Below are 57,671 nucleotides of genomic sequence, written 5' to 3' on the forward strand. Positions count from 1 at the left end.
TCGTCGTGGTTGCGCAGGAAGATGCCCCACTGGCAGCCGGACGGAATGGCCGGCGTCTTGGCGAGGATCTCCGAGACGGGGTAACGGGATTCTCGGCGCACCGCCATGAAGATCCGCGGCATCACGGGGAAGTGGAACGCCATGTGGCACTCGTCGCCGCCGCTGCGGTAGTCGCCGAAGTAGTCGACGACGTCCTCCGGCCACTGGTTCGCCTCGGCCAGCAGCACGGTGTCCGGGTACTGGGTGTCGATCTCCTTGCGTACCCGCTTCAGGAAGTCGTGGGTCGCGGGAAGGTTCTCGCAGTTGGTGCCCTCGCGCTGGTAGAGATACGGCACCGCGTCCAGACGGAAGCCGTCGATGCCCAGGTCGAGCCAGAACTTCAGCGCGGAGAGGATCTCCTCCTGGACGGCCGGGTTCTCGTAGTTGAGGTCCGGCTGGTGGGAGAAGAAGCGGTGCCAGAAGTACTGCTTGCGGACCGGGTCGTAGGTCCAGTTGGAGGCCTCGGTGTCGACGAAGATGATCCGCGCGTCCTGGTACTGCTTGTCGTCGTCCGCCCAGACGTAGTAGTCGCCGTACGGCCCGTCCGGGTCCTTGCGCGACTCCTGGAACCACGGGTGCTGGTCGCTGGTGTGGTTCATGACGAAGTCGATGATCACGCGCATGCCGCGCTGGTGGGCGGCGTCGACGAAGTCCACGAAGTCGGCGAGGTCACCGAATTCGGGGAGTACGGCGGTGTAGTCGGAGACGTCGTAACCGCCGTCCCGCAGCGGGGACTTGAAGAAGGGCGGCAGCCAGAGGCAGTCGACGCCGAGCCACTGCAGGTAGTCGAGTTTCGCGGTCAGACCCTTGAGGTCGCCGATGCCGTCACCGTTGCTGTCCTGGAAGGAACGGACGAGGACCTCGTAGAACACGGCGCGTTTGAACCAGTCCGGGTCCCGGTCCTTTGCGGGAGTGTCCTCGAAGGTGTCCGGGACGGGTTCGTTGACGATCATTTTGTGGGTGACCCTCCGATCCGCGGGGACGGTCGCAGAACCGTGAAGATATGCGCGGGTCGTCGACCCGGTTCCAGGCGCACATAGTTGGCCCTGCCCCAGTTGAATGTTTCACCGGTGAGCTCGTCGCGCACCGGCACCGACTCGTGCCAGTTCAGGCCGAGTTGCGGCATGTCCAACGAGACCGTGGCCTCCTGGGTGTGGTGGGGGTCGAGGTTGACGACCACCAGAACCGTGTTCGATCCGCTCCGTTTGCTGTAGACGATCACCGCTTCCTGGTCGGCGTGATGGAAGTGGAGATCGCGCAACTGCCGCAGGGCCGGACTGTTCCGCCGGACGGTGTTGAGGCGGGTGACGAGGGGTGCGATGCCCTCCGTCTCGGCGCGGGCCCAGTCGCGGGGTTTGAGCTGGTACTTCTCGGAGTCGAGGTACTCCTCGCCGCCTTCCTTGAGCGGGGTGTTCTCGCAGAGTTCGTAGCCGCTGTAGATGCCCCAGGTGGGGGAGAGGGTGGCGGCGAGCACGGCACGGATCTCGAAGGCGGGGCGGCCGCCGTGCTGGAGGTAGGCGTGCAGGATGTCCGGGGTGTTGGCGAAGAAGTTGGGCCGCATCCAGGCGGCGCTCTCGCCGGACAGTTCGGTGAGGTACTCGGTGAGTTCCTCCTTGGTGTTGCGCCAGGTGAAATAGGTGTACGACTGCTGGAAGCCGATCTGGGCGAGGGTGCGCATCATCGCGGGCCGGGTGAAGGCCTCGGCGAGGAAGATCACGTCGGGATCGGTGCGGTTGATCTCGGCGATCACCCGTTCCCAGAAGACGACGGGTTTGGTGTGGGGGTTGTCGACGCGGAAGATCCGTACCCCGCAGTCCATCCAGTGCCGCAGCACCCGGACCGTCTCGGCGATCAGGCCCGGCATGTCGGCGTCGAAGGCGATGGGGTAGATGTCCTGGTACTTCTTCGGCGGGTTCTCGGCGTAGGCGATGGTCCCGTCGGGCCGGTGGTGGAACCACTCGGGGTGCTTGTCCACCCAGGGATGGTCGGGTGAGCACTGCAACGCGAAGTCCAGCGCGACCTCCAGGCCGTGCCGGCCGGCCTCGGCCACGAACCACTGGAAGTCCTCCAGGGTCCCCAGATCGGGATGGACGGCGTCGTGCCCGCCCTCGGGGGAACCGATCGCCCAGGGCACGCCGACATCGTCGGGGGTGGGGGTGAGGGTGTTGTTGCGGCCCTTGCGGAAGGTGGTCCCGATGGGGTGGATCGGCGGGAGGTAGACGACGTCGAAGCCCATCTCCGCGATCGCGGGCAGCCTCCGGGCCGCCGTCCGGAAGGTGCCGTGCGGCCGGTCCTCGGTCCCCTCGGAGCGCGGGAAGAACTCGTACCAGGAGCCGAAAAGGGCCCGCTCGCGCTCGACGAGCAGCGGCAGCGGCTCGGACGCGGTCACCAACTCCCGCAGCGGATAGCGGGCCAGGACCTTGTCCACCTCGGGCGTGAGGGCGGCGGCCAGGCGCCAGGGGGCGGGCCGTGCCTCGTCGCGGAGGGCGGCCGCGGCGGCCAGCAGGACCTCCCGCTTTCTGGACTTCGGGACACCGGCGGCGGCCCGTTCGTAGAGCCGCGCGCCCTCCTCCAGGACCAGACCGGTGTCGATGCCCGCCGGGATCTTGATCTGGGCGTGGTGGCGCCAGGTGGTGACCGGATCTCCCCAGGCCTCGACCTGATAGGTCCAACGGCCCGGTTTTCCGTCGACGGTGACGGTGGCGCCCCAGCGGTCGGTGCCGGGGGCCAGTTCCCGCATCGGGGTCCAGGGGCCCGGACGGCCCTTGGGGTCCTTCAGTACGACATTGGCGGCGACGGCGTCATGGCCCTCGCGGAAGACGGTGGCGGTGACCTCGAACGACTCCCCGGTCACCGCTTTGGCGGGCCGGCGCCCCTGCTGGACCAGGGGACGGACGTCGAGGACGGGTATGCGGCCGACGGCGGTGGCCTCGTCCGCGGGGGGTGTGGCGCCGGGTGAGGTGCGCTGTGTCTGAGGTGCTGACGACTGGTGCGTGGCGGGCATGACCGCTCCTGTCCGCGGCGACGTGGGTGTGGGCGGATGGGTGGTGGGGAGGTGGGTCCTGCGGCTGTATCCGAGGGTGTAGTTGAGGGTCTACCTGTGCGGGGTGTCAGCGCTGTGTCCATGGGGTGTACCGGAGGAGCCTTCCCACCCTATTCGGGTGGGCAATCCGGCACTTTGTTAACTACTCAGCCGTATGTCTACGCACACAACCGGCCCCGTTCTGTACGAACGGGGCCGGTTGGCGTGTTCGCATGGGAGAAAACGCTTTACGATTTCGGCACCCGGAGGAGTCGGTTGGGTGACCCGAGCCCCGCACTGGACACCTTCCCGCTCGCCGCCCCCGCAATCAGGGCCGTGGCGACCTGGGCCGGGGTGGCCTTCGGGTGACCGGCGAGATAGAGCGCGGCGGCGCCCGCCACATGCGGTGATGCCATCGACGTACCGGAGTAGGTCGCCGTGCCGGTGTCGCTCCGGTACGAGTCCGAGGTGATCGCCACGCCCGGGGCGAACAGGTCGACGGCGGAACCGAAGTTGGAGAAGCCCGCGCGGGTGTCGGTCCGGTCGGTGGCGCCGACGGTGAGGGCCTGCGGCACGTCGGCCGGTGAGGAGCGGGCGGCCGGGAGGCCGCCGTTGCCGGCCGCGACCGTGTAGGTCACCCCGGACCTGATCGAGTTCCGCACCGCGGCGTCGAGTTGGGCGTTGTGCGAACCGCCCAGACTGAGGTTGGCGACCGCCGGCTTGCGGGCGTGTGCGGTGACCCAGTCGATACCGGCGATGACCTGGGCTGTCGTGCCCGACCCCGTGTCGTCCATGACGCGTACGGAGACGACCTTCGCCTTCTTGGCGATGCCGTACCGGGTCCCGGCGATGGTGCCGGCGACATGTGTCCCGTGCCCGTTGCCGTCGCCGGCGGATCTGTCGTTCCCGACGAAGTCCCAGCCGTAGCTCGCTCGGCCGCCGAAGTCGCGGTTGCTGATCCGGATGCCGGTGTCGATCACGTAGACGGTGACACCCGCGCCCCCCGACCCCGGCCAGGTGTACGCCCCGTCGAGCGGCAGACCCGCCTGGTCGACGCGGTCCAGGCCCCAGGACGGCGGGTTCGTCTGGGTGCGGTCGAGCCGCACCCGGCTGTCCTGGACGACGGAGGCCACCCGCGAGTCCGCGGCGAGCCGCCGGGCCTGGCCGGCGCTTGCCCGGACGGCGTATCCGTTCAGCACACTGCCGTAAGTATGGCTTATTTTCGCCCCATAGCGGGTGGCGACGCCCTTCCCGGCCGCCGACGCCCCCTTGATCCCCTCTTTCAAGGTGACCAGATAGCTTCCGCCGACCGAGCCCGGTCGGCCGGCGCCGAGTACGGTCCCCTCCGGTACGGCGTGCGCGGGCAGGGTGGCCGACGACAGCACTGCGGCCGTGACGGCCGCGGTCAAGCCCCCCACCAGGCGCGGACACCGGGTGATCGTCCGTGACATGGCTGTGAGTTCCCCCTCCTCAGCTCAGGGGGGCAGCGTCTCGTGCGGAGCCGGGTCCCACAAGGAGGCGTGACGTATCCCGGGGTCTGGGCCGGAGCTCCCGCAACGGCCCCCTCGACACCGGTACCGTCTGAGGGACGCCGAGCCGCACACCGCCGTACGGCTCTCACCACGAACGCGTGGAGTGGAATGTGAAGGCGATCCGTCGGTTCACCGTCCGTCCCGTTCTCCCCGACCCCCTCCGTCCCCTCAGCGACCTGGCCCGAAATCTGCGCTGGTCCTGGCACACCGAGACACGTGACCTCTTCCAGTCCGTCGACCCCGAGCGCTGGGCCGCCTCGGAGGGCGATCCGGTGCGGCTGCTGGGCAGTGTGCCGCCGGCGCGGCTCGCCGAGCTGGCCGGTGACCGCCGGTTCCTGCGCCGGCTGACGGCGGCCGCCGACGACCTCAACGACTATGTGACCGGCGACCGCTGGTACCAGTCCCAGCCGCAGGCCGCCGAACTCCCGGCGGCCGTCGCCTACTTCTCGCCCGAGTTCGGCATCACGGCCGCCCTGCCGCAGTACTCCGGCGGCCTCGGCATCCTGGCCGGCGACCACCTCAAGTCGGCCAGTGACCTCGGTGTACCGCTGATCGGCGTCGGTCTCCTGTACCGGCACGGGTACTTCCGGCAGACCCTGTCCCGGGACGGCTGGCAGCAGGAGCACTATCCCGTCCTCGACCCGAACGAACTCCCCGTGGTGCCGCTGAAGGACGCCGACGGCACCCCGGCGCATGTCTCCCTCGCCCTGCCCGGCGGCCGGCTGCTGCGCGCCCGGATCTGGCTGGCCCAGGTCGGCCGGGTGCCGCTGCTGATGCTGGACTCGGACGTGGAGGAGAACGACCTCGGCGAACGCGGGGTCACCGACCGGCTCTACGGCGGCGGCAGTGAGCACCGGCTGCTCCAGGAGATGCTGCTCGGAATAGGGGGTGTGCGCGCCGTACGGACGTACTGCCGGCTGACCGGCCACCCCGAGCCGGAGGTCTTCCACACCAACGAGGGCCACGCGGGCTTTCTGGGCCTGGAGCGGATCGCCGAGCTCTGTGCCCAGGGGCTGGACTTCGACTCCGCGCTGGAGGCGGTGCGGGCCGGCACCGTCTTCACCACCCACACCCCCGTCCCGGCCGGCATCGACCGCTTCGACCGTGAGCTGGTCGCCCACCACTTCGGCCCCGACGCCGAACTGCCCGGGATCGAGGTGGAGCACATCCTGCGCCTCGGGATGGAGACCTACCCCGGCGGCGAACCCAACCTCTTCAACATGGCCGTGATGGGGCTGCGGCTCGCCCAGCGCGCCAACGGGGTCTCGCTGCTGCACGGCAACGTCAGCAGGGAGATGTTCTCCGGGCTGTGGCCTGGATTCGATCCCGACGAGGTGCCGATCACCTCCGTGACGAACGGGGTGCACGCCCCGACCTGGGTGGCGCCCGAGGTGGTGCGGCTGGGGGCGAGGCAGCTCGGTGACCGCCGCGCCGAGGAGGCGCTGACCGTCGGTGGCACCGAGCGCTGGGACGCGGTCGCCGACGTCAGCGACCAGGAGATCTGGGACCTGCGCCGGAATCTGCGGGAGCAGCTGGTGCTTGAGGTGCGGGAGCGGCTGCGCGCGTCCTGGCGGCAACGGGGTGCCGGCACGGCCGAGCTGGGCTGGATCGACAACGCCCTCGACCCCGACGTGCTGACCATCGGATTCGCCCGGCGCGTTCCGTCGTACAAGCGGCTCACGCTCATGCTGCGCGACCGCGACCGGCTGATGGACCTCCTGCTGCACTCGGAGCGGCCGATCCAGGTCGTGGTGGCCGGAAAGGCGCACCCGGCGGACGACGGCGGCAAGCGCCTCGTCCAGGAGCTGGTCCGGTTCGCCGACGATCCGCGCGTCCGCCATCGCATCGTCTTCCTCCCCGACTACGGCATGGCGATGGCGCAGAAGCTGCTGCCCGGCTGCGACATCTGGCTGAACAACCCGCTGCGCCCGCTGGAGGCGTGCGGGACCAGCGGGATGAAGTCGGCGCTGAACGGCGGCCTCAACCTCTCGGTCCTGGACGGCTGGTGGGACGAGTGGTTCCAGCCGGACTTCGGCTGGGCGATCCCGACGGCGGACGGCGTGGGTACGGACCCGGAGCGCCGCGACGACATCGAGGCGGCGGCGCTGTACGACCTCCTCGAACAGCGCGTCACCCCCCGCTTCTACGAGCGCGGCCAGAGCGGGTTCCCGGACCGCTGGATCGAGATGGTCCGCCAGACGCTCACCCTGCTGGGCCCGAAGGTGCTGGCGGGCCGTATGGTCCGGGAGTACGTCGAACGGCTCTACACGCCCGCGGCGCACGCCCACCGCTCGATGAGCGCGGACACGGCCCGCGAACTGTCGGCCTGGAAGGGCAGGGTGCGGGCCGCCTGGCACGGGGTGTCGGTCGACCATGTGGCGACCGCCGCGGCCACGGCCACCGCCGAACTGGGCACCACCCTCGCCCTGCGCGTCCGCGTCCGCCTGGGCGACCTCGGGCCCGACGACGTCGAGGTCCAGGCGGTCTCCGGCCGGGTCGACTCCGAGGACCGCATCACGGACGCGACGACGGTGCCGCTGAAGCCGACCGGAGGCCCGGACCTGGAGGGCCACTGGACCTACGAGGGCCCCCTGGCCCTGGACCGTACGGGGCCCTACGGCTACACGGTCCGCATCCTCCCCGCCCACCGCCTGCTGGCCTCCGGCGCGGAGCTGGGCCTGGTGACGGCTCCTTCGGAGGGTGCGGCGGACGGGGCGGGGGTGCTGATGCGGTAGCCGACGAGGCGCCGGGGCGGGGCGGTCGCGCGACTGCCCCGCCCCGGTCGGGGCAGTGACGTATCCGCTCAGCCCTGGTCGTCGTACGGCGCGCACAGCCTCCGCAGTACCGCCCCGCAGCGGCGGGCGTACGCGTGCTGCAGTCCCCGGGTCGCCGGGCCGCCCGCGCGGGCGTACCACTTGGCGGCCTTGCTGAAGGCCGCGACCGTCAGCCAGACCGTGCCGTCGCCGGTGCGGGTGACCAGGAAGGCCTCCTCGCCGCACTCCGGGTGGCCGGCGAGGGTGCCGTAGGCCCAGCCCGCCCGGCGGGACTCCTCCTGCGTCCAGACGATCCGGCAGGGGGCCTTGACGAGGCCGGCGAGCGTGACGGTGACGTCCACGCCGGGGGCCGCGCGGTCGGCGGAGGCCTCGATACCCACGCCCAGGGCGCGGTGGAGTTCCCAGGTGAGGACCGCTTCGGCGGCCCTGTGGAAGACCTCCGCGCCCTCGCCTATGCGCGTGCGCACATGGAGCGGGTGGAAGCCGGGCGGGCAGGCGGCGAGATCCTCGCGGGTCGCGCCGACCGCCTCGTACGTGAAGGACATGGGAGAGAGCGTAGGGCGGACCCCGGAGATGCCTTCGTCCCGGGGTCCGCCCGTACCGCTGCTACCGGGTCACCCGGTGACGTTGACCGCCGTCCAGGCCGCCGCCACCGCGTTGTACTCGGTGCTGCCGGAGCCGTACAGGGCGGCCGCCGCCGAGAGCGTGCCGGTGCGTGCCGACTTGTAGTTGGTGGTCGACGTGAAGTACGTCGTCAGCGCCTTGTACCAGATCTGCAGCGCCTTGGCGCGGCCGATGCCGGTGACCGTGGAGCCGTTGTAGGTGGGGGAGTTGTACGAGACACCGTTGATCGTCTTCGCGCCGCTGCCCTCGGACAGCAGGTAGAAGAAGTGGTTCGCGACGCCCGACGAGTAGTGCACGTCGAGGTTGCCGACCGAGGAGGACCAGTAGTTGGCGGAGCCGCCGTCCTTGCTGGGCTGGTCCATGTAGCGCAGCGGGGTGCCGTCGCCGTTGATGTTGATCTTCTCGCCGATGAGGTAGTCGCCGGGGTCGGACGCGTTGGCCGCGTAGAACTCCACACCCGTGCCGAAGATGTCCGAGGTGGCCTCGTTGAGACCGCCGGACTCGCCCGAGTAGTTCAGGCCCGCGGTGTTGGCGGTGACGCCGTGGCTCATCTCGTGGCCGGCCACGTCGAGCGAGGTCAGCGGGTGGGTGTTGCCGGAGCCGTCGCCGTAGGTCATGCAGAAGCAGCTGTCGTCCCAGAACGCGTTGACGTAGGAGCTGCCGTAGTGGACGCGGGAGTAGGCGCCGACGCCGTTGTTCTTGATGCCGCTGCGGCCGAAGGTGTTCTTGTAGAAGTCCCAGGTCTCCTGCGCGCCGTAGGCGGCGTCGGCGGCCGCCGTCTGGTCGGTGGTGGAGCTGGAGGCGGCGCCGGTGCCCCAGACGTTGTCCGCGTCGGTGAACAGGGTGCCGGTGCCGGACGTCTTGTGCGCCAGGTTGTACGTCTTGTGGCTGCCGCGCGTGGCGTCGGTCAGGTTGTACGTCGAGCCCGACAGGGTGGTGTCGAGGCTGACGGTGCCCGAGTACAGCGTCTTGCCGGTGCCGGTGGCGTTCTCGATGCCCTGGTACTCGAAGAGCTTCTTGCCGGTGGCGGCGTCGGTGATGACGTGCAGCTGGTTGGGGGTGCCGTCGTCCTGGAAGCCGCCGACGATCGTCTCGTAGGCGAGGACGGGGGTGCCGGAGCCGGCCCAGACGACCTTGCGGGCGCCGTCGGCGGCGGACTTGGTGGAGCCCAGCGTCTTGGCGGCGCTGAGCGCCGACTTCTCGGCCTTGGCGGTGCTGATCCGCGGCTTGAGGGAGGCCACCTTGATGGCCGTCTTCGTCGCCTTGGTGACGGCCTCGGTCTTGCCGGCCTCGGAGGTGTGCACGACCAGGTCGCCGCCGAGGACCGGGAGACCGGCGTAGGTGCGCTCGTAGCGCGTGTGGACGGTGCCGTCGACGTCCTTCACGACGTCCTTGACGACCAGCTTCTCCTTGGCGCCGAGGCCTATCTGCTGTGCGGTCTCGGCGACGTCCGCCTGCGCCTTCTGGATGAGGGCGGTGCGGGCCGAGTTGGAGAGCAGGGTGGGGGCGGCGGCCAACGGCTGCTTGTCGGCGGCGGAGGCGTTGGCGGTCAGGCCCGTGGTCAGCAGGGCGCCGGCGGCGACAGCGGTGGCGATGGCCAGAGTGGTGCGCTGGTGACGCGCGTAGAGGGGGCTCACTCAAGCTCCTTCAGGGTGTGGGGAGTCCGGGGCGGTGTGGGGTTACCGAACCCGGCTGTGGGGTTGTGAAGTTGCTGTGCTGTGCGACGGGTGAGGGAAGAGTGACATCCAGGTCGCGTACATGTCAGGACCTTGAAGTGATGTTGGCCGGAAAGCAGATGCTCGGTGAATGTTGCGGACATGTGAACCGGGCGCCGCCCGAGGGGAGTCGAACCCCCGGACGGCGCCCGTCGCTCACGCCCTTGTCCTGCGGTTTACGGGAAGGTCAGCTTCCACCCGTTGATCGTCCCGACGTCCTGCGCGGCCTGGTCCTGGACCTTGAGCTTCCAGGTCCCGTTGGCCGATTCCGCCGAGGCGTTCACCGTGTAGGTGTCCGTCACGTTGTCCGCGGAGTCGGACGAGCTGAAGTTCTTCAGGCGGTACGACGTCCCGGACGGGCCGACGAGGTCGACCACCAGGTCACCGCGCCAGGTGTGGCTGATATTGGGCGTCACCTGGAGGTTGCTCGGCGCGTTCCCGGTCCGGCCGGAGACCGTGATCGACGAGGTGACCGCGGGCCCGTTGTCCGGGATCGACACGGCTGTGGTGCTCTCGTACGAGGTGCCCGTACCGCCGCCACCGCCCGAGCGGGAGCCGACCGCGATGGCCGCCCAGGCGTCCTGCACCGCCTTGTACTCGGTGCTCGTGGTGCCGTACAGCTCACCCGCCGCCGCGAGGGTGCCGGTGCGGGCGGCGGCGTAGTTGGTGGTCGAGGTGAACTTGGTGGTGAGCGCGCGGTACCAGATCTGCAGCGCCTTGTCCCGGCCGATGCCGGTGACCGGAAGGCCGTCCGCCGTGGGCGAGTTGTAGCTGACGCCGTTGACGACCTTGGCGCCGCTGCCCTCGCTCAGCAGGTAGAAGAAGTGGTTCGCGGGGCCGGACGAGTAGTGCACGTCGAGGCCGCCGAGCCCCGAGTACCAGCTGTCCTTGGACGCGCCGTCCTTGCTCGGCTTGTCCATGTAGCGCAGCGGGGTGCCGTCGCCGTTGATGTCGATCTTCTCGCCGATGAGGTAGTCGCCGACGTCGGAGGAGTTGTTCGCGTAGAACTCGACTCCGGTGCCCATGATGTCGGAGGTGGCCTCGTTCAACCCGCCGGACTCACCGGTGTAGTTGAGGCCCGCGGTGTTCGAGGTGACACCGTGGCTCATCTCGTGGCCCGCCACGTCGAGCGAGGTCAGCGGGTCCGCGTTGCCGGAGCCGTCGCCGTACGTCATGCAGAAGCAGCCGTCGTCCCAGAACGCGTTCACGTACGCGTTGCCGTAGTGGACGCGGGAGTAGGCGGCGACGCCGTTGTTCTTGATGCCGCTGCGGCCGAAGGTGTTCTTGTAGAAGTCCCAGGTCTCCGCGGCCCCGTAGTGCGCGTCGGCGCCCGCGGTGGCGGCGTTCGACGTGGTGCCGTTGCCCCAGGTGTTGCTCGACTGCGAGAACAGCGTGCCGGTGCCCGAGCTGCCGTGGTTCAGGTTGTACGTCTTGTGGCCGCCGCGGTCGCCGTCGGTCAGGTTGTACGTCGAACCCGACTGGGTCGTCGTCAGCGAGACCGTCCCGCTGTACAGGGTGTTGCCGGTGCCGGTGGCGTTCTCGATGCCCTGGTACTCGAAGAGCTTCTTGCCGGTGGCGGCGTCGGTGATGACGTGCAGCTGGTTGGGGGTGCCGTCGTCCTGGAAGCCGCCGACGATCGTCTCGTAGGCGAGGACGGGCTTGCCGGAGCCGGCCCAGACGACCTTGCGGGCGCCGTCGGCGGCCGACTTGGTGGAGCCGAGGGCCTTGGCGCGGGAGACGGCCTGCTTCTCGGCGCTCGCCGCGCTGACGGCCGGGCTGAGGTCGGCGACCTTGAGCGTGGCGCTGTTCGCCTTGATCACGCGCTCGGTGGCGCCCGACTTGGCGGTGTCGACGATCAGGTCGCCGCCGAGGACCGGGAGGCCGGCGTAGGTGCGCTCGTAGCGGGTGTGGACCGTGCCGTCGGTGTCCTTCACGACGTCCTTGACGACCAGCTTCTCCTGCGCGCCGAGGCCTATCGCCTCGGCGGTGGCGGCCTTCTCGGCGGTCGCGTCGCGCAGCAGCTCGGCGCGCTGCGAGGGCGAGAGCTTGACGGCCATGTGGGCCGGGTTGGCCCGGCCGGCCTGCGGCGCGGCCGGGGTGGCGCTGGCGGCGCCCGACTGGACGGCCGCGGCGATCAGGGCGGTGACGCCCGCGAGGGCTACTACTGCGGTGCGGTGGGGGGTGCGCCTGCGAGAGGAACTGCTTCTCAACACTGACTCCTTCTGCGTGGCCGCGGGTCACACGGCCAGGGGAGATCCGGAGGGCGGGTCGGCCGTCCGGGCAGAACTTGCGGAACAGGCGGAACGCGGAACCACGTGCGCGTGCAGTGCCGGACCCGGCAGCGACTGGGTGATGCTGTGGGGTTGCTGTGAGTCGGCGTGGGAAGAGTGGCATCGGAAAACGCGATCTGTCAGGACCGCGTCAGGAATTTGACCGGAAATGGTCCGTTGACCGGAAGTTCATGTTCGATATGTGAACCGTTCGGTAAGCAAGGGGCGGGCGCTCAGGGCGTCTTGTCGCCGTGCCAGGTCGCCCACAGGGCCGCGTACGCCCCGCCCGCCGACACCAGCTCCTCGTGGGTGCCGAGTTCGGTGAGCAGGCCGTCCTCCATCACGGCCACCCGGTCGGCGTCGTGCGCGGTGTGCAGCCGGTGGGCGATGGCGATGACCGTACGGCCCTCCAGTACGGCGGCCAGGGCACGCTCGGCATGCCGGGCGGTCGCCGGGTCGAGGAGCGCCGTCGCCTCGTCCAGGATCAGCGTGTGCGGGTCCGCCAGCACCACCCGGGCGAGCGCGAGTTGCTGCGCCTGCGAGCCGTCCGTGGCACAACCGCCCGCGCCGAGCGGGGTGTCGAGGCCGTCGGGAAGGCCGCGGACCCAGCCGTCGGCGCCGACGGCCGTCAGAGCCGTCCACAGGTCGGTGTCGCTCGCGCCCGGTTCGGCGATCAGCAGATTGTCCCGGGCCGTGCCGAGGAAGACATGGTGTTCCTGGGTGACCAGGACGACCTGGCGGCGCAGCAGCTCCGGTTCCAGCCCGGCGATCGGCACCCCGCCCACGGTCACCGTGCCCGACCCGGGCGCGTCGACGCCCGCCAGCAGTCGGCTCAGCGTCGTCTTCCCGGCGCCGGACGGCCCGACCACCGCGAGCCGCTCCCCGGGCCGCACCGTGAGATCCACCCCGCGCAGCACCTCGCCGCCGCGCTCATAGGCGTACCGCACTCCACGCACATCGATCCGGTCGTCCGCCGGCGTCGGCGCCCCGCCGTCCGCCTCCGCCCGCGGCGCCTGCGCCAGCCCCTCCACCCGGGCGAACGAGGCACTGCTCGACTGGAGTTGCTCCACCCGTATCAGGATCTGGTCCAGCGGTTCCGTGAACTGCTTCAGATACAGCGCCGCCGACACCACCACGCCGATACCGGCATGCAGCAGCCCGCCGACCAGCAGCACCCCGGCCACCGGCACGGAGTACGACACCTCGACGGCCGGGAAGAACACGGTCCGCAGATACAGCGTGTAGAAACGGGTCTTCCGGTTGGCCTCCAGCGCGTCCCGGCTCGCCGCGATCCGCTGCTCCTGGAGCCGGAACGCCTCCACCGTGCGCGCGCCCGCCACCGTCGCCGTGACGATCTCCGCGACCCCGGAGGTCGTCGCGCCCTCCGCGAGATAGCCGTCCCGGGCCCGGCGCAGATACCAGCGCAGGGCGATCCAGATCGGGGTCAGCCCGAGTATCCCGAACACACCGAGCAGCGGATCCAGTACGAACACCGCGCTCATCACGAACAGCGCCTGCACCGTGTTGACCAGCAGCTCGGGTCCGATGTCCCGCAGCGTGGTGCCGACGGCGCTCACGTCGGAGGTGCCGCGCGCGGTCAGATCCCCGGTGCCTGCGCGCTCCACGACCGACGCGGGCAGCGCGAGCGCCCGGTCCACGAACTCCTCGCGCACCCGGGCCAGGGTCCGTTCACCGAAGCGGTGGCCGACGTAGCGGGCGGAGCGGGCGAGCAGCAGCTGGGCGAGGGAGCAGACCAGGATCCACAGGGCGAGGTGGTCCACGGCGCCGACGCCCCGGCCGGCCCGCACCTCGTCCACGATCCGGCCCACCAGCCACGGGCCGGCCAGGCCGGTGCCGGCGGCGAGCGCGTTCAGCAGCAGCGCGGCGGAGAAGGCCGCGCGGTCGGCCCGCACCAGGCGGAGCAGGGCCCAGCGTACGGCGGCGCGTCCTGCGACGGGGAGTTGGCTCGTGCTCGTCGTCACCGGACGGCCTCCTCCTCCGAGTCCCGGGCCACCAGGGCGCGGTAGCCGGGCTCGTCCTCCAGCAGACCCTCGTGGGTGCCGGTCGCCGCGACCTTGCCGTCGACCAGGTAGATCACCTCGTCGGCGCGGGCCAGCATCAGGGGGGAGGTGGTCGTGAGGAGGGTGGTGCGGCCGGCGCGGGCGGTGCGGAGGCGCTCCGCTACGAGGGACTCCGTGTGGGCGTCCAGGGCGGAGGTGGGTTCTACGGCGAGGAGGATCTCGGGGTCGGTGAGGAGGGCGCGGGCCAGGCGGATGCGTTGGCGTTGGCCGCCGGAGAGGTTGCGGGCCTGGGCGGTGATTTCGGAGCCGAGGCCGTTCGGGAGGGCCTGGAGGATGTCGGTGGCTGCGGCTGCGTGGAGGGCTTGGGTGGTTTGCGCGTCAGGGGGTGCCTCGTGATGCGCGATGGCGGGTGCGGGTTGTGTGTGGCTTGTCGCGCCCACGCGGCGGTAGCCGCACATTTGATACCGCCCCGCGCCCCTTTGGGGCGCGTTTGCGCTTCCGGCGATGACATCGCTCAGGGTCCCCGCGAAAAGGTCGGCATCGTTGTCGGCCACCAGGATGCGGGCGCGTACTTCTGTCAGGGGGACGGCGTCCAGTCGAGTCTCTCCCCAGATCACGTTCGACCGGATGTAGCGGCCCAAGCGGTCGATCACCGTGGCTGTTTCTGTGGGGCTGGCGCCTACCAGGGCGTGCAGGCGGCCCGGGCGGATCCGTACGCCCGACTCCGGGTCGTGCAGTACGGCGGGGGCGGCGGGGGCCGGTTGGGTGCCCTCGTCCGGCTCCGGGGCCAGGTGCAGCAGGCGTACCACCCTGCGTGCGGCCACCACGCCCCGGCTGAGCTGGTAGCCCATGTCCAGGAAGAACGCCACCGGGCCGACCAGGACGGCGACATAGCCGTACACCGAGACCAGCTGGCCCACCGTGATCTCCCCGCGGGCGGCCATCCGGGCCGCGATCCAGGTCACCACCGCCAGGTACACCGTGGGCAGGCCGACACCGAGGGCCTGGACCCAGCTGGCGACCGCGCCCACCCGGTAGCCCTGGGCGCGCAGATGCTGCGAGTCCTTGCGGAAGGCGTCCGCGAACAGGCCCTTGCCACCGAGGCCGTTGAGGACGCGGAGGCCGCCCGCGAGGTCGCCGATGCGGGCCGTGAGGACGCTCTGGCGTTCCCGGTACTCGGTCTCCCTGCCCTGGAGCCGCCGGGCCAGCGGGCCCGCGAGCAACGCCACCACCGGCACCCCGAGCAGGACCACGCCGGTCAGCAGGGGCGAGATCGGCACCAGGAGGCCGGCCACCACCGCGTACACCACGACCGCGCCCACCCCGGGGCCGACGACGGTCAGCGCCTGGGCGATGGTCTGCACGTCACCGACGCCGATCGTGACGACCTCACCGGCTCCCACCCGCCGGGGCAGCGCGGCACCGAGCCGTACCGCGTGCCCGACGACCACCTTGACCGTGCGGTAGTAGGCGTCCATGCGCACCCGGGTCATCGTGCGGTGGCGCATGATGCTGATCCACGCGTTGACCGCCCCGAGGACGAAGATCGCTGCCGTCCATCCGGCCAGCACCGTCATGCGGCCCGGCACCAGTCCGTCGTCGACGGCCCGCGCCATCATGTACGGCGTTCCGGCCATCAGCGTCAGCCAGGCACTGCCCAGCAGCGCCCCGGCGAGCGAGCGGCCCGGCTGGCGGCGCACCAGCCACCACAGGTAGTACCAGCCGCCCCGTGTGTCGGGCGTGCCCGGATCCTCGTACGCGTCGATCACCCTGCGTCCCCCGTTCTCCTACGCCAGACTGTCCCGCCATGCCCGGTGCAGATCCGCGAACCGGCCCGTGCCCGCGATGAGTTCGGCCGGGTGGCCGTCCTCGACGATCCGGCCGTGCTCCATCACCAGTACCCGGTCGGCGATCTCCACGGTGGACAGCCGGTGCGCGATCACCACGGCCGTACGGCCCTTCAGTACCGTCGACATGGCCCGCTGCACGGCCCGTTCGCCGGGGATGTCCAGGGAACTGGTCGCTTCGTCGAGGATCAGCACCGACGGGTCGGCCAGCAAGGCGCGTGCGAACGCGACCAGTTGGCGCTGCCCCGCCGAAATGCGCCCGCCGCGCTTGCGGACGTCCGTGTCGTAGCCGTCGGGCAGTGCCGCGATGAACTCGTGCGCGCCGATCGCCTTGGCCGCCTGCTCGATCTCCTCGCGGGTGGCGTCCGGGCGGCCGATGGCGATGTTCTCGGCGACCGTGCCGGAGAACAGGAACGCCTCCTGGGTGACCATCACGACCCCGCGCCGCAGTTCGGGCACGGTCAGTTCGCGCAGGTCCACGCCGTCAAGGAGGACCCGTCCTTCGGTCGGGTCGTAGAAGCGGGCGAGCAGCTTCGCCAGCGTCGACTTGCCGGCGCCGGTGGAGCCGACCACCGCGACCGTCTGGCCGGCCGGGAGGGTGAGGTCGAAGCGGGGCAGTACCTCGCCGCCGGTGCGGTAGGCGAAGCGGACGCCCTCGAAGGCGACCTCGCGGCCGGGCAGTTCGCTCTCCAGCGGGGGCAGTTCCTTCGGAACCGACGGCTCGGGCACGGACGGGGTCTGGGCCAGCAGGCCCGCGATCTTCTCCAGCGAGGCGGCCGCCGACTGGTAGGAGTTGAGGAACATGCCGAGGCGGTCGATCGGGTCGTAAAGCCGGCGCAGATAGAGGACGGCGGCGGCCAGGACGCCCAGCTCCAGCGAGCCTGACGCCACCCGGTAGGCGCCCCACAGCACGATCACCGCGACCGAGGTGTTGGCGACCAGCCGGGAGCCGGTGACATACCGGGCCATCTCGAGGAGCGCGTCGCCGTTGGTGCGCTCGTGGCGGCGGTTCAGTACGGCGAACTCGGCGTCGTTGGCGCCCTCCCGGCGGAACGCGCGCACCGGGCGGATGCCGTTCATCGTCTCCACGAACTTCACGATCACCGCCGCGATCGCCGTGGACCGCGCCTTGTACACCCGTACCGCCCGCCGCTGGTACAGCCGCACCAGCAGATACAGCGGCACGAACGAGGCCACGGCCACCGCGCCGAGGCCCAGATCCAGCCAGAGCAGCATCGCCGAGATGTAGAGGAAGGAGAGGATGACCGTGACCAGTTCCTGGAGGCCCTCGCTGAGCAGCTCACGCAGCGACTCGACGTCCGTGGTGGAGCGGGAGATCAGCCGGCCGGACGTGTAGCGCTCGTGGAAGTCGATGCTCAGGGCCTGTGCGTGGCGGAAGATACGGCCGCGCAGGTCGAGCAACACGTCCTGGTTGACGCGTGCGGACGCCTCGATGAAGGCGTACTGGAGGCCGCCGGACAGCAGGGCGCACAGGCCGTAGCCGACCGCCACCGCGATCAGTGGGCCGTGGTCGTGGTGGCGGAACGCCGGTACGGCACGGTCGATGGCGTACGCCACCAGCAGTGGGCCCGCCTGCACGGCCGCCTGCTGGAGCAGCAGGAGGAGCGTGGTCACGGTGACCCGCTCCTTCATGGGGGCGAGGAGTGAGCGCAGGAGAGTGGCCGTGGCACCGGGCGGGACGGGCAGCACGTCCCGGTCGAAGGGGTCGCCGGTGGTGGCTCGGGCCGGTTCGGGGCCGGGGAGTTCGTCGTCCTCGTCGGGGGCGGGCAGCGAGGTGGCGGCGGTCATCGGCGGTGATCCTCCCCGGACATCAGACGGGCGTACTCGGCGTTGGTGCGGAGCAGTTCCTGGTGGGTGCCCACGGCGGTGACACGGCCGTCGGAGAGCAGGGCGACCCGGTCGGCGAGCAGGACGGTGGAGGGGCGGTGGGCGACGATCAGGGCGGTGGTGTCGGCGAGTACGTCGCGCAGCGCGGCCTCCACGGCGGCCTCCGTGTGGACGTCCAGGGCGGAGAGCGGGTCGTCGAGGACGAGGAAGCGGGGCCGGCCGACCACCGCCCGCGCGAGCGCGAGGCGCTGGCGCTGGCCGCCGGAGAGGCTGAGGCCCTGCTCGCCGACCTGAGTCGCGGTGCCCTGGGGAAGGGAGTGCGCGAAGTCCGCCTGGGCGACGGCGAGCGCGCGGGCCAACTCCGGTTCGCCGGCGCCGTCCTCGGCTCCCATGAGCACGTTCTCGCCGACGGAGGCGGAGAAGAGGGTGGGCTCCTCGAAGGCCACCGCGACAAGGGAGCGGAGTTCCTCGCGGGGCATGGCGGTGATGTCCCGGCCGTCGAGGGTGATCCGTCCGGAGGTGGTCTCGTGCAGGCGGGGGACGAGGGCGGTGAGGGTGGTCTTCCCACTGCCCGTGGCACCGACCAGGGCCATGGACTCGCCGGGGCGGATGTGGAGGTCGATGTGGGCGAGGGTGGGCGGTGACTCGGGGGAGGCGTCCGGGTATCGGAAGGAGACGGAGTGGAAACGGATGCCATCGTTGTCGGCTGACGTGGCTGCGGGCAGGGGCCGGTCCCCGTCCCCCTCCTCCCGTGCGGCGTCCCGCACCTCGAAGTACCGCTCAGTGGCCGTGGCCGCCTCCTGACTCATCGCCAGCAGGAAGCCGATCGACTCCACCGGCCAGCGCAGCGCCAGCGCCGTCGACAGGAACGCCACCAGCGTCCCCGCGCTCAGCTCGCCCTCCGCGACCTGGATCGACCCCCACAGCAGCGCAGCCCCGATGGCCGCCTCCGGGAGGGTGACGATGACGCCCCAGATCGTCGCCAGCATCCGCGCCTTGCGCAGCTCCGTGCCCCGCAGGGTCCGCACCAGCTCGCGGAACGCACGCGCCTGGCTGCGGTGCCGGCCGAAGCCCTTGATGATGCGGATGCCGAGCACGCTCTCCTCGACCACCGTCGTCAGATCGCCCACCTGGTCCTGGGCGAGCCGCGCCACCGCCGCGTACCGGGTCTCGAAGACCACGCACGTCCACATCACGGGGATCGTGGGGACGAGGATGACCAGGCCCAGCGTCCAGTCCTGGAGCAGCATGATGATCACGCCGACGAGGATGGTCACCCCGTTGACCAGCAGGAAGGTCAGCGGGAAGGCGAGGAACATACGCAGCAGCATCAGGTCGGTGGTGGCCCGGGAGAGCAACTGACCGGAGGCCCAGCGGTCGTGGAAGGCGACCGGCAGGCGCTGCAGATGGCCGTAGAGGTCCGCCCGCATCCCCGCCTCGACGCGCGAGAGAGGTCTGGCCACCAGCCAGCGCCGCAGCCCGAACAGCAGCGCTTCCGCGATCCCGAGCAGCAGCAGGTACAGCGCACCGAGCCAGACCCCGCCGGGGTCCCGGTCGGCCACCGGACCGTCCACCATCCACTTGAGGACGAGCGGGATGACCAGCCCCGTACAGGAGGCGACGACCGCCACAAACGCGGCGACGGACAGCCGCACCCGCACCGGGCGTACGTACGGCCACAGGCGCAGCAGGGTACGGACGGCGGAGCGTTCCTTGGTGGTTGCACGTGTCGGAGGCATCAGGGGCGAGCCTACGGATCGGCACTGACAACGCCCACCGAGTTTTGGCCGGACCGGGGTACATCGGTGGACCTACGACCTGGGTGTTCGAGCGGTCGTACAACTGGATCCGCCCCATCAGCCGATCGGTTGATGCCGCTTCCAGCGGGGTGGGCGATGTGGCGGGCCCGGTGCGGACGGGACCCTCGGAGCATGCCATCCGTCATCGAAGTGACAGACCTGCGGAAGTCGTACGGCGGCCGGACCGTCGTGGACGGGGTGAGTCTCGCCGTCGAGGAGGGGGAGATCTTCGGGATCCTCGGGCCGAACGGCGCCGGCAAGACCACCACCGTGGAGTGTGTGGAGGGACTGCGGGTGCCCGACGGCGGGCGCGTCCGGGTCACCGGGCTCGATCCCGTCGCCGACCACGAGAAGGTCGCCCGCGTACTCGGCGCCCAGCTCCAGCAGAGCGAGCTGCAGCCCAAGCTCACCGTCCGCGGGGCCCTTGAGCTGTACGCCTCCTTCTACCCGAGCCCGCTCGACTGGGCGCCGCTCGCCGAGCGTCTCGGCCTCACCGCCAAGCTCGCCACCCGGTTCGGCAAGCTCTCCGGCGGGCAGCGGCAACGCCTGTTCATCGCGCTGGCGTTGATCGGGAACCCACGGGTCGTGGTCCTCGACGAGCTGACCACCGGGCTCGATCCGCGCGCCCGGCGGGACACCTGGGAGCTGATCGAGGACGTCCGGGACCGAGGTGTCACCGTCCTTCTCGTCACGCACTTCATGGAGGAGGCGCAGCGGCTGTGCGACCGGATCGCGGTGATCGACAAGGGGCGGGTGGCCGCCCTGGACACCCCGGCCGGGCTGATCCGCCGTTCCGCCGGGGCCACGGTCATCAGCTTCACCCCGTCCGCGCCGCTGGACGACCACGACCTGGCCGCGCTCCCGGCCCTCGCCTCGATCGAGCGCAAGGACGGCCGGATCACGCTCTCCGGCACCGACGAGACCGTCAACGCGGTCATCACCCTGCTCGCCCGGCACCGCGTCACCGCCCACCAGCTCCGGGTCGTGGACGCGACCCTCGACGACGCGTTCCTGGACCTGACGAAGGAGGAAGCAGCATGAACACCGCCGTTCTGCGCACCGAGTTCCGGCTGTTCCGCCGTGAACCCGGCGCCGTCTTCTGGATCTTCCTGTTCCCGACGCTGCTCCTGGTGATCCTCGGCTCGATCCCCTCGTTCCGCGACGCCGACAAGTCCCTGGGCGGGCTGCGGCCGGTCGACGCGTATGTGCCCATCGCCGTGCTGATCGCCCTGATCATGTCCGGGGTGCAGTCGCTGCCCCAGGCCCTGACCGGCCACCGGGAGCGGGGCATCCTGCGCCGGATGCGGCTCACCCCTGTACAGCCCTCCGCGCTGTTGTCCGCGCAGATGGTCGTGATGGGCACCGTCGCGCTGGGCTCGGCGCTGCTCGCGCTGGTCGTCGGCCGCCTCGCCTTCGACGTACGACTGCCCGAACAGCCGGGCGGATACCTGCTGGCGCTGCTGCTCGCGACCGCGGCCGCCCTCGCCCTCGGCTCCGTCGTCTCGGCGCTGTCCCGCACCACGAAGATCGCGAGTGCGATCGGCTCGGCGGTCTTCTTTCCGATGATGTTCTGCGCGGGCGTGTGGATCCCGGTCCGGGCGATGCCGCACACGCTGTCCCGCGTGGTCCAGCTGACCCCGTTCGGCGCGGCGGCCCGCGCCCTGGACCAGGCCGCCGCCGGCCACTGGCCCGGCTGGGACCACCTGGGTGTACTCGCGGCCTGGGCGGTGCTGCTGACGGCGGGGGCGGCGCGCTGGTTCCGCTGGGAGTAGGCGGCCGGCCGTGCAGACTGGGGACATGACCGCGCGGGACACCCAGATCGACCGTCGCTGGGAGCAGTTGCACACCTGGGGGCCGTACGGGCTGCTCGGCATCAGCGTCGTCCTCGCGTTCGCCTCCGCGGACCCGCAGGCCCCGCCGGCCAAGTGGTACGTGGCCTGGTCCCTGACCGGCGCCGCGCTCGCGCTCCAGCTGTGGTGGCACGGCTCCCGTCTCCGCCGGCCCGACCGCGGGCGGACGCCGTCCCGGACCGGGACGGCCTACTACGTCGTACGCTGGGCCATCGCCTTCGCCCTGACCTGGGTCGCCCCGTTCTTCGCGTTCTACGCCGCCAGCGGCTACCTGGACGCCGACGAGACGATCCCGGGCAGCAGGCGGCAGCGGCTCGGACTGTTCGCGAGCGCGGTCACCGTGGCCGCCGCGCAGGCCGGCGGACTGCCGTTCGGGAGCGGAGTCCAGTGGGGCCTCTTCGCCGGACTGCTGGTCGCCAACTCCGGCCTGCAGATGGTGGTCGCCCATCTCACCCAGCAGGAGGCGCAGCGCGCCCGCGAGCGCACCGAGACCATCACCGAACTCGAACGCACCAACGCCGCGTTGCAGCAGGCCCTCGACGAGAACGCCGCCCTGCACGCCCAACTCGTCGTCCAGGCCAGGGAGGCCGGGATCGCCGACGAGCGCCGCCGCCTCGCCGCCGAGATCCACGACACCATCGCCCAGGGCCTGGCCGGGATCATCGCCCAGCTCCAGGTCGCCATCAACACCCCCGACCCGGACCAGGCCGAGGACCACCTGGACCGTGCCCTGGCCCTGGCCCGGCACAGTCTGGGCGAGGCCCGCCGCTCCGTGCACAACCTTGCCCCGGTGGCCCTGGAGAACGACGGCCTGCCCGAGGCGCTGCAGAAGACGGTCGCCGAATGGGGCGAACGCACCGGCACGCGCGCCGAGTTCACCGTCACCGGCACCGCCGAGCAGCCGCACGGGGAGGTCGCGGCCACCCTGCTGCGCATCGTCCAGGAGGCCCTCTCCAACGCCGCCCGGCACGCGCGCGCCTCCCGGGTCGGTGTCACCCTCTCCTACCTCGGTGACGAGGTCATCCTCGACATCCGCGACGACGGCACCGGCTTCGACCCGCTCGCCCTGCCCGCCCGCACCCGCGCCGCCGGCTTCGGCCTCGACGGCATGCGCGCCCGCGCCGAACGCATCGCCGGTTCCCTGACGGTGGAGTCCGAACCGGGACTCGGCACGGCGCTGTCGGCGCGCGTACCGTTGGTCCGCCATGACACCTGACCTCCCGATCTCGCTGCTGATCGTCGACGACCACCCCGTCGTCCGCGACGGCCTGCGCGGCATGTTCGAGTCCGCACCCGGCTTCACGGTCCTCGGCGAGGCCCCCGACGGTGTCGCCGCCGTCGCGCTCGCCGTGACCCTCGACCCGGACGTGATCCTCATGGACCTGCGGATGCCGGGCGGCTCCGGCGTGGACGCCATCCGTGAACTGACCCGGCGGGGCGCCCGCGCCAAGGTGCTGGTCCTCACCACGTACGACACGGACTCCGACACCCTCCCGGCGATCGAGGCGGGCGCCACCGGCTATCTGCTGAAGGACGCCCCGCGCGAGGAGCTGTTCACCGCCGTCCGGGCCGCCGCCCAGGGCCGTACCGTCCTCTCCCCGGCCGTCGCCTCCCGCCTGGTCTCCGCCGTCCGCGCGCCCCGCGCTCCCGGCAACGAACCGCTCTCCGCCCGCGAACGCGAAGTCCTGGCCCTGGTCGCCAAGGGCACCTCCAACCGCGAGACAGCCCGTGAACTCTTCATCAGCGAGGCCACGGTGAAGACCCATCTCACCCACCTGTACGCCAAGTTGGGCGTCAACGACCGCGCGGCAGCGGTCGCGACGGCGTACCAGCGGGGGATCCTCAGCTAGGGCCTGTCCGGCGGATCATGCCGCAGACGCGGTGTGCGGCACGCGCTCCCCCAGAGGCTTGTCGTCACTCGCCGACGTCCCCCAGTCTTCGGCCGGGGGTGCCCCCGCGCGAGCTTGTTCGAGCGTGGGGGAGGCTGATGTCCACGCCTCCTCCGCCTTGCAGCCGCACGCACCACACCCCGCTCACCAGCGTCGATGAGTCACCGCTGATGTCCTGCGACTTGATCCGCCGGACAGCCCCAGCCCGCAACAGCCGGAGACCGCCTCAGCCGGCCACCTTGAGCAGCAGCACCGCCCGCGGCGGCACCGTGATCGCCGTCCCCGCCTCGTGCACCACCCCCGGTGCCTCCCCCTGCTCCTCCCGTGAGGTGTCCACGAGCACCTCGTAGCGCTCCGCCCACGGCGGCCCGGGCAGCAGGAACTCCGCCGGGCGGTCGCCGGCGTGCAGGACGGTCAGGAAGCTGTCGTCCAGGACCGGCGCCCCGCGTTCGTCGCGGCCGGGGATGTCCCGCCCGGAGAGATACATACCGAGGGTGGCGGCGGGCGCGTACCAGTCGCCCTCGGTCATCTCCTCGCCGTGTGCCGTGAACCAGGCCAGGTCGCGCAGTCCGTCCGCCGAGTGGGCGCGGCCCGAGAAGAAGGAGCGGCGGCGCAGCACCGGATGGCGGTGGCGCAGTGCGATGAGCCGGGAGGTGAGGTCGAACAGCTGACGCCAGGCCGGGTCTTCCAGCAATCCCCAGTCCAGCCAGCTGATCTCGTTGTCCTGGCAGTAGGCGTTGTTGTTGCCGCGCTGGGTGCGGCCCAGCTCGTCGCCGGCGACCAGCATCGGAACGCCCGTCGACAGCAGCAGGGTCGTCAGCAGGTTCCGCAACTGCCGCCTGCGCAGCGCCCGTACGCCCTCGTCGTCCGTCTCGCCCTCCACCCCGCAGTTCCAGGAGCGGTTGTCGCCGGCGCCGTCACGGTTGTTCTCGCCGTTGGCCTCGTTGTGCTTCGCCTGGTACGACACCAGGTCGCGCAGGGTGTAACCGTCGTGCGCGGTGATGAAGTTGACGGAGGCGTAGGGGCGGCGGCCGCCCCAGGCGTAGAGGTCGCTGGAGCCGGAGAGGCGGTAGCCGAGGTCGCGGACGTCCGGGAGGGCTCCGCGCCAGAAGTCACGGACGGCGTCCCGGTAGCGGTCGTTCCACTCCGTCCACAGGGGCGGGAAGGCGCCCACCTGGTAGCCGCCGGAGCCCACGTCCCACGGTTCGGCGATCAGCTTCACCCGGCGCAGCACCGGGTCCTGGGCGATGACCGCGAGAAAGGGGGAGAGCATGTCGACGTCGTGCATCGAGCGGGCCAGCGCGGCCGCGAGGTCGAAGCGGAAGCCGTCCACGCCCATCTCGGTCACCCAGTACCGCAGCGAGTCCGTGATCAGGCGCAGCACATGCGGGTGGACCACATGCAGGGTGTTGCCGCAGCCGGTGTAGTCGGCGAAGTGCCGGGCGTCGTCCTGGAGCCGGTAGTAGCCGCGGTTGTCGATGCCCTTCAACGACAGCGTCGGCCCCAGCTCGCCCGCCTCGGCGGTGTGGTTGTAGACCACGTCGAGGATGACCTCGATCCCGGCCGTGTGCAGCGCGCGCACCATCCGCTTGAACTCGCCGACCTGCTGTCCCGTCGTACCGGAGGCGGCGTAGGCCGCGTGCGGGGCGAAGTAGCCGATGGAGTTGTAGCCCCAGTAGTTCTTGAGGCCCCGCTTCAACAGGTGGTCCTCATGGGCGAACTGGTGGACGGGCAGGAGTTCCACGGCCGTCACACCGAGGTTCACGAGGTGCTCGACGGCGGCCGGGTGGGCCAACCCCGCGTAGGTCCCGCGGAGTTCCTCGGGTATGCCCGGGTGCAGTCTGGTGAAGCCGCGCACATGCAGCTCGTAGATGACGGAGTCCGCCCACGGGGTCTTCGGGCGGTGGTCGTCGGACCAGTCGTCGTCATCGTGGACGACCACGCCCTTCGGGACGTGCGGCGCCGAGTCCCGGTCGTCGCGGACGGTGTCGGCGACCCGCTGGTCCGGCCAGTCCCGCACATGCCCGTACACCTCGGGCGGCAGGCCGAACTCTCCGTCCACCGCACGCGCGTACGGGTCGAGCAGCAGCTTCGCCGGGTTCCAGCGGGCACCGGTCCACGGGTCCCAACGGCCGTCGACCCGGTAGCCGTACCGCTGCCCCGGCAGCACACCCGGCACGAACCCGTGCCAGATCTCGTGCGTCAGTTCGGTCAGCGGGACCATGGTCTCCCGTCCCCGCTCGTCGAAGAGACAGAGCCGGACCGCCTCGGCCCCGGCCGCCCACAGGGCGAAGTTGGTGCCGGCCACCCCGTCCGGGCCGACCCGGAACCGGGCGCCCAGCGGAGTCGACGACCCCGGCCGGGCCGCCGGGACGGGCAGGGCCGTCCCGTTCACCGCGGGGGCGTCCGCCCTCGGGGCCCGCGCCCGTGCTCCCTGCTGCTCGGCTGCGCTCGTCACCTGTCGGCCCCTTTTTTGTTCCGCGGCTCGCCGACCCCCGGGGGCGCACCCCACCCGTGTCCGGGCAGCCGACCGTGCCCGGACTCCCGGTCCCGGGCACGGTCGGCGGCTCGCTACGGCACGCCCGCGACGGCTCTCCCACGGGCGCGGCGGCTCCCCAGCTCGTCGTCCTTCCCTCTGTTCTGCCCAGTGCCGGCGTCGCACTCACGTTTCCCCGGGGCGTGCCCGCTCGTTGAGTCCCACGTGAGTCATGCACAAGGGCGCGCACGGCGCGCGGGGGCCGCGTTGGCCGCGGTACTGACATGGGTGGGGCTGCTGGCGGGAGCCGTCGGCTGCTCCTCCGACGACACGGAGGGGCTGGGCATCGACCACGTCCTCGGGGGCGCGCCCCCGGCCCCCGAGGACGTCATCCGCATCTCCCCGGACGACGGCACCAAGGCCGTACGCCCAGGCGAACGGCTGACGGTACGGGTGCCCAGCGGCCGCCTGGAGTCCGTCAGCGTCGTCAAGTCCCAGGACGCCCAGGACTCCCCGGTCCCCGGGCGTATCGGCGCGGACGGCATGACCTGGCGGCCGGACGACCCGAAACTCGCGCTCGCCGCCAAGTACACGGTCGACGCGGTCGCCCTGGACGGCCACGGTCGCCGCTCCGCCCGCCACACCACCTTCACCACCCTGGTCCCCGACGAACGCTTCATCGGGTACGTCACCCCCGAGAACCGCGCCACCGTCGGCACCGGGATGATCGTCTCCCTCGCCTTCAGTCGCGAGATCGAGAACCGCGCCGCCGTCGAACGCGCCGTCCAGGTCACCGCGAAGCCCGCGGTCGAGGTCCGCCCGCACTGGTTCGGCAAGAACCGCCTCGACTTCCGCCCCGAGCACTACTGGCAGCCCGGCACCGTCGTCACCGTCGGCCTCGAACTCCGCGACGTCGAAGGGGCCCGAGGGGTCTACGGCCTCCAGCACAAGACGTTCACCTTCACCGTCGGCCGCAGCCAGGTCTCCCTCGTCGACGCGTCCGAGCACACGATGGAGGTCCGCCGCGACGGCGACCTGCTCGCCACCGTCCCGATCACCGCGGGCGCGCCCGCCCACACCACCTACAACGGGAAGATGGTGGTGATGGAGATGCACGAGGTGACCCGCATGAACAGCCGCACGGTCGGCTTCGGCGGCGAGTACGACATCCCCGACGTCCCGCACGCCCTCAAACTCACCGACTCCGGCACCTTCCTGCACGGCAACTACTGGGCACCGGACGCCCCCGGACGCGTCAACGTCAGCCACGGCTGTGTGGGCCTGCGCGATGTGAAGGGCGGCAGCTCGGACACGCCCGCGGGCTGGTTCTACGACCGCAGCCTGATCGGGGACGTCGTCGAAGTCGTGCACAGCAACGACAAAACAGTCGCTCCCGACAATGGCCTCGGAGGGTGGAACATGGGGTGGAAGGAGTGGAAGGCGGGCGGCGCGGTCAAGTAACCAGGTGGGGGGCCGGGTCGGTGGGGCGAGAAGTTGCGACGCAACGGTGACATTCGCCCAACACCACGCTCAAAACCCTGCGGTTACTATGCGCCAATGCGCGATCGGCACGCGCCCGGGGTGGGCCTGACCAGGCCCTGGGAGGGGAGAAGGACTTTGAACGTACGGCCGATATCGGGGGCGGCGGTTCGGGCTCGCGGGAAGGGCCTGGCCGTCGCGGCCGGTGTTCTGCTCATGGCCGTCACCGCGTGCGGGGGCGGCTCCTCCGGCAAGGGGAGCGGGGACACCAAGCAGAAGGACTCCACGGCACAGGCGAGCAAGCAGTCCGTCGCCACCGTGACCATCAGCCCCAAGTCCGGGGCGACCGGTGTGGACACCAAGGGGGCGCTCAAGGTCGGCGCGGCCAAGGGCAAACTGACCGAGGTACAGGTCAAGGACTCCAAGGGCAACGAGGTCGACGGCGCGATCGCGGCGGGCGGTGCGAGCTGGACGCCGGCGGGCCACCTCGCCAACTCCACGAAGTACACGGTGCACGCGGTCGCGAAGGACGCCGAGGGGCGTGAGTCGGCCGAGGACTCCACGTTCACCACGCTCACCCCGAAGAACACGTTCACCGGCTACTTCACACCGGAGGACGGTTCCACGGTCGGCGTCGGCATGCCGTTCTCCATACGGTTCACCCGGGGCATCACCGACCCGGCCGCCGTCGAGAAGGCGATCACCGTCAAGACCGAGCCGGCGGTCGACGTCGAGGGCCACTGGTTCGGCAACGACCGCCTCGACTTCCGCCCCGAGAACTACTGGAAGTCCGGCACGAAGGTCTCCGTCACGCTCAACCTCAACGGCGTCGAGGGCCGCGACGGGGTGTACGGCCAGCAGGCCAAGACCGTGAAGTTCACGATCGGCCGCAACCAGGTGTCCGTGGTCGACGCCAAGAAGCACACGATGAAGGTCATGCAGGACGGCAAGGTCGTGAAGACCCTCGCCGTCACGACCGGCAAGCCCGGCTACGACACGTGGAACGGCCAGATGGTCATCAGCGAGAAGCTGCGGGTGACCCGGATGAACGGCGAGACGGTCGGCTACGGCGGCGAGTACGACATCAAGGACGTGCCGGACGCGATGCGGCTGACCACGTCCGGCACCTTCATCCACGGCAACTACTGGGGTGGCGACGCCTTCGGCAACTACAACGCCAGCCATGGCTGCGTGGGGTTGCGCGACATCCGGGGCGGGGGCGACCGGGGGCTGCCAGCCGCCTGGTTCTACGACCACTCGATGATCGGGGACGTGGTGACCGTGAAGAACTCGCATGACGCGACGGTCCCTCCGGACAACGGTCTGAACGGGTGGAACATGTCCTGGAAGGAATGGACCAAGTAGTCCTTCCGGGGCGCGGATGAACCGGCGTTAACCTGCTGGGCATGACTGTGACCCTCGAAGTCGCCGAAGGCGTCGGGACCCTCCGTCTCGACCGGCCCCCGATGAACGCCCTTGACGTCGCCACCCAGGACCGGCTCAGGGAACTGGCGGAAGAGGCCACCCGCCGCGAAGACGTCCGCGCTGTCGTGATCTACGGCGGCGAGAAGGTCTTCGCGGCCGGGGCCGACATCAAGGAAATGCAGAACATGGACCACGCCGCCATGATTCTGCGCTCCCGTGGTCTCCAGGACTCCTTCACCGCCGTCGCCCGGATTCCCAAGCCGGTCGTCGCCGCCGTCACGGGGTACGCCCTCGGCGGCGGCTGCGAGCTCGCCCTCTGTGCCGACTACCGGATCGCCGCCGACAACGCGAAGCTCGGTCAGCCGGAGATTCAGCTCGGGCTCATCCCGGGGGCCGGGGGCACCCAGCGGCTGCCCCGTCTGGTCGGGCCCTCCAAGGCCAAGGACCTGATCTTCACGGGCCGTATGGTCAAGGCGGACGAAGCCCTCGCCATCGGTCTGGTCGACCGGGTCGTACCCGCCGCCGACGTCTACACGGAGGCGCACGCCTGGGCGGCCAGGCTCGCCCAGGGGCCCGCGATCGCGCTCAGGGCCGCCAAGGAGGCGATCGACACCGGCGTCGAGACCGACCTGGAGACGGGGCTCGCCGTCGAACGGAACTGGTTCGCCGGGCTGTTCGCGACCGAGGACCGCGAGCGCGGTATGCGGAGCTTCGTGGAGGAGGGGCCGGGCAAGGCGAAGTTCCTGTGATGTTCGCCTGGTTGTGAAAGCCCCGAACCACTTGCAATTGACGTGATGTCTGATTCCTGGGTCCCTCGATGGGGCGGTTTATGGGAGCCTTAACGCACCCTTAAGTCTGCCTTGTCGAGGGAGTCCGTCGATTGCCAGGAGATGAGTCGTCACCGCAGGTCGGACGGGCTGTCGAAGGCCCCGAAATGCCGATGGCATATGCCGTTCGGCCGGTGCCGGGCGGAGTCTTCGCGGAGGCGTATTCCTCCGGAACGGCCCCGGAGGGCCCGCAGGGCGGCCATGATGGGGGCATGGCGGGGCTGGAGGGCATCGAACAGCCGCGGGGACACAGCCGTGCGGCCGCGGCGCGGTGGTCGCCTGCGGTCGAGGACGAGCGGGCACTCAAGGCGATCGAACTGTTCGGCAACCCCACGGAAGCAGAGGTTCCGCTGCCGTCCCGCCCCGAGTCCGCCGCCACCGCCCGCCGGCTCGCCCAGGTCGTCGTCCTGCGCCAGTGGCGGCTCAGCCCCAAGATGACGGAGGACGCGGTCCTACTCGTCTCCGAACTCGTGGGCAACGCCGTACGACACACCGGCGCCCGCGTGTTCGGACTGCGGATGCGCCGCCGCCCGGGATGGATCCGGGTGGAGGTACGGGATCCCTCGCGGGGGCTGCCCTGCCTGATGCCGGTTCAGGACATGGACGTCAGCGGGCGGGGCCTGTTCCTGGTGGACAAGCTGTCGGACCGGTGGGGCGTCGATTTGCTGCCGCGAGGCAAGACGACATGGTTCGAGATGCGGGTGGCCGACCGATAGCGGGCTCGCCTGACTGGCCCCCTATCAGGTCAATCACGCATTTTCTTACCCAACCCCCCTTAAATGGGACGGGTGACCACCACCAACCGACGCGACGTCCTCCGCGCAGGCGCCGGCCTCATCGCCGGAGGCACACTCGCCACCGGTTGCGGCAACACCGGCACCGACGCACCACCCCCGCACCCTGCCGCCAACCTCGCATCAACCACCCCCACCTCGGCTGCCCCCACCTCCGCCGCCCCTGCCCCCCGCGCCTTCCCCGGGCAGCCGCTCCAGATCACCCACGGCCCCAGCGCGAGCGCGGCCGTCGCGCTCACCTTCCACGGCCAGGGCGACCCCACCCTCGCCACCCAGCTGCTCACCACCGCCGAGAAGCACGGCGCCCACCTCACGGTCCTGGCCGTGGGCAGCTGGCTCGACGCACACCCCGCCATGGCCCGCCGCATTCTTGACGGCGGCCACGACCTGGGCAACCACACCCAGCGGCACATCTCCATCAACGCCATGGCCGAGGCCGACGCCCGCCAGGAGATCACCGACTGCGCGGACCGCCTCAGACGGCTCACCGGGTCGATCGGCAGCTGGTTCCGTCCGTCCAGGACGGCCACCGCATCGCCGCTGGTCGCCCGGCTCGCGACCGAGGCCGGCTACCCGCACGTGCTGTCGTACGACGTCGACTCGCTCGACTACACCCGGCCCGGCGCGACGGCCATCACCCGCAAGGTGCTCGCGGAGGTCACCGGCGGTTCGGTGGTGAGCATGCACTTCGGGTATGCGGACACGGTCGCCGCCCTCCCTGTCGTACTCCAAGAACTCGACGGCCGCGGGCTGCGCGCGGTCACCACCACGGAGCTGCTGAGCTGATGCGAACCACGAAAGCCGCCCGACTGCCGGCCGTCGCCGCTGCCCTCGCCGCCCTGGCGCTGCTGTCCGCGTGCGGCGGCGGATCCGGGGCCCCCGAGACACCGGCCGCCCGCAGTACCGCTCCCGTGCAGCCGCAGGCGAAGAAGGCGGACCCGGTCGTCGACGTGCTGCCGGGAATGCCCCCGGTCCTCGACCCGACCGACGTGTACTCCGCCGACCGCCCCGGCAACCTCTCGCCGGTCGTCAAGGACTTCCCGTCCCGGATCTACGTCCCCAACACCAACTCCGACACCGTCTCCGTCATCGACCCGAAGACGTACACGGTGACCGACACCATCCGGGTCGGCCGCCAGCCCCAGCACGTCGTGCCGTCCTGGGACCTGAAGACCCTGTGGGTCAACGACGACCTGGGCAACAGCCTCATCCCGATCGACCCGAGGACCGGCCGGGCCGGCAAGCCGGTCGCCGTGCACGACCCGTACAACCTGTACTTCACGCCCAACGGCAGGTACGCCATCGTGATGGCCTCCGCGGACCGGCAGTTGGTGTTCCGGGACGCCCACACCATGAAGACCGTCAAGACCGTCCCGGTCAGCTGCTACGGCGTCAACCACGCCGACTTCTCCCTGGACGGACGGTACTTCATCGTCTCCTGCGAGTTCAGCGGGGAGGTGCTCAAGGTGGACACCGAGAAGATGGAGGTGCTCCGGCAGGAGAAACTGCCGTTCCACGGCGCCATGCCGCAGGACGTCAAGGTCTCGCCCGACGGCAAGCTGTTCTACATCGCCGACATGATGGCCGACGGGCTGTGGATCCTGGACGGCGACGCCTTCACCAAGCCCACCTTCCTCGCCACCGGTAAGGGCGCCCACGGGCTGTACGTCAGCCGGGACTCCCGCAAGATGTACGTCTCCAACCGGGGCGAGGGCACCATCTCCGTCTTCGACTTCGCCCAGAACCGGCTGACGGAGAAGTGGCGGCTGCCGGGCGGCGGCAGCCCGGACATGGGCGGGGTGTCGGCGGACGGCAAGATCCTGTGGCTGTCCGGACGTTACAACTCCGAGGTGTACGCCATCGACACCCGCACCGGCACCGAACTCGCCCGCATCCACGTCGGCAGCGGCCCGCACGGCCTCGCCGTCTATCCGCAGCCGGGCCGCTACTCCCTCGGCCACACCGGCATCTTCCGCTGACCGCGCCGCCGCGGCCGGTGGTTCACGTCCTGAACAGCAGCGCCTCGGCGCCGACCGGCAGATAGCCGGCCGCCTGGAGCGTCCGCACGCTGCGGGCGTTCCCCGGGGCGACCTGCGCCCACAGGGGCTCCTCGGCCAGCTGCCGGGCGGCGGTCACCAGTTCCCGGCCCAGCCCTCGCCGCCGTACCCCCTCATCCACCTCCACCGAGACCTCGAGCCGCCCGGCGACACCCCGGCCCAGGACGACCAGTCCGCCCTCTGTCGCCCAGGCGCGCACCTCGTCACGGCGGGCTCGGGCGTAGGCGACCCGGGAGTGGTCGGGGCCGGTGAGTTCGGTCAGCGGGAGGTCCGGTCGGCCGGGGAGCGGGGTGGCGACCAGCAGCGCGTCGATCGTCTCCTGCTCGCGGCCCGTGCGGTCCATCAGAGCGGCCAGGAAACGCGCGTTCATGGTCGCGCAGAGGGGGTCGCAGGGGGTCGCGCGCAGGGTGTCGTACACCCACTCCGGGTCCTCGTCGACGAAAACCACCGAGTGCGCGGTGAAGGAGAGGACCCCCGCGTCCCGGGCGGAGGGCTGCGGGACGACGGTCGTACGGCCGTCCGGTGGCGGGAAGACACCGCGGGCCGCCGCGTCGAGAACGTCCCGCAAGGTCTCCATGGCCGTGCCCGCTCCTTGAGTCTCCACCCACTGGAAGGCCCACACTTCCAGGCATGCTGCGCCAGACCGTTAATCTGACCTGCGACAGTACGCCGACACGGCACAAGCAACACGAACAAAAGGGGCGGATCGGTGGCGGACATCGAAGAAGCGCGCATCCACTTCCAGCGGATCGATGCGGACGGTGACGGGTTCGTCACCGCCGCCGAGTTCAAGACCGCTCTCGCGCAGGGGGGCGACTGGAACGTCACCGAGACGGTCGCCCAGGCGATCATCAACAGCCGCGACCTGGACGGCGACAGCGTTCTGTCGTTCGACGAGTTCTGGGCCCACCTGAGCAAGTAGGCGCCAGGAGCGAGGAGCGAAGGGGGTCCGGTTCCCGGGCCCCCTTTCTCCTGTCCGGGGTTCAGGCCTCATGCCCAGGGTCCGACGCGGACGAGGCCCGGAACCGGCAGCTCACCCGTTCGGCTCAGCTGCGGAATAGGTCGCGTACGCCCGAGGTTGGTGCCGCACAGCAGCTATTGCATGCATGCGCATCGACTCTCGAAAGGCGTTGTCATGAAGATCGGCATCATCGGCGCGGGCAACATCGGCGGCAACCTCACCCGGCGGCTCACCGCCCTCGGGCACGACGTGGCCGTGGCGAACTCGCGCGGCCCCGAGACGCTCCGCGAACTGGCCGAGGAGACGGGAGCGACGGCCGTACGGGCCGAGGAGGCCGCGCGCGGCGCCGACGTCGTGGTCGTCACGGTCCCGGTGAAGGCGGTACCGAACCTGCCGGCGGGCCTGCTGGACGGCGCGGCGGCGAACGTCGCCGTGATCGACACCGGCAACTACTACCCGCGCGAGCGTGACGGCCGTATCGACGAGATCGAGGACGAGGGCATCACGGAGAGCCGCTGGACCGAGCGCCGGATCGGCCACCCCGTGATCAAGGCCTTCAACGGCACGTACGCCCAGGACATCCTGGACCGCGGGCGCCCCGCCGGCGACCCCGACCGCCAGGCCGTCCCGGTCTCCGGCGACGACGAGGCGGCCAAGCGGGTCGTCCGCGCCCTGATCGACGAACTCGGCTTCGACACGGTCGACAACGGCGGCATCGACGACTCCTGGCGCCAGCAGCCGGGCACGCCGGTGTACGGCCTGCGGGCGGGCGTCGAGGGCGTACGGAAGGCCCTGGCGGAGGCGTCTCCGGAGCGGCCGGAGGACTTCCGGGGATAGGGCGGTGCGGCGAGGGGCCGGGGTTTCTGTGAATCCTCCGGACCGGGATCGGGCCGCTGTGCGCCACATGGCGTAGACGTCGCCGCCGGTGTTCTATCCAGAACACGGCAGACCGTGCCGTGCAGCCGCGTCACCCTACCCGGCTGCACGGCGCCGCCCGGACACCCCGTGGGCTTGGGGAAACCGCCAAGCGCGAGAGCGAGACCGGGGGACGCTCCCGGCACAGGCGGCTCCACGGGGACGGCCGGCGGCGGGACCGAACTGGGGAGCCCGGCCCCGCCGCCGGTGCCGCACCGGACGACGGCTTTCGAGGTGATCACCCGTCGAAGGCCTGGTCCTTCAGTTGGTCCATGGCTCGCACTGCCAGCCACTGGCGTCCTGTCACTATCCGGCCCTGCGCTCGCCATTGCTCCAGGACGCGGCTCACCGTGCGCCGGGAGGTGAGGAGGAGGCCTGCCAGGTCGTCCTGGGAGAGGGGGCGGGCTGTGCGGTGGCCGGGACCGTCCGGTTCCGGGAGGCCGCAGCGTTCGACCAGGTCGAGGAGGAGGGCGGCGAGGCGGGCGGGGGCCGGTTCGGTGATGCCGGCGCGCTGGGTGTCCGCCTCGCGCAGCCGTCGTACCAGCGTCTGCTCGAAGGCGGTGGCGATACCGGGGCGGGCCCGGGCCAGCACGTGGAAGCGGCCGGCGGGCAGGTGCAGAAGGTCGGCGTCGGTGGCCGTGACCAGCGTGGCGGAGCGGCGGCCGCTCTCCACCGAGCCCTGTTCGCCGAGGAGTTCGCCGGGCCCGCGCAGCGCGAGCAGGGCGCGGTAGCCGGCGTGCGACTGGGCGACCACCTTGACCCAGCCGTGCACCAGCACGACGAGATGGTCGGAGCCAATCACCCTGCGTGAGGAACTGCCGGCCGGCGAGGAGCGGGACCCGCGTCGCCGCCCTCAGTCTCCCTTCTTCGCCCAGGCCGCGAGGGCCGCCTTGCTGGCGAAGTCCGCCACGTTCTTGTCGTGCGGGTCGCTCGTGTACTGGTGGAAACGCCACTTGGCCTTGATACGCGGGTGGCCGGCGCTGACGTAGTCGGCGATCCAGAGGCCGTCGCCGGCGAACGAGGTGGTGTCGATGGTGAGCCAGAAGTCGCGGTTGGTGTACAGCACCACCCGGTTGCTGGGCCGCAGTTCCTGCACTGTTCGGATGAAACGGTCCTTCTCTGCGTTGCTCGCATGCGTGCCGTCGCCGGTGGTCTCCCAGTCGACGGCGAGGATCTCGCCCGCCTTCTCGGGGGCGTGCTGGACGAAGTACTCGGCTTGGGCGGTGAGGTTGCCCGGCCAGAGGAAGTGGTAGTAGCCGACGACCAGTCCGGCGTCGCGTCCGGTCTTGGTCTGGGCGGCGAGCTTGGGGTTGACGTACGAACGTCCCTCCGTCGCCTTGATGAAGACGAAGGAGAGGCCGTCCGTGTCGTAGGCGGAGGACTGGTACGCGCTCACGTCGATTCCGTGCAGCATGTGGGGGCTCCCTGGGTGCCGGTGGGGGAGACAGGAGTGGGGGGCGGGAATTGCAACTGCGTATTCCGTATTCCCAGGTTCGGCACGGGCGATCCGCGTGGGCGCGTGAATTGTCAGTTCCGGGCGGCCACCTCGCCGAGCACGGCCGCCGGCTTCGTCGACCAGTCCGAGGTGATGATGCCGGCGTGGTCGGCCGCGAGCAGTGCGAGGCGCGCCGCGACCTCGGCATCCGTCGGGCTGGTCGAGGAGATCGCCGGTGAGACGTTGTAGGCGTCCGTCATGATCAGGAGTAGTGGTTCGTGGAGTAGAACGACGTGTCGTAGCCGTTGTTGACGTAGGTCGCGGCGTCGCCGTCGAAGAACACGAACCAGGGCCGGATACCGGCGTCGTACCGGCTGGTGCTCGGGTCCCCGTTCGCCGCGCCCAGCACCGCCGGGAAGGCCTGGGCCGCGGAGATCTGCCCGGCGGCGTACAGACCCCGCAGGTGGTCGCCGTACTCCTCGTCCGTCCAGTAGTGGTCGAACGGGTTGGCCTGCTCCACCGTGCCCGGGATCAGCTCGAAGACGAACTTGCCCTTGAGCGCGTCCCGGGTGGGCCAGGCGTCGGCCTTGCGGCCGCGTCGAGTGTGGAGTACGACGAACCGAGCAGGTCGGCGGGCTTGTACACGCTGCTCTGCCGAGTTTCTGGGAGACGAGCGTGTCGAACTCGTCCGGCCCGAGGCCCACGTTGTTGTTGAACCCGACCTTCATCTCGACCTTGACGACGACGGGCGCGTGGTCCGGTGCAGTTGCTCCCGGGCAACTCGCTGGGCTGTCGGCGTATTCGCAGTTGTTGTCGTTGCCGAAGGGGTTGCTGTGGCTGACTCGCCACCGCTTGCTGATGCTGTCCGCGTATACGTCCAGCTCCAGAGGCTCGCTACGGAAGGAGCCAGCAGGGCTCTCGCGATCGTACGAGTGTCAGACGCCCCGCCCCGAAGAGGTCAACCCGACGAACCCCACCCACGCCTCACGTGACACCGTGACGACAGGCCCGGCGACGGCCTTGGAGTCCCGGACGTGCACAACTGCCGTAGCAGCCGCGACCTCCACACACTGACCGCCCTCGGCGCCGCTGTAGCTGCTCTTGAACCAGGCGAGGCCGGATGCCACGGTCGAGGACTCAGCGTTGTTCATAGCGATCTCAGCAACCCTTCGATGAAGCCCAACGAGTCTCGCGAGGTGAGAGCCTGTGATCGGATAATCCCATAGCGCGCGGCGGCGATAGTCGTCTGTGCAGGCTCGGTCTGAAGGGCGCTGGTTCCCTGTGCTTCCGCGTACACGAACCTCTTGCCGTCCTGCCGAGAGACGACCGTGAACGGTCCGTCCACACCGGCGTGTTCCTCGCAGTCGAGCGGGATCACCTGGATCGCGACGTTACGCTTCTGGCCGATCAGGAGGAGTTGCTCCAACTGGCCGCGCAGGACGTCCTTTCCGCCGAAGCGACGCCGCAGGACTGACTCGTCCAAGAGGAAGCCCAGCAGGGGCACAGGCCGCCGATCGAAGATGTCCTGTCGGTCCAGTCGCAAAGTCACCCGCTGCTCGATGGTTTCCGGGTCCAGAGGTGGACGCCGCATGCTGAGCAACGCCCTCATGTACTCCTCGGTCTGGAGCAGGCCGTTGACGACAAGCGTGTCGTACATGAGCAGTTCGATGGCCTCCTTCTCCAGCGCCGCCATCCCCTGAAAGAAGACGGGATACTGCGCCCGCTCCACCTGCTCCTTCCACAGGCACAGCAACCCGTCCGCCCGTAACACCTCATCCGCCCGGTCGATCGTCCGAGACGACGGGATCCTCCGCCCCTGCTCGAACGACGCGACCGTCGCCGCCGAGTACCCGATCAGCTTGCCGAACTCCGCGCGGTCCAGCCGCTCCCGCAGCCGTAGCGTCTTCAACGTCTGCCCGAACGCGGTCATCACCCGAGGTCCACCATCGCCTCGCCCCCGCCGGGTGCCTCCGCAGCCTCCGCCACCACCCCAGCCACCGTATCGTCCGTCACCGACCACCGCCCTCCCCGGCCCAACGCCTCCGCGGGGACCGCCGTAACGCCGCGAGCCTCGTACCCGTGCCGACACCGCACGTACAGCAACCCGCGTCGGTGCGTCACCACTGGTCACGCTACGCCACCAACGAGACCGTTATCCGCATGACGAGCAAGCCCGACAGCCCCACCGCCCCCAGGTAACCCACCACTCCCACCGCGCACTTGACCACCGCACCGGACCACCCCGCCGCCCACACCTTCGAGATGCGTTTCACCTCCACCCCGCGCGGAGCCCGCCTCGCCCGCCGTCTGACCGCCGTCCGGCTCGACGCCTGGGGTATCCCGTACGACACGGAACCCCATGACGACATCGTGCTGATCGTCGCCGAACTGACCGCCAACGCCGTACGGCACGGTCATGTCCCCGGCCGGGACTTCCACCTCCGTGTGCACGCCCCGGCCGATGCACGCCTCGTACGTGTCGAGGTCACCGACACCCGCGCCGAACGCCTCCCGCCCCGCCCCGTCGGCCTCTATACCGCCGACATGACGGAAACCAGCCGCGGGCTGCTGATCGTGGCGGGCCTCGCTGCTCGCTGGGACTGGCACCCGCGTCCTGGCGGGCCGGGCACAACGGTGTGGGCGGACTATTCCCTCAGCACTCGATGATGTTCACCGCGAGCCCGCCCCGGGCCGTCTCCTTGTACTTGACGCTCATGTCGGCGCCCGTGTCCTTCATGGTCTTGATGACCTTGTCCAGGGACACCTTGTGGGAGCCGTCGCCGCGCATGGCCATGCGGGCCGCGGTGACCGCCTTGACCGCGGCCATGCCGTTGCGTTCGATGCAGGGGATCTGGACCAGGCCGCCGACCGGGTCGCAGGTGAGGCCGAGGTTGTGCTCCATGCCGATCTCGGCCGCGTTCTCCACCTGCTCCGGGGAACCGCCCAGTACCTCGGCCAGCGCGCCCGCCGCCATCGAGCAGGCGGAGCCGACCTCGCCCTGGCAGCCGACCTCGGCGCCGGAGATGGAGGCGTTCTCCTTGAAGAGCATGCCGATCGCGCCGGCGGCGAGGAGGAAGCGGACCACTCCGTCCTCGTCGGCGCCGGGGACGAAGTTGATGTAGTAGTGCAGGACCGCGGGGATGATGCCAGCGGCGCCGTTCGTGGGGGCGGTGACCACCCGGCCGCCCGCCGCGTTCTCCTCGTTCACGGCCATCGCGTAGAGCGTGATCCACTCCATCGCGTGCGCCAACGGGTCGCCCTCGGCGCGCAGTTGGCGCGCGGTGATGGCGGCCCGGCGGCGTACCCGCAGACCGCCCGGCAGGATGCCCTCCCGTGACATCCCGCGCGAGACGCACGCCTGCATCACCCGCCAGATGTCCAGCAGACCCTCGCGGATCTCCTCCTCGGTGCGCCAGGCCCGCTCGTTCTCCAGCATCAGCGCGGAGATCGACAGACCCGTCTCCTTCGCCAGGCGCAGCAGCTCGTCGCCCGTGCGGAAGGGGTACTTCAGGACCGTGTCGTCCAGCTTGATGCGGTCCGCGCCGACCGCCTCCTCGTCGACGACGAACCCGCCGCCGACCGAGTAGTACGTCTTGGACAGCAGCTCCGCCCCGGACGCGTCGTACGCCCAGAGGGTCATGCCGTTCGCGTGGTACGGGAGCGTTTTGCGGCGGTGCAGTTTGAGGTCGGTGTCGTAGGAGAAGGCGATCTCGTGCTCGCCGAGGAGCGACAGGCGTCCGGTCGTCCTGATCGTCTCGACCCGGTCGTCCGCGGTCTCCACGTCGACCGTGCGCGGCGAGGCGCCCTCCAGGCCGAGCAGTACCGCCTTCGGGGTGCCGTGGCCGTGGCCGGTCGCACCGAGGGAGCCGTACAGCTCGGAGCGTATCGACGCGACGGAGTCCAGCAGCCCCTCGTTGCGCAGGCGTCGTGCGAACAGGCCGGCCGCGCGCATCGGCCCGACGGTGTGGGAGCTCGACGGGCCGATGCCGATCGAGAACAGGTCGAAGACCGAGATGGCCACGGGAACTCCTCCTAGGAGGGTGGGGGCACACGCCATCGGGTGCCCCCACCGGGGAACTACTTGTTCAGACCGGGGTACAGCGGGTGCTTGTCGGTCAGGGCGCTGACCCGGGCCTTCAGCGCGCCCGCGTCGTACGACGGTTTCAGCGTCTCGGCGATCACGTCCGCGACCTCGGTGAAGTCCTCGGCCGTGAAGCCACGCGTGGCCAGCGCCGGGGTGCCGATCCGCAGACCCGAGGTGACCATCGGCGGCCGCGGGTCGTTCGGGACGGCGTTGCGGTTGACCGTGATGCCGACCTCGTGGAGGCGGTCCTCGGCCTGCTGCCCGTCCAGTTCGGACTCGCGCAGGTCGACGAGGATCAGGTGGACGTCCGTACCTCCGGACAGGACGTTCACACCGGCCTCGCGGGCGTCGGGCGCGGTCAGCCGCTCGGCGAGGATGCGCGCACCCTCCACCGTACGACGCTGGCGCTCCTTGAAGTCCGCCGAGGCGGCGACCTTGAAGGAGACCGCCTTCGCCGCGATCACATGCTCCAGGGGACCGCCCTGGAAGCCCGGGAAGACGGACGAGTTCAGCTTCTTCGCGAAGGCCTGGCGGGCCAGGATGATGCCGCCGCGGGGGCCGCCGAGCGTCTTGTGGGTGGTGGAGGTGACCACGTCGGCGTACGGCACGGGGTTCGCGTGCAGACCGGCGGCCACCAGGCCGGCGAAGTGGGCCATGTCGACCCACAGGTACGCCCCGACCTCGTCGGCGATCCGCCGGAACTCCGCGAAGTCCAGCTCGCGCGGGTACGCCGACCAGCCGGCGATGATCACCTTCGGCCGGTGCTCCTTGGCGAGCCGCTCCACCTCGGCCATGTCGACGAGACCGGAGTCGTCGACGTGGTAGGCCACGACGTCGAACTGCTTGCCGGAGAAGTTCAGGCGCATGCCGTGGGTGAGGTGGCCACCGTGGGCGAGGTCCAGACCCAGGATGGTGTCCCCGGGCTGGGCCAGCGCGAACAGGGCCGCCTGGTTGGCGGAGGCACCGGAGTGCGGCTGCACGTTGGCGTACTCGGCGCCGAACAGCTCCTTCACCCGGTCGATGGCGATCTGCTCGGTGACGTCGACGTGCTCGCAGCCGCCGTAGTAGCGGCGGCCCGGGTAACCCTCGGCGTACTTGTTGGTGAGTACCGAGCCCTGCGCCTCCATGACCGCGACCGGAGCGAAGTTCTCCGAGGCGATCATCTCCAGGGTGGACTGCTGGCGCTCCAGCTCGGCGTCGACCGCGGCCGCGACCTCCGGGTCGAGCTCGTGCAGGGGCGTGTTCAGAACGGACATCAGTTTCTACGACTCCTCAGCCGGTGTTTCTACGACTCCTCCGCCGGTGCGCTACGGCGCTCAGCCGGCGGTGAAGGCGGTGTACTCGTCGGCGGAGAGCAGGTCGGCCGGCTCGTCCGCGACGCGCACCTTGAACAGCCAGCCGCCCTCGAACGGGGCCGAGTTCACCAGGGACGGGTCGTCCACGACGTCCTCGTTGACCTCGGTGATCTCACCGGTGACCGGCGAGTACAGGTCGGAGACCGACTTGGTCGACTCCAGCTCGCCGCAGGACTCGCCCGCGGTCACCGTGTCGCCGACGGCCGGGAGCTGGACGAAGACGACGTCACCGAGCGCGTTGGCCGCGTGCTCCGTGATGCCGACCGTCGCCACGCCGTCCGCGGCGGCCGACAGCCACTCGTGCTCCTTGCTGTAACGCAGCTGCTGGGGGTTGCTCATGGCCTGAATTCTCCTGTACGCGGGGGAGTGCTGGGGAAAGAGGACTGCTGGAAAGGGACGTGAGCAGCGGAAATGTGCGCAGGGTCACGCGGGCGCCGCGCTCGGTGTCCGATTCTCGTCTAATTCTGAGTCTGACTCTGTGTCTACTTCTGGCGCTTGTAGAACGGCAGCGCCACGACCTCGTACGGTTCGTGGCTGCCCCGGATGTCCACGGCCACGCCCGCCGTGCCCGGCGCCGAGTGCGCCGCGTCGACGTACGCCATGGCGATGGGCCTGCCCAGGGTGGGGGAGGGGGCACCGGAGGTGACCTCGCCGATCACCTCGCCGCCGGCGACCACCGGGTACCCGGCGCGCGGCACCCGGCGGCCCTCGGCGATCAGGCCGACCAGCACCCGCGGCGGCCGGGCGGCGGCACGGTCGGCGGCCTCCCGGAGCGCCTCGCGCCCCACGAAGTCGCCCTCCTTCTCGAACTTCACCACCCGGCCGAGCCCGGCGTCGAAGGGGGTCAGCGAGGTGGTCAGCTCATGCCCGTAGAGCGGCATGCCGGCCTCCAGGCGCAGGGTGTCCCGGCAGGACAGCCCGCAGGGCACCAGGCCGACACCCTCACCCGCCTCGGTGAGTGCCTGCCACAGCCGCACCGCGTGTTCCGGCTTCACGAACAGCTCGAAGCCGTCCTCGCCGGTGTAGCCGGTGCGTGCGATCAGCGCCGGGACCCCGGCGACGGTGCCGGGCAGCCCCGCGTAGTACTTCAGGCCGTCCAGATCGGCGTCGGTCAGCGACTTCAGGATGCCCGGCGACTCGGGCCCCTGGACGGCGATCAGCGCGTACGCGTCCCGGTCGTCCCGCACCTCGGCGTCGAACCCGGCGGCACGCTCCGTCAGCGCGGCGAGGACCACCTGGGCGTTGGAGGCGTTGGCCACGACCATGTACTCGGTGTCGGCCAGCCGGTAGACGATCAGGTCGTCGAGGATGCCGCCGTCGGCCCGGCAGATCATGGTGTAGCGGGCGCGCCCGACGCCGACGGAGGCGATGTTGCCGACCAGCGCGTGGTTCAGCAGGGCGGCGGCCTGGGGGCCGGTCACGGTGATCTCGCCCATGTGGGAGAGGTCGAAGAGCCCGGCCCTGGTCCGCACGGCGACATGCTCGTCGCGCTCGGAGCCGTAGCGCAGGGGCATGTCCCAGCCGGCGAAGTCGGTCATGGTCGCGCCGAGCGCGCGATGCACGGCATCGAGCGCGGTACGGCGGAGTCCAGCGGAATCGGAACTGCTCATCGGTCGGTCGTCTCCCAAGGGTCCCAGGGCATGACAGGCGAGGTCTGTCCTCCCCATCTGTCATCGGAACCTGAGAGGTTCGCCCTGACCACACGAGTGGTCACGGCTTGCACCTTGGGTGGGGCCACTGACACAGCGGCCCGCTTTTCAGATGTGCCTCGCCCGCGCGGTAACGGGGCCTGAGAGATTCAAGGGAGGGACTTGCTCCTTCGGCGCCCCAGCGAAGACTGCTGGGGACTCTCCCGCGCGGATTCAAGCGGCCGGTATGCAGTTGGCGGGCACATCATTGCATGCCGGGCGGAGCTTTGTAACAGGGCTGTGGCGCGGAGCGGACGGAACCGCGAGACACCGTGCATTACCTTCTCTTTACGTTAAGTGGGGAGAACCTTTCCTGAACCCCCAGGGAGGACGATCACGGTGACAAGCACCACGGCATACGCGACGACGGGCATCACCCTGCCGGGACAGCCGACGGCCCCGGCCCGCGAGCGGTGTGACAAGCGCCCCGCACCGGTCGTCCGCGATCTGCGCGACCGAGCCGGACACAGCCCGCACGGCCTGCTCTTCGGCCCCCGTGACCTGGTCGTGGTCACCGGGCTGCCCGGCAGCGGCAAGTCCACCCTGATGCACCGCACCGTCCAGGGCATCCGGATCGACTCCCAGGACACCCGCGACCGCTGGGACGCCCGCCTGGCCCGCTTCCTGCCGTACACCCTCTACCGCCCGCTGGTCCGCCTCGCCCACTACGCCGGACTGCGCCGCGCGCTGCGCACCGGCGAGGGCGTGGTCGTGCACGACTGCGGCACCCAGGCCTGGGTGCGTGACTGGCTGGCCCGCGAGGCCCGCCGCCGCGACGGCACCCTGCACCTGCTGCTCCTGGACGTCACGCCGGGCACGGCACTGGACGGCCAGCGCGAGCGCGGCCGGGGCGTCTCCCGGTACGCCTTCCTGCGCCACCGCCACGCCGCCGCCCGCCTGGTGCGCGCGGTGGAGAAGGGCGGCCCGCCCCAGGGCGTCGGCTCGGCGGTGCTCCTGGACCGGGACGCGGCTGACGTGCTGTGCCGGATCGCCTTCGGGAAGGCGGAGAAGCTCGCGGGGTGAGGCTTTCCGGCAAGCGGAGCGCTCACGAGGTGAGGCTCTCCGGCAAGCGGAGCGCTCACGGGGTGAGGCTTTGTCCCCGCAGGGTGAGGCATTGTCACAGCCACCCGCTAGCCTTTTCAGCCTCAGCAGCAGTGGTTTCCAGCAGGCGGTAGGCAGATGGACTTCCCGGCGGACATTCCCGCGGACTTCCCGGCACAGGCACACCCCCACCCGCACGGCGGTTGGCCCGGCAACGAGCTGGAGGAGGTCCTGTCGGCCTCCCTCGGCGTCCCCGCGGCGGCGGGCCGGCTCATCGAGGTACTGAGCCGGAGCTTCCTGTGGGTCCCGCTGCCGGAGGGCGGCGGCCCGCACAGCGGCTCGCTGGACCTGCCCACCACGGAGATCCAGGGCCAGGTGTACGTCCCGGTCTTCAGCTCCGAGGAGCAGTTCCGACTGGTGGTCGGCTCCCATCTGTCGTTCACGATCGCCCCCGCCGTCGAGTTCGCCCGCGGTCTGCCCCCGCAGGTCGGCATCGCCGTGAACCCCGGGGGAGTGGTGGGCGTCCCGCTGCCGCCGGAGGCGGTCGCCGAGCTGTGCCGGTCCGGCCGTACCGAACTGGACGGCGCCGCCTCGGGCGGCCGGGTCCGCCTCTTCGAGCCGGACTGGCAGGACGACCCGATGGACTTCCTGGCCGCGGCGTCGGCGGAGTTCGCGGCGACCGGCGTGGTCGCCACGGCCCGCCGCTGCCTGGCCGTGGTCGAGACGGCAGACCCGGTGATGTTCGTGGGCGTAGAACTCTCCCAGTGGGAGGGGGACATAAGGGCGCTGCCCCTGGAGGCGCTGGGCAAGGCCCTCGGCAGGGTCCCGGTGAAGTGGCCGGTGAACCTGGTCCTGCTGGACGTGGCGGAGGATCCGGTGGGCCACTGGATGCGGGACAACGTCCGCCCCTTCTATCAATACGGTCACTGAAAGCGCCCCGTAAGGGGCGCGAGGAACTGCGCGACCAGCCACAACGAAACCCGCACTCGCGCACGACCAATCGGCCCCCACCCCCTGGGCGCTTAAGCTGTCACCACACGCGGGGCAACTCTTCGAAGGGGCGGTACGACAGGTGAGCGCGAGCCTCAGCGGCAGCGTCGAGCACATGCTGCGCCAGGTCACGCCCGGGCGCTACGACGCCTACGAGGCACTCCTCCGCGCCCTCGCCACGCCCTCCTCCGGCCAGATCTGGATGCTGCTCTGGCACGGCCAGGCCGGCTCCCCCGACGCCCAGTACGGGAACATGGAGGTCGACGGTCACGGCTACGCCCCCTGCGTGACCTCGGCCCAGGAACTGTCGGCGAGCGGCTGGAACCGCTCGTACGAAGTGGTCGATGGTGTCGACGTGGCCCGCACCCTCTATCCCGACCACTTCGGTCTCTGGCTCAACCCGCACGCCCCGGGCGGCGGCGTCGGCATCCCCTGGCTGGACCTGCGCCGCATCGCGACAGGCCTGGACCGCCAGCCGGCCGGGCCGCTCCGCCTGGCGGAACCCGCGATCGAGGTCCCGCAGTTCTACGCGCTGCTGTCGCAGAACGCCCACCGTACCCCTGCGGTCCGCTCCCTGCGGCGGGCCTGGGTGCAGCCGGCGCTCGGGGCGCCCTATCTCGCGATCGGGCTCGACGTGTACGACACGTCGCCGTCGGCCGTGGACTCGGTGCGGGCGATGATGCAGCAGTCGATCGGGGCGGTGCCGGACGGGCTGCCGGTGTCGACGGTCGCCATGACCGACGAGTACGACCCGGTGGTGATGTGGATGAGAGCGGCCGCACGGCCGTTCTACGACCGCGAGGCGCATGCGGCGCTGCCACCGGCGCCGGTCGCGGGGTACGGGTATCCGCCGACGCCCGGCGGCTACTGACAGCACTGTGCCCGCCTCTCGTCCGAGAGGCGGGCACAGTTGTCACCGGGTCACGGCTTGGTCGTGCACTGCGTCTTTCCGACGCACGTGGAGTAGAAGATCTTCGCGGTGACGGCGCGGAATACGCCGTAGTCCTTGTCGACGACGGTCTTGCAGTTCGCGCCGTAGTGCGCCTTCTCTATGTGGAACTTCTGGAATTCCACCTTCGGAGTTATGTAGCCGTAGCGCTTTCCGGGAACGCTGAGGTTGTGTTCCACGGAGATTCCCGTGGTGTTCGACTTGGATACCGTGTAGTTGGTATTTCCGTTGATTTCGGCCACGGCGACCTTGACGCTCAGGCCGCCACCGCTTGTCCAGCCGGACGTACGCGACTTGGTGATGCTGAGGGTGTACTTGAGCGTCGAGGTCTGCGAGCTCGAGTTGTAGGCGCCCACGGTGCCACCCGATGACTGGTAGTACCGGGGGCCCACCGAATCGACGTCCCAGAAATGCCCGGTGCCGCAGTTGTCCGGGTGCACTTCGGCGGCGGAGGCGGCCGTCGGTACCGCGAAGCTCGCACCGGCCAGAAGTGCGGCAGTGGCCACAGCGCGGCCGACCATTCCAATAGCGGTCATTTCCTTGTCCCCGTTTCCCGTTGGAGTGGCGGTTGTTTCGCCGACGGGGCATGAAGTTAGCGCTGTGGTGTGTGTGCTTCAAGCGAGAAATACGGAACCTGCTATTCAATCCTCAAGGGATCCTCAATTACTTAGTGAAACCATGGCGTTGCGCGCGCTAGGCACCCTAATTGTCCATTCTGCGAGAGGGGGTAAAATCCCCATAATCGGGCAAGTCGGGCGGCTGGCTGAATGCCGTGTGGCCTGCATCACTGTGGTGTGATCGCGGCATGGGCGGGCGATCGGCATCGGTGACTCTATGTGCGTAGATAGCGAGACTTTGTCGTATTTCGTAATGTGTTAATGAGTTATGTCCATGTCCGGCATGTGTTACCCGTCGTTCGGATAACGAAACTCCCAGCTCTCATCACGGTTACGCATCCATTCACCGTCAACTCTGGCAACCGGTCGCCACAGCGTTGAAGACTCGCGCTCCAAGGGGTGTTCACCCCTGCCCAGGAGAGAGTGATCATGCCGCTACCAGCGGCAAGTGCAACCCGGCTACAGCCGGTTGAGAGGGGTCCCTGCTCAGATGACGGCACCATTGCACGAGCCGACCGCGGAAGCGGCCCCGAGCGCGGCCGAAGAGGCGGCTGTCGCCGCTGGTGAGAAGGCCGTGCAGGGGCGCTCCCTGGGCCGGATCGCCTGGGAGCGTCTCAAGCGCGACAAACTCGCCCTCGCGGGCGGCATCGTCGTCCTCCTCCTCGTCGTGGTCGCCCTCCTCGCGCCAGTGATCACCCACCTGGTCGGCCAGGACCCGGATGCTTACAACGAGAGCCTCATCGACCCTCTGTTCGGCACCCCCAAGGGGTCGTTCGGCGGCGTCAGCGGCGACCACCTGCTGGGTGTTGAGCCCGTCAACGGCCGCGACATCTTCGCGCGGATCCTCTACGGCGCCCGCGTCTCGCTCCTGGTGGGCTTCCTGTCCGCCGTCGTCGCGGTCGTCCTGGGCACCGTGCTGGGCATCCTGGCGGGCTTCTTCGGCGGCTGGGTGGACTCGCTCATCAGTCGTGTGATGGACGGCCTGCTGGCCTTCCCGCAGCTGCTGTTCACGATCGCCCTGGTCTCCGTCATGCCGAACGAGATGCTGGGCCTGTCCGGGTCCAACGTGCGCGTCTTCGTGATGATCCTGGTCATCGGCTTCTTCGGCTGGCCCTACATCGGACGCGTGGTGCGCGGCCAGACGCTCTCCATGCGTGAGCGTGAGTACGTCGAGGCCGCGCGGTCGCTGGGCGCCGGACGGTTCTACATCCTGTTCAAGGAGCTGCTGCCCAACCTGGTCGCGCCCATCATCGTGTACACGACGATGATGATCCCGACCAACATCCTCACTGAGGCGGCGCTGAGCTTCCTGGGCGTGGGCGTCAAGCCGCCCACGTCGTCCTGGGGACAGATGCTCTCGAGCGCGATCGACTACTACGAGTCGGACCCCATGTACATGGTGGTTCCGGGTGTGGCGATCTTCATCACCGTCCTCGCCTTCAACCTTTTCGGAGACGGCGTGCGGGACGCGCTGGATCCGAAGGCGTCCCGCTGAAAAAGCCGTACCCAAAAGCGTCCCGTGGCACCAACACGGGGTCTCTCATCAAATCCGGAGGATCCGAGATCGTGACTACCCAACGCACCTCAGGGCGGCGTAAGAAGGCGTTTGCCGCCGCTGCTGCGGTCGCCGCACTGCTGACCACGGCGGCGTGCGGCGGCAGCAGCGACGACAACAGCGGTTCGAAGAACGGCGCCGCCGGCTTCGACGCCGCGAACAACAAGGTCGCCCAGGCTTCCCTGGCCAAGAAGGGTGGCACGCTGCGGTTCGGCGGTGCCCAGGACGCCGACTCGTGGGACACCACGCGTGGCTACTACGGCTTCATGTGGAACTTCGCGCGTTACTACAGCCGCCAGCTGGTCACGGGCAAGACGGAGCCGGGCAAGGCCGGCGCCCAGCTCACCCCGGACCTCGCCACCGGTCTCGCGAAGGTTTCGGACGGCGGCAAGACGTACACGTACACCCTGCGTGACGGCGTCACGTGGGAGGACGGCAAGCCGATCACGTCCAAGGACGTCAAGTACGGTATCGAGCGCGTCTGGGCGCAGGACGTGCTCTCCGGCGGTCCGACCTACCTGAAGGACTTCCTGGACCCGAAGGGCGAGTACAAGGGCCCCTACAAGGACACGTCCAAGGACAAGCTGGGTCTGAAGTCGATCTCCACCCCGGACGACAAGACGATCGTCTTCCACCTGCCGAAGGCCAACTCGGACTTCCAGGACGTGCTGGCCCTGGTCTCGGCCTCCCCGGTCCGCCAGGACATGGACACCAAGTCCAAGTACGGCCTGAAGCCGTTCTCCTCCGGCCCGTACAAGTTCGAGTCCTACAGCCCCGGCAAGAGCCTGACGCTGGTGCGCAACACCGAGTGGAAGCAGTCCTCGGACCCGGTCCGCAAGGCGTACCCGGACAAGATCACCGTCGAGTTCTTCTCGGACGCCAACCAGCTGGACCAGCGCCTGCTCAACGGTGACCTGGACCTGGACATCAACCAGACCGGCATGTCCCCGCAGGGCCGCACCACCGCTCTGAAGGAGCACAAGGCCAACCTGGACAACCCGGTCTCGGGTTACATCCGGTACGCGGTCTTCCCGCAGAGCGTGAAGCCGTTCGACAACATCGAGTGCCGCAAGGCCGTCATCCTGGGCGCCGACCACGTGTCGCTGCAGACCGCCCGCGGTGGCCCGATCGCCGGTGGCGACATCGGCACCAACATGCTTCCGCCGTCCGTCCCGGGCTCCGAGGGCCAGAAGTACGACCCGTACGGCATCTCCGGCGCCAACAAGAACGGCAACGTCGCGGAGGCCAAGAAGGCTCTGAAGGCCTGCGGCAAGCCGAACGGCTTCTCCACCACCATCGCCGTCCGTAACAACAAGCCGGTCGAGGTGGCCACCGCCCAGTCGCTCCAGGCGTCGCTGAAGAAGATCGGCATCAACGCCCAGATCGACCAGTACGACGGTTCGCAGACCGCCGGCATCATCGGCAGCCCCTCGAACGTGCAGAAGAAGGGCTACGGCATCATCATCATGGGCTGGGGCCCGGACTTCCCGACCGTCCAGGGCTTCGGTCTGCCGCTGTGGGACAGCAAGTACATCCTGCAGAGCGGCAACAACAACTACGCCCTGATCAAGGACAAGACGATCGACGGTCTCTTCGACCAGTACGTCACCACCCTTGACGAGGCGGGCAAGGCCAAGGTCTCCACGGAGATCAACCACAAGGTCATGGAGGGCGCGTACTACCTGCCCTTCACCTTCGAGAAGTTCATCAACTGGCGGTCGGACAACCTGGCGAACGTCTACACGACGGACAACTACAGCGGTACGTACGACTTCGTCAACCTCGGCCTGAAGAACCCGAAGAAGTAAACCGGCACACCCGCCGTACGGCACGAAAGGCAGGTGAAGGCCGGCGCGGCGTGGTCGTGGGCCATCGGAAGACCTCCGGTGGTCCGCGGCCCCGCGGCGGGCCGTAAGCTGTGCTCGCTTACCTCATCAGGCGGCTGTTCGCCGCCGCAGTGATGCTCGTGGTCATCGTGATGGTGGTCTTCGGCATCTTCTTCCTCGTCCCCAAGTGGGCAGGCGTCGACATCGCCGCGAGCTTCGTGGGCAAGCAGGCCGACCCGGCTGCCGTCGAGGCCGTACGGGAGAAGCTGGGCCTGAGCGACCCGATCTACATCCAGGTCTGGGAGTTCTTCAAGGGCATCTTCGTCGGCCGGACCTACTCCGGCGGCGGCGACGTGACGCACTGCGCCGCGCCCTGCTTCGGCTACTCCTTCCGCAGCGAGCAGGCGGTCTGGCCGGTGCTCACCGACCGCTTCCCGGTGACCCTGGGACTGGCGCTCGGTGCCGCGGTGCTGTGGCTGGTCATCGGTGTCGCGGCGGGTGTGCTCTCCGCGCTCAAGCGGGGCACCATCTGGGACCGCGGTGCGATGGTCGTCGCGCTGGCGGGTGTCTCCCTCCCCATCTACTTCACCGGTCTGCTCAGCCTGGCGATCTTCGCCTTCGGGCTGAAATGGATCGACGCGCAGTACGTGCCACTCAGCCAGAGCGTCGGCGGCTGGTTCGGCGGCATGATCCTTCCTTGGATCACTCTCGCCTTCCTGTACGCGGCGATGTACGCCCGGATCACCCGCGCCACCATGCTGGAGATCCTCGGCGAGGACTACATACGCACGGCCCGCGCGAAGGGTCTCACGGAGCCCGTCGTCATCGGCAAGCACGCGATGCGCTCCACGATGACCCCCATCCTGACCATGCTCGGCATGGACCTCGGCGCCCTCATCGGCGGCGCCATCCTTACGGAGTCGACGTTCAACCTGCCCGGCCTCGGCCGCGCGGTGCTCGACGCCATCCGTAACCAGGACCTGCCCATCATCCTGGGCGTCACGCTGATCACTTCTCTCGCCGTGCTGATCGCCAACCTCGTGGTGGACATCCTGTACGCCGTGATCGACCCCCGAGTGAGGCTCACATGACCGACCTGAGCAAGAGCGGAGCCGCCCTGGGTGAGCCCACCTCCGGCTCCGCCGCCCCGACCTCCTTCCTGGAGGTGCGCGACCTCAAGGTGCACTTCCCGACCGACGACGGCCTGGTCAAGTCCGTCGACGGACTCAGCTTCACGCTGGAGAAGGGCAAGACCCTCGGCATCGTGGGCGAGTCCGGCTCCGGCAAGTCGGTGACCTCGCTCGGCATCATGGGCCTGCACACCGCCGGCCAGTACGGCAAGCGCAAGGCGCAGATCTCCGGCGAGATCTGGCTGGACGGCACCGAGCTGCTCTCCGCCGACCCCGACCACGTGCGCAAGCTGCGCGGTCGCGAGATGGCGATGATCTTCCAGGACCCGCTGTCCGCGCTGCACCCGTACTACACGATCGGCCAGCAGATCGTGGAGGCGTACCGGATCCACCACGACGTCGACAAGAAGACCGCGAAGAGGCGCGCGGTCGAGATGCTCGACCGGGTGGGCATCCCGCAGCCCGACAAGCGCGTCGACAACTATCCGCACGAGTTCTCCGGCGGTATGCGCCAGCGCGCGATGATCGCGATGTCGCTGGTCAACAACCCCGAGCTGCTCATCGCGGACGAGCCGACGACGGCCCTGGACGTGACCGTCCAGGCGCAGATCCTCGACCTGATCCGGGACCTGCAGACGGAGTTCGGCTCCGCGGTCATCATCATCACCCACGACCTGGGCGTCGTCGCCGAGCTCGCCGACGACATCCTGGTGATGTACGGCGGCCGCTGTATCGAGCGCGGACCGGCCGACAAGGTCTTCTACGAGCCCCGCCACCCCTACACCTGGGGCCTGCTCGGCTCGATGCCGCGTCTCGACCGCGAGCAGCAGGAGCGCCTGATCCCGGTCAAGGGTTCCCCGCCCTCCCTGATCAACATCCCGTCCGGCTGCGCCTTCAACCCGCGCTGCCCGTACGCCGACGTCCCCAAGGACAACGTCACCCGCACGGTCCGCCCCGAGCTGACGGATGTCGGCAGCCAGCACTGGGCCGCCTGCCACATGACGCAGGAGCAGCGGGAGCGGATCTGGACCGAAGAGATTGCGCCGAAGCTGTGAGCGAGGACAAAGCGGTGACCATCCCTGCGCAGGGCGAAGGTGCCACCCTCACCAAGGACGCCGCCCCTGGCGAGACCCTGCTGAAGGTGACCGGGCTCCAGAAACACTTCCCGATCAAAAAGGGTCTGCTCCAGCGGCAGGTCGGCGCCGTACACGCGGTCGACGGCCTCGACTTCGAGGTCAAGGCCGGTGAGACACTGGGCGTCGTGGGCGAGTCGGGCTGCGGCAAGTCGACGATGGGCCGACTGATCACCCGGCTCCTCGAACCGACCGGCGGCAAGGTCGAGTTCGAGGGCAGGGACATCACACACCTCGGGGTGGGCGGCATGCGTCCGCTGCGCCGAGATGTGCAGATGATCTTCCAGGACCCGTACTCCTCACTGAACCCGCGCCACACCATCGGCACGATCATCAGCGCTCCCTTCAAGCTCCAGGGCGTCACGCCCCCGGGCGGCGTCAGGGCGGAGGTCCAGCGGCTGCTGTCGGTCGTGGGCCTCAACCCCGAGCACTACAACCGCTATCCGCACGAGTTCTCCGGCGGCCAGCGCCAGCGCATCGGCATCGCCCGCGCGCTCGCCCTGAAGCCGAAGCTGGTGGTGGCCGACGAGCCCGTCTCCGCCCTGGACGTCTCGATCCAGGCCCAGGTCGTCAACCTCATGGACGACCTCCAGGAGGAGCTGGGCCTCACCTACGTGATCATCGCGCACGACCTCTCGGTGGTCCGGCACGTCTCGGACCGGATCGCGGTGATGTACCTCGGCAAGATCGTGGAGCTGGCCGACCGCGAGTCCCTGTACAAGGCGCCGATGCACCCGTACACCAAGGCGCTCATGTCGGCGGTGCCGATCCCGGATCCGCGCCGCAAGAACGCCAAGAGCGACCGCATCCTGCTTCAGGGCGACGTGCCCTCGCCGATCTCCCCGCCGAGCGGTTGCCGCTTCCACACCCGGTGCTGGAAGGCGACGGAGGTCTGCAAGACGACCGAGCCGAAACTCGTCGAGCTGAAGCCCGGCCAGCAGGTCGCCTGCCACCACCCGGAGAACTTCGCCGACCAGGCCCCGCAGGACACGGTTCTGCTGACGATCGCCAAGGAGGCGGCCGAGTTGGTCGCGGACGAGGTTCTCGCGGAGTCCGCGGCCACCTCGGCGGCGGTGGCTGCGGAGGTCGCCGAAGCCGGGACTCCCGCGGAGGCCGAAAGCCGGGAGCCGGCGGAGGCCGAGAGCCAGGAGAACCAGGAGTCGACCGACAAGCAGAGCTGACCGCCTGTCGAACGGTGACGAGGAAGTACCGGCGGGGGCCACCCCCGCCGGTACTTCCTTTTTCGCGTCTGGCGGGCGACCGCCGGGCTATCCCCAGACCAGCAGCCGCCATTCGACGGAGGGCTTCACCCCGAGCTGCATCACCCGGTCACTCTTCGTGCCGGTAAATCCCGTGGTGTACGCCGCCGTCGCGTTGCACCCGGCCACCTTCAGGACGGAGCCGCCGGACCCGTCGGTCACCTTCGCGTCACCAGGTCCCAGGCAGATCAGCCGCACCGTGATCTGGGAGCCCGTCTTCGCCAGGGGCACCTCGAGCCGCGCGGTGCCGCGCCCGCTCCGCGCCGTCAACAGCTTTCCGGACGGTACCGGGTACTTGAGGGACTCGAGTACCGGCAACCGCGTTTTCGCGGCCATCGAGGCGTGGGCTGCGGTCGGCGATGACGATTGCCGCGCAGTGGAATCCGCGCCACCGCAGCCTGCCGCGGCCATCAAGGCGACGGAGAGTACGGCAACGCGCGCTGCGCAGGGTGAGAAACGAGCTCCGGCGACGGAATTCATCCCTTGGTGCTCCAGAATGCCGGAATGTGGTACGGGTATTTCGCGACGCCCTTGCGCGCGATGACCCACTTGCAATTCGCGCCGTAGTGACCGACGTCCCAGTTCATCACCTTTCGGTCGGCGCCGGCGTGTAGGTATCCCTCCCGCCAGGACGCCGGCACCTTCCAGCTGTCCGTGTAGGAGATCGACGCCGACATCGAGAGCGCGAGGGAGACGGATACGCTTGCCTTGGCCTTGGCGAAGATGATGCCCTCTTCGGCCGACACGGAGCCGGTGACGGTGCCGGTGACCGATGTCCCCGCGGTAAGGGTGATGCCGAGAGTGTGTCCGCCCGGCGCGCTGGACGGCGGCACCATTCCGATCCGGTCGGAATGAATATTGCTGACTTCGTACACCGACTCCGTGCCGCAGTTGTCCGGATGCACTGTGCCGGACGTAGCGGCCTGGGCCGAGGTCGTGCCCACGGCGATCAAAGAGAGCAACGCCGCGCCGACAGACATGGTTCTCGCGTATTGCGTCAAGATTCTGGCTCCTGGTCGAGGAGCGGAGGAAATCCGTCTACCACCCCGTGTGGCGACTCCCCCGTAAGCCTCAACCTAGCGCTTGGCCCGGTTAGTGCGACAGAGAATTGGTGATCTCGTTGCCATTGTTTTGTGGATAACCTCAAGTAAAGCTCAGATGGAATTGGGAATACCGGTTTCCGTGTCCCTATTCGGCGGAGGTGTCGTTTTATGACAGGTTGGCAAAGTCATGTGCATGACTGAACGGGAAGCTGCAAGGTTGGGCGCATCTGTCTGATGGGACCACGCACCGAAGGGACGACTCATGCGCCTCTCCCGTTCGGCACGTCTGGCGGCTGTCGCTACCGCGGCAGCAGCCTCCTTCGTCATCGCGGCCGCCCCCGCCCCCACCCCGGGCGCCACGGGCATCGGTGACCCCTACTTCCCGCAGCTCGGCAACGGCGGTTTCGACGCCCGCCACTACGACCTCGACGTCGCCTACGCTCCCGACACCGGGCGCCTGGACGGCCGTACCACCCTCACCGCCCGCGCCACCCAGAACCTCTCCTCCTTCGACCTCGACCTCCAGAAACTGGAGGTCACGCACGTCGAAGTGAACGGCAGACGCGCCCGGTTCGCGCGCACCGGCGACGAGATCACCGTCACGCCGAGGAACCCGCTCGCCGAGGGGCACGAGTTCACCGTCGCGGTCACCTACGGCGGGATACCCGAACCCCTCAACGGCCCCATCGTCTTCGGCTCCGACTACGGCTGGATGAAGACCCCCGACGGCGTCTTCGTCGCCTGCGAGCCCAACGCCGCCTCCACCTGGTTCCCGTCCAGCGACCACCCTTCCGACAAGGCCACCTACGACATCCGGATCAAGGCGCCCAAGGGTCTGACGGGTGTGTCCAACGGCCGGCTCGTGAACACGTACGACAAGGGCGTCTCGACGTACACCCACTGGCGTGAGTCGAAACCCATGGCGACCTATCTCGCCACCGCCACCATCGGGAAGTTCGACGTGCGGACGGGGAAGACGCCCTCCGGCATCCCGATCTACGTCGCCATCGACCCGGTCCTCGCGAACAGCAACAGCGTCGACGTGTACGCCGTGACGGCCGCCGCCACCGACTACTGGTCGCAGATCTTCGGGCCGTACCCCTTCGAGGAGACCGGCGCGATCGTCGACGACATGCCGGAGGCGGGGTTCTCGCTGGAGGTGCAGAGCAAGCCGGCCTACTCGGCGGTGCGCAACGAGACGACGATCGTGCACGAGCTGGCCCACCAGTGGTTCGGCGACTCGGTGAGCGTGGCGCAGTGGAAGGACATCTGGCTCAACGAGGGCTTCGCCACCTACGCCCAGTGGCTGTGGGCGGAGCACCAGGGCACCCGCTCGGCCCATGACTCCTTCCTGGCCGGCTACAACTCCCGCGCCGCCGACACCCCCTTCTGGCAGACCGTCGTCGCCGACCCGCAGCGCGACACCATGTTCGCCTCCGCCGTATACCAGCGCGGCGCGATGACCCTCCAGATGCTGCGCGAGCGGATCGGGGACACCGCGTTCTTCAAGCTCCTCCCCGCGTGGACGAAGCTGCACCGCTACGGCAACGCCGACACCGCCGACTTCATCCGCCTCGCGGAGAAGGTCTCCGGGCAGCAGCTCGACGACCTGTTCCGGACCTGGCTGTTCACCACAGGGAAACCCGCCCTGTGAGCCTGGCTTTGTAAGGTTCATGCACCCTGCCGGGTCACAATGTCAGGGTGCAGCTCCAGAACCTCTTCTCTCCCTCCGTCCAGCACACGCTCGATGTCATCGGCATCTTCGTGTTCGCGATCTCCGGCGCGCTGCTGGCCGTCCGCAAGAACTTCGACGTCTTCGGCATCGCCGTGCTCGCCGAGGTCACCGCGCTGGGCGGAGGGATCTTCCGGGACGTGATCATCGGAGCGGTGCCCCCGGCCGCCTTCACGGACCTGGGGTACTTCATCACCCCGCTGCTCACCGCGCTCGTGGTGTTCTTCCTCCACCCGCACGTCGAGCGCATCCAGTCGGCGGTCCTGGTCTTCGACGCGGCCGGTCTCGGCCTGTTCTGCGTGACCGGCACGACGAAGGCGTACTCCTACGGCCTCAACCTGACCGCCTCGGCCGCCCTCGGGCTCGCCACCGCGGTCGGCGGCGGCGTGCTCCGGGACGTACTCGCCAACGAGGTTCCCTCACTGCTGCGCTGGGACCGCGATCTGTACGCGGTCCCGGCGATCGTCGGGGCGACGATGGTGGTGCTGTGCATCCACTACGACACGTTGACCCCGTTCACCAGCGGGGTGGCGGTCGTCACCGCTTTCGTGTTGCGCCTGCTCGCGATGCGGTTCCACTGGCGAGCGCCGCGTGCGTGGAATCGGCGGACGACGGTTCGTGAGGAGTAGTTCCGGCCCGGGCGTGGCTCTGGCCCATGTTGACGGTGAGCCACTCGAAGACCTCCGGCACCTGGGGCCGCCACAGCGCCATGTTGTGGCCGCCCGCGCTGCGCGGCAGATACACCACGTGCACGGTGGTCGGCGCCTTGGCGATCTGTTCGAGCGCCACCCCGGCCTGGTAGCCGTCGCCGGACTCGCCGGAGAGGTAGAGGGCGATCCGGGGCGGGGCGGCAGCCTTCCGGAGCAGCAGGTAGGGGTTGTTCCGCTCGCGCAGGGTCACGCTCTGCGCGGCGAGTGAATTGCGTTCGCCGATCGGGTCGTTGTAGCCGGACAGGCTCACCGCGGCCCGGTAGCGGTCCGGGTGGGCGACGGCCAGCTTGACCGCGCAGTGCGCGCCCGCCGAGTACCCGGCGACGGCCCAGTTGGCCGGAGCCGCGGCGGCGCGGAAGTTGTCGGTCACCATCTTCGGGACGTCGATGCTGAGCCAGCTGTCGGCGTTGACCGTGCCCGGGATGTTGGCGCAGCCGGTGTCGACACCGGCCAGCAGGTTGGTGCGCGGGGCGACCAGGATGAAGGGCGCGACCTTGCCGCTCCTCATCAGCGGCAGCAGCTGCTCGTGCACCTTCAGCGAACCGAACCAGGCCTTGGCCGAGCCGGGGTAGCCCGGCAGCAGTTCCACCACCGGGAACCTGTGGTTGCGGTACGCCGGTTCGTTGTACTGGGGCGGCAGCCAGACGTAGACCTCGGCGTTCACGCCTGAGACCCGGCCCTTGAGCTGGGTGACGCGCACCCCGCCGGCGGCGTGCATACCCGGTCCGGTGGACGCCGTGAAGGCCTGCCTCACCTTGGGCAACCGTGTCAGCGCTATGCCGCCGGTACCGTCCCGGCCGAGGTCGGCGGCCTGCTGGACGTGGTTGCCGGTACCGAGCAGGTCGGCCCAGTTGTCGTACAGGCTGTTCTCGTTGTTGACCAGTACGAAGATCAGCGTCACCGCCGTGGCCTGTGCGAACAGCAGCATCAGGACCCGGGCCGCGGTGCGCACGGCCTTGG

At 69.7% G+C, this 57,671-nt stretch carries 50 protein-coding genes and 2 riboswitches (1 of these 52 running past the window's edge); of the genes, 24 read left to right on the plus strand and 26 right to left on the minus strand.

Translation table 11 applies throughout. The features are described 5' to 3' along the window. The 3 genes from ABTY98_RS03660 to ABTY98_RS03670 all read right to left on the minus strand — a co-directional run. On the minus strand, positions 1–992 hold a 992-nt coding region (locus tag ABTY98_RS03660), incomplete at its 3' end, for an alpha-amylase family glycosyl hydrolase (protein ID WP_352219230.1). Further along, positions 989–3,043 carry an alpha-1,4-glucan--maltose-1-phosphate maltosyltransferase gene (locus ABTY98_RS03665; protein ID WP_352219231.1) on the minus strand — a complete coding sequence of 685 codons (2,055 nt, stop codon included), beginning with the start codon at positions 3,041–3,043 and terminating at the stop codon, positions 989–991. The genes ABTY98_RS03665 and ABTY98_RS03660, both read right to left, overlap by 4 nt. Positions 3,044–3,309: 266 nt before the next feature. Continuing rightward, complete coding sequence (locus tag ABTY98_RS03670) at positions 3,310–4,512, minus strand: S8 family peptidase (protein WP_352219232.1); 1,203 nt, start codon at positions 4,510–4,512, stop codon at positions 3,310–3,312. Between the two features lie 191 nt (positions 4,513–4,703). On the opposite strand from ABTY98_RS03670, the gene ABTY98_RS03675 reads away from it, so the two are divergent. Beyond that, a complete protein-coding gene (locus ABTY98_RS03675) occupies positions 4,704–7,328 on the plus strand; it encodes a glycosyltransferase family 1 protein (RefSeq protein WP_352219233.1) in 2,625 nt (874 codons plus the stop codon). 68 nt (positions 7,329–7,396) lie between these two features. On the opposite strand, the gene ABTY98_RS03680 is transcribed toward ABTY98_RS03675, so the two are convergent. The 7 genes from ABTY98_RS03680 to ABTY98_RS03710 all read right to left on the minus strand — a co-directional run bounded on the left by ABTY98_RS03680 (position 7,397) and on the right by ABTY98_RS03710 (position 19,431). After that, positions 7,397–7,912: a DUF1990 domain-containing protein gene (locus ABTY98_RS03680; RefSeq protein WP_352219234.1), complete on the minus strand. Its 516-nt coding sequence runs from the start codon at positions 7,910–7,912 to the stop codon at positions 7,397–7,399. 69 nt (positions 7,913–7,981) lie between these two features. After that, positions 7,982–9,628 carry a M4 family metallopeptidase gene (locus ABTY98_RS03685; protein WP_352219235.1) on the minus strand — a complete coding sequence of 549 codons (1,647 nt, stop codon included), beginning with the start codon at positions 9,626–9,628 and terminating at the stop codon, positions 7,982–7,984. A gap of 254 nt (positions 9,629–9,882) precedes the next feature. Then, positions 9,883–11,916, minus strand: a complete 2,034-nt coding sequence (locus tag ABTY98_RS03690; RefSeq protein ID WP_352219236.1) for a M4 family metallopeptidase — start codon at positions 11,914–11,916, stop codon at positions 9,883–9,885. Between the two features lie 293 nt (positions 11,917–12,209). Continuing rightward, positions 12,210–13,958: an ABC transporter ATP-binding protein gene (locus tag ABTY98_RS03695; protein WP_352219237.1), complete on the minus strand. Its 1,749-nt coding sequence runs from the start codon at positions 13,956–13,958 to the stop codon at positions 12,210–12,212. Beyond that, entirely contained in the window at positions 13,955–15,766 is a 1,812-nt protein-coding gene (locus ABTY98_RS03700) for an ABC transporter transmembrane domain-containing protein (protein ID WP_352219238.1), read from the minus strand. Before ABTY98_RS03700 ends, ABTY98_RS03695 begins: the two co-directional genes overlap by 4 nt. An 18-nt stretch (positions 15,767–15,784) precedes the next feature. Further along, positions 15,785–17,653: an ABC transporter ATP-binding protein gene (locus tag ABTY98_RS03705; RefSeq protein WP_352219239.1), complete on the minus strand. Its 1,869-nt coding sequence runs from the start codon at positions 17,651–17,653 to the stop codon at positions 15,785–15,787. Next, entirely contained in the window at positions 17,650–19,431 is a 1,782-nt protein-coding gene (locus ABTY98_RS03710; RefSeq protein WP_352219240.1) for an ABC transporter ATP-binding protein, read from the minus strand. Before ABTY98_RS03710 ends, ABTY98_RS03705 begins: the two co-directional genes overlap by 4 nt. 192 nt (positions 19,432–19,623) lie before the next feature. Here ABTY98_RS03710 and ABTY98_RS03715 point away from each other — a divergent pair, with 192 nt between their 5' ends. From ABTY98_RS03715 to ABTY98_RS03730, 4 genes are read left to right on the plus strand one after another with little or no spacing between them, the layout of a single operon-like run. After that, a complete protein-coding gene (locus ABTY98_RS03715; RefSeq protein ID WP_352219241.1) occupies positions 19,624–20,532 on the plus strand; it encodes an ABC transporter ATP-binding protein in 909 nt (302 codons plus the stop codon). After that, a complete protein-coding gene (locus ABTY98_RS03720; RefSeq protein WP_352219242.1) occupies positions 20,529–21,263 on the plus strand; it encodes an ABC transporter permease in 735 nt (244 codons plus the stop codon). Before ABTY98_RS03715 ends, ABTY98_RS03720 begins: the two co-directional genes overlap by 4 nt. Positions 21,264–21,288: 25 nt before the next feature. Beyond that, entirely contained in the window at positions 21,289–22,557 is a 1,269-nt protein-coding gene (locus ABTY98_RS03725) for a sensor histidine kinase (protein ID WP_352219243.1), read from the plus strand. Further along, on the plus strand, positions 22,547–23,191 hold the full coding sequence (locus ABTY98_RS03730) for a response regulator (RefSeq protein WP_352219244.1): 645 nt from the start codon (positions 22,547–22,549) through the stop codon (positions 23,189–23,191). The genes ABTY98_RS03725 and ABTY98_RS03730 overlap by 11 nt, the downstream gene beginning before the upstream one ends. 265 nt (positions 23,192–23,456) lie before the next feature. Here the strand turns inward: ABTY98_RS03730 and glgX are convergent, their stop codons facing one another. After that, positions 23,457–25,688, minus strand: coding sequence for a glycogen debranching protein GlgX (glgX, locus tag ABTY98_RS03735; RefSeq protein ID WP_502994136.1), 2,232 nt, complete (start codon positions 25,686–25,688; stop codon positions 23,457–23,459). A 243-nt stretch (positions 25,689–25,931) separates the two neighbouring features. Between glgX and ABTY98_RS03740 the strand changes: the two genes are divergently transcribed. The 6 genes from ABTY98_RS03740 to ABTY98_RS03765 all read left to right on the plus strand — a co-directional run bounded on the left by ABTY98_RS03740 (position 25,932) and on the right by ABTY98_RS03765 (position 32,210). After that, positions 25,932–27,167, plus strand: coding sequence for a L,D-transpeptidase (locus ABTY98_RS03740; RefSeq protein ID WP_352219245.1), 1,236 nt, complete (start codon positions 25,932–25,934; stop codon positions 27,165–27,167). A 156-nt stretch (positions 27,168–27,323) separates the two neighbouring features. Beyond that, positions 27,324–28,550 carry a L,D-transpeptidase gene (locus ABTY98_RS03745; RefSeq protein WP_352219555.1) on the plus strand — a complete coding sequence of 409 codons (1,227 nt, stop codon included), beginning with the start codon at positions 27,324–27,326 and terminating at the stop codon, positions 28,548–28,550. Positions 28,551–28,591: 41 nt separating this feature from the next. Continuing rightward, positions 28,592–29,359, plus strand: coding sequence for an enoyl-CoA hydratase/isomerase family protein (locus ABTY98_RS03750; protein WP_352219246.1), 768 nt, complete (start codon positions 28,592–28,594; stop codon positions 29,357–29,359). 290 nt (positions 29,360–29,649) lie between these two features. After that, complete coding sequence (locus tag ABTY98_RS03755) at positions 29,650–30,153, plus strand: ATP-binding protein (RefSeq protein WP_352219247.1); 504 nt, start codon at positions 29,650–29,652, stop codon at positions 30,151–30,153. A 63-nt stretch (positions 30,154–30,216) separates the two neighbouring features. Further along, positions 30,217–31,017, plus strand: coding sequence for a polysaccharide deacetylase family protein (locus tag ABTY98_RS03760; RefSeq protein ID WP_352219248.1), 801 nt, complete (start codon positions 30,217–30,219; stop codon positions 31,015–31,017). Then, positions 31,017–32,210, plus strand: a complete 1,194-nt coding sequence (locus ABTY98_RS03765) for a YncE family protein (protein ID WP_352219249.1) — start codon at positions 31,017–31,019, stop codon at positions 32,208–32,210. The genes ABTY98_RS03760 and ABTY98_RS03765 overlap by 1 nt, the downstream gene beginning before the upstream one ends. 22 nt (positions 32,211–32,232) lie before the next feature. On the opposite strand, the gene ABTY98_RS03770 is transcribed toward ABTY98_RS03765, so the two are convergent. Further along, positions 32,233–32,865, minus strand: a complete 633-nt coding sequence (locus tag ABTY98_RS03770; protein WP_352219250.1) for a GNAT family N-acetyltransferase — start codon at positions 32,863–32,865, stop codon at positions 32,233–32,235. Positions 32,866–32,997: 132 nt separating this feature from the next. Between ABTY98_RS03770 and ABTY98_RS03775 the strand changes: the two genes are divergently transcribed. Next, complete coding sequence (locus ABTY98_RS03775; RefSeq protein ID WP_352219251.1) at positions 32,998–33,210, plus strand: EF-hand domain-containing protein; 213 nt, start codon at positions 32,998–33,000, stop codon at positions 33,208–33,210. 213 nt (positions 33,211–33,423) lie between these two features. After that, positions 33,424–34,086, plus strand: a complete 663-nt coding sequence (locus ABTY98_RS03780; protein ID WP_352219252.1) for an NADPH-dependent F420 reductase — start codon at positions 33,424–33,426, stop codon at positions 34,084–34,086. 316 nt (positions 34,087–34,402) lie between these two features. On the opposite strand, the gene ABTY98_RS03785 is transcribed toward ABTY98_RS03780, so the two are convergent. The 6 genes from ABTY98_RS03785 to ABTY98_RS03810 all read right to left on the minus strand — a co-directional run bounded on the left by ABTY98_RS03785 (position 34,403) and on the right by ABTY98_RS03810 (position 37,529). Beyond that, positions 34,403–34,966, minus strand: a complete 564-nt coding sequence (locus ABTY98_RS03785; RefSeq protein WP_352219253.1) for a Crp/Fnr family transcriptional regulator — start codon at positions 34,964–34,966, stop codon at positions 34,403–34,405. 51 nt (positions 34,967–35,017) lie between these two features. Further along, the gene (locus tag ABTY98_RS03790) at positions 35,018–35,578 is read right to left on the minus strand and encodes a glycoside hydrolase family 25 protein (protein ID WP_352219254.1); all 561 of its coding nucleotides are present in this window, start codon (positions 35,576–35,578) and stop codon (positions 35,018–35,020) included. A 113-nt stretch (positions 35,579–35,691) separates the two neighbouring features. Next, positions 35,692–35,859, minus strand: coding sequence for a hypothetical protein (locus tag ABTY98_RS03795; protein WP_352219256.1), 168 nt, complete (start codon positions 35,857–35,859; stop codon positions 35,692–35,694). A 2-nt stretch (positions 35,860–35,861) separates the two neighbouring features. After that, entirely contained in the window at positions 35,862–36,119 is a 258-nt protein-coding gene (locus ABTY98_RS03800; protein WP_352219257.1) for a PI-PLC domain-containing protein, read from the minus strand. 415 nt (positions 36,120–36,534) lie between these two features. Next, positions 36,535–36,750 (minus strand): DUF397 domain-containing protein, encoded by a 216-nt coding sequence (locus ABTY98_RS03805; protein ID WP_352219258.1) that lies wholly within the window; start codon positions 36,748–36,750, stop codon positions 36,535–36,537. Further along, entirely contained in the window at positions 36,747–37,529 is a 783-nt protein-coding gene (locus tag ABTY98_RS03810; protein ID WP_352219259.1) for a helix-turn-helix domain-containing protein, read from the minus strand. Before ABTY98_RS03810 ends, ABTY98_RS03805 begins: the two co-directional genes overlap by 4 nt. Before the next feature lie 290 nt (positions 37,530–37,819). Here ABTY98_RS03810 and ABTY98_RS03815 point away from each other — a divergent pair, with 290 nt between their 5' ends. Beyond that, positions 37,820–38,266, plus strand: a complete 447-nt coding sequence (locus tag ABTY98_RS03815) for an ATP-binding protein (RefSeq protein ID WP_352219260.1) — start codon at positions 37,820–37,822, stop codon at positions 38,264–38,266. On the opposite strand, the gene ABTY98_RS03820 is transcribed toward ABTY98_RS03815, so the two are convergent. The 4 genes from ABTY98_RS03820 to gcvT form a co-directional block, all read right to left on the minus strand. Then, positions 38,253–39,620: an L-serine ammonia-lyase gene (locus tag ABTY98_RS03820; protein WP_352219261.1), complete on the minus strand. Its 1,368-nt coding sequence runs from the start codon at positions 39,618–39,620 to the stop codon at positions 38,253–38,255. The genes ABTY98_RS03815 and ABTY98_RS03820 overlap by 14 nt on opposite strands. Before the next feature lie 56 nt (positions 39,621–39,676). Continuing rightward, positions 39,677–40,939 carry a serine hydroxymethyltransferase gene (gene glyA, locus ABTY98_RS03825; RefSeq protein WP_352219262.1) on the minus strand — a complete coding sequence of 421 codons (1,263 nt, stop codon included), beginning with the start codon at positions 40,937–40,939 and terminating at the stop codon, positions 39,677–39,679. A gap of 60 nt (positions 40,940–40,999) precedes the next feature. After that, positions 41,000–41,377, minus strand: a complete 378-nt coding sequence (gene gcvH / locus ABTY98_RS03830; RefSeq protein ID WP_352219263.1) for a glycine cleavage system protein GcvH — start codon at positions 41,375–41,377, stop codon at positions 41,000–41,002. Positions 41,378–41,520: 143 nt separating this feature from the next. Then, the gene (gcvT, locus tag ABTY98_RS03835) at positions 41,521–42,648 is read right to left on the minus strand and encodes a glycine cleavage system aminomethyltransferase GcvT (protein WP_352219264.1); all 1,128 of its coding nucleotides are present in this window, start codon (positions 42,646–42,648) and stop codon (positions 41,521–41,523) included. A gap of 47 nt (positions 42,649–42,695) precedes the next feature. Next, positions 42,696–42,805: riboswitch (glycine riboswitch) on the minus strand. Beyond that, positions 42,806–42,903: riboswitch (glycine riboswitch) on the minus strand. It abuts the riboswitch before it with no gap. Between the two features lie 156 nt (positions 42,904–43,059). Here gcvT and ABTY98_RS03840 point away from each other — a divergent pair. The 3 genes from ABTY98_RS03840 to ABTY98_RS03850 all read left to right on the plus strand — a co-directional run bounded on the left by ABTY98_RS03840 (position 43,060) and on the right by ABTY98_RS03850 (position 45,628). Next, a complete protein-coding gene (locus tag ABTY98_RS03840) occupies positions 43,060–43,749 on the plus strand; it encodes an AAA family ATPase (RefSeq protein WP_352219556.1) in 690 nt (229 codons plus the stop codon). A gap of 156 nt (positions 43,750–43,905) precedes the next feature. Continuing rightward, positions 43,906–44,697: an enhanced serine sensitivity protein SseB gene (locus ABTY98_RS03845; RefSeq protein WP_352219265.1), complete on the plus strand. Its 792-nt coding sequence runs from the start codon at positions 43,906–43,908 to the stop codon at positions 44,695–44,697. 175 nt (positions 44,698–44,872) lie between these two features. Further along, positions 44,873–45,628 (plus strand): enhanced serine sensitivity protein SseB C-terminal domain-containing protein, encoded by a 756-nt coding sequence (locus tag ABTY98_RS03850; protein ID WP_502994153.1) that lies wholly within the window; start codon positions 44,873–44,875, stop codon positions 45,626–45,628. 50 nt (positions 45,629–45,678) lie between these two features. Here the strand turns inward: ABTY98_RS03850 and ABTY98_RS03855 are convergent, their stop codons facing one another. After that, positions 45,679–46,242, minus strand: a complete 564-nt coding sequence (locus ABTY98_RS03855; RefSeq protein ID WP_352219267.1) for a hypothetical protein — start codon at positions 46,240–46,242, stop codon at positions 45,679–45,681. A 571-nt stretch (positions 46,243–46,813) separates the two neighbouring features. Here ABTY98_RS03855 and ABTY98_RS03860 point away from each other — a divergent pair. From ABTY98_RS03860 to ABTY98_RS03880, 5 genes are all read left to right on the plus strand, one after another. Next, on the plus strand, positions 46,814–47,818 hold the full coding sequence (locus ABTY98_RS03860) for an ABC transporter permease (protein WP_352219268.1): 1,005 nt from the start codon (positions 46,814–46,816) through the stop codon (positions 47,816–47,818). 71 nt (positions 47,819–47,889) lie between these two features. Further along, positions 47,890–49,686, plus strand: a complete 1,797-nt coding sequence (locus ABTY98_RS03865; protein ID WP_352219269.1) for an ABC transporter substrate-binding protein — start codon at positions 47,890–47,892, stop codon at positions 49,684–49,686. A 110-nt stretch (positions 49,687–49,796) separates the two neighbouring features. Beyond that, positions 49,797–50,795, plus strand: a complete 999-nt coding sequence (locus ABTY98_RS03870) for an ABC transporter permease (protein WP_352219270.1) — start codon at positions 49,797–49,799, stop codon at positions 50,793–50,795. Further along, positions 50,792–51,889 carry an ABC transporter ATP-binding protein gene (locus tag ABTY98_RS03875; protein WP_352219271.1) on the plus strand — a complete coding sequence of 366 codons (1,098 nt, stop codon included), beginning with the start codon at positions 50,792–50,794 and terminating at the stop codon, positions 51,887–51,889. The genes ABTY98_RS03870 and ABTY98_RS03875 overlap by 4 nt, the downstream gene beginning before the upstream one ends. Before the next feature lie 14 nt (positions 51,890–51,903). Then, positions 51,904–53,148, plus strand: a complete 1,245-nt coding sequence (locus ABTY98_RS03880; protein ID WP_352219272.1) for an ABC transporter ATP-binding protein — start codon at positions 51,904–51,906, stop codon at positions 53,146–53,148. Between the two features lie 87 nt (positions 53,149–53,235). Here the strand turns inward: ABTY98_RS03880 and ABTY98_RS03885 are convergent, their stop codons facing one another. Both ABTY98_RS03885 and ABTY98_RS03890 read right to left on the minus strand, forming a co-directional pair. Continuing rightward, positions 53,236–53,562, minus strand: coding sequence for a hypothetical protein (locus ABTY98_RS03885; RefSeq protein WP_352219273.1), 327 nt, complete (start codon positions 53,560–53,562; stop codon positions 53,236–53,238). A gap of 140 nt (positions 53,563–53,702) precedes the next feature. Further along, entirely contained in the window at positions 53,703–54,227 is a 525-nt protein-coding gene (locus tag ABTY98_RS03890; RefSeq protein ID WP_352219274.1) for a hypothetical protein, read from the minus strand. 304 nt (positions 54,228–54,531) lie between these two features. On the opposite strand from ABTY98_RS03890, the gene ABTY98_RS03895 reads away from it, so the two are divergent. Together ABTY98_RS03895 and ABTY98_RS03900 are read left to right on the plus strand one after the other, a co-directional pair. Continuing rightward, the gene (locus tag ABTY98_RS03895) at positions 54,532–55,923 is read left to right on the plus strand and encodes a M1 family metallopeptidase (protein WP_352219275.1); all 1,392 of its coding nucleotides are present in this window, start codon (positions 54,532–54,534) and stop codon (positions 55,921–55,923) included. Between the two features lie 47 nt (positions 55,924–55,970). Beyond that, positions 55,971–56,630, plus strand: coding sequence for a trimeric intracellular cation channel family protein (locus ABTY98_RS03900; protein ID WP_352219276.1), 660 nt, complete (start codon positions 55,971–55,973; stop codon positions 56,628–56,630). On the opposite strand, the gene ABTY98_RS03905 is transcribed toward ABTY98_RS03900, so the two are convergent. Next, positions 56,539–57,671: the 3' portion of an alpha/beta hydrolase gene (locus ABTY98_RS03905; protein ID WP_352219277.1), read on the minus strand. It continues 97 nt past the right edge of the window; 1,133 of the gene's 1,230 nt are visible here — the last part of the coding sequence; its start codon lies beyond the right edge, outside the window; its stop codon occupies positions 56,539–56,541. The genes ABTY98_RS03900 and ABTY98_RS03905 overlap by 92 nt on opposite strands.

It is taken from the genome of Streptomyces sp. NPDC096040 (genome assembly GCF_040303265.1).
Taxonomy (GTDB): Bacteria; Actinomycetota; Actinomycetes; order Streptomycetales; family Streptomycetaceae; genus Streptomyces.

What these genes read in the sequence shown, in the direction of transcription:
- ABTY98_RS03665 (WP_352219231.1), bottom strand. Translation starts at nt 3,043, where the DNA reads ATGCCCGCCACGCACCAGTCGTCAGCACCTCAGACACAGCGCACCTCA.
- ABTY98_RS03670 (WP_352219232.1), bottom strand. Translation starts at nt 4,512, where the DNA reads ATGTCACGGACGATCACCCGGTGTCCGCGCCTGGTGGGGGGCTTGACC.
- ABTY98_RS03680 (WP_352219234.1), bottom strand. Translation starts at nt 7,912, where the DNA reads ATGTCCTTCACGTACGAGGCGGTCGGCGCGACCCGCGAGGATCTCGCC.
- ABTY98_RS03705 (WP_352219239.1), bottom strand. Translation starts at nt 17,653, where the DNA reads ATGACCGCCGCCACCTCGCTGCCCGCCCCCGACGAGGACGACGAACTC.
- ABTY98_RS03710 (WP_352219240.1), bottom strand. Translation starts at nt 19,431, where the DNA reads ATGCCTCCGACACGTGCAACCACCAAGGAACGCTCCGCCGTCCGTACC.
- ABTY98_RS03715 (WP_352219241.1), top strand. Translation starts at nt 19,624, where the DNA reads ATGCCATCCGTCATCGAAGTGACAGACCTGCGGAAGTCGTACGGCGGC.
- ABTY98_RS03720 (WP_352219242.1), top strand. Translation starts at nt 20,529, where the DNA reads ATGAACACCGCCGTTCTGCGCACCGAGTTCCGGCTGTTCCGCCGTGAA.
- ABTY98_RS03725 (WP_352219243.1), top strand. Translation starts at nt 21,289, where the DNA reads ATGACCGCGCGGGACACCCAGATCGACCGTCGCTGGGAGCAGTTGCAC.
- ABTY98_RS03730 (WP_352219244.1), top strand. Translation starts at nt 22,547, where the DNA reads ATGACACCTGACCTCCCGATCTCGCTGCTGATCGTCGACGACCACCCC.
- ABTY98_RS03750 (WP_352219246.1), top strand. Translation starts at nt 28,592, where the DNA reads ATGACTGTGACCCTCGAAGTCGCCGAAGGCGTCGGGACCCTCCGTCTC.
- ABTY98_RS03755 (WP_352219247.1), top strand. Translation starts at nt 29,650, where the DNA reads ATGGCGGGGCTGGAGGGCATCGAACAGCCGCGGGGACACAGCCGTGCG.
- ABTY98_RS03760 (WP_352219248.1), top strand. Translation starts at nt 30,217, where the DNA reads ATGGGACGGGTGACCACCACCAACCGACGCGACGTCCTCCGCGCAGGC.
- ABTY98_RS03765 (WP_352219249.1), top strand. Translation starts at nt 31,017, where the DNA reads ATGCGAACCACGAAAGCCGCCCGACTGCCGGCCGTCGCCGCTGCCCTC.
- ABTY98_RS03770 (WP_352219250.1), bottom strand. Translation starts at nt 32,865, where the DNA reads ATGGAGACCTTGCGGGACGTTCTCGACGCGGCGGCCCGCGGTGTCTTC.
- ABTY98_RS03780 (WP_352219252.1), top strand. Translation starts at nt 33,424, where the DNA reads ATGAAGATCGGCATCATCGGCGCGGGCAACATCGGCGGCAACCTCACC.
- ABTY98_RS03790 (WP_352219254.1), bottom strand. Translation starts at nt 35,578, where the DNA reads ATGCTGCACGGAATCGACGTGAGCGCGTACCAGTCCTCCGCCTACGAC.
- ABTY98_RS03795 (WP_352219256.1), bottom strand. Translation starts at nt 35,859, where the DNA reads ATGACGGACGCCTACAACGTCTCACCGGCGATCTCCTCGACCAGCCCG.
- ABTY98_RS03805 (WP_352219258.1), bottom strand. Translation starts at nt 36,750, where the DNA reads ATGAACAACGCTGAGTCCTCGACCGTGGCATCCGGCCTCGCCTGGTTC.
- ABTY98_RS03810 (WP_352219259.1), bottom strand. Translation starts at nt 37,529, where the DNA reads ATGACCGCGTTCGGGCAGACGTTGAAGACGCTACGGCTGCGGGAGCGG.
- glyA (WP_352219262.1), bottom strand. Translation starts at nt 40,939, where the DNA reads ATGTCCGTTCTGAACACGCCCCTGCACGAGCTCGACCCGGAGGTCGCG.
- gcvH (WP_352219263.1), bottom strand. Translation starts at nt 41,377, where the DNA reads ATGAGCAACCCCCAGCAGCTGCGTTACAGCAAGGAGCACGAGTGGCTG.
- gcvT (WP_352219264.1), bottom strand. Translation starts at nt 42,648, where the DNA reads ATGAGCAGTTCCGATTCCGCTGGACTCCGCCGTACCGCGCTCGATGCC.
- ABTY98_RS03845 (WP_352219265.1), top strand. Translation starts at nt 43,906, where the DNA reads ATGGACTTCCCGGCGGACATTCCCGCGGACTTCCCGGCACAGGCACAC.
- ABTY98_RS03850 (WP_502994153.1), top strand. Translation starts at nt 44,873, where the DNA reads ATGCTGCGCCAGGTCACGCCCGGGCGCTACGACGCCTACGAGGCACTC.
- ABTY98_RS03855 (WP_352219267.1), bottom strand. Translation starts at nt 46,242, where the DNA reads ATGACCGCTATTGGAATGGTCGGCCGCGCTGTGGCCACTGCCGCACTT.
- ABTY98_RS03860 (WP_352219268.1), top strand. Translation starts at nt 46,814, where the DNA reads ATGACGGCACCATTGCACGAGCCGACCGCGGAAGCGGCCCCGAGCGCG.
- ABTY98_RS03875 (WP_352219271.1), top strand. Translation starts at nt 50,792, where the DNA reads ATGACCGACCTGAGCAAGAGCGGAGCCGCCCTGGGTGAGCCCACCTCC.
- ABTY98_RS03885 (WP_352219273.1), bottom strand. Translation starts at nt 53,562, where the DNA reads ATGGCCGCGAAAACGCGGTTGCCGGTACTCGAGTCCCTCAAGTACCCG.
- ABTY98_RS03895 (WP_352219275.1), top strand. Translation starts at nt 54,532, where the DNA reads ATGCGCCTCTCCCGTTCGGCACGTCTGGCGGCTGTCGCTACCGCGGCA.